Raw genomic sequence first — 56,456 nt, 5'->3', positions numbered from 1 at the left:
GTCGAACCGAACTGAATTGGTGATAGGGAGTAGCTGAAATCTTCGGTGTTCTCACATCACGGATTGGCGACTTGTTGAAATCGCCGTGCGAGATACAGCAGTACTCTGCGACGAGCTGGGCGAAACCTACTGCGTTGATCACACTAGGACCGTTGTCATAGCGGACAATCTCGAATTAATCGTTCAGGAGCGCTACGCCAAAGCGGCAGTGATATAAGCACCATCGGACTCTACTGAGTCCCAATAGACAACTAGACCAACCTAACTATTATCAATTCCTCCTCAGGATCGAAATTTTCCATAGTCTACGCGTCTTTACGTCGAGTTTTGTGGGCTTAGAGGTCTTTATTCTCTCGAATCCTATTTACTATGTGATTTCTGACTTTATTTGGACTGGGTATACTTTTGGACAATGTTTATAGTCATGGAGCCAATCTGTCCAAGTACAGTGAGACCGAATATCGAGATCGACTGGGCACTGCACGGGCGAGTCAAGTCGTACGATGAGATAACGAACAACGACCTCGACCAGTCATACGCAGACATAGTAGAAGCAGGGCTCGAAGAACTGAAAGTAGTCGAGGTACCAGATCGAGATGAACTGCTGAGAGGCGGATCTCTAGAGAATGTCCGGTACACGAGCAAAAAGAACCTCGGTGGGGGGCTGCCGACTATCGTGTACTCGTCGTTTCTCCCATACTCAACTGATGCGATGTACGTCATAAACACAAAAGAACATCGGAACAACGGTGTCCGGGGGCAGGAGGAACTCTTCGCTGGGTTTGCTCGTGCAAGTCCGTACGTCGGTCAGGGGGTCTGGAGCATCGGTCAAGAGGGCGGACACTGGAGCGGGCAGGGGATCGCCGACTACTACGCAGCTCTCAATAGAATGAATGATCGATATGAGCGCGACAACCCAGAGCGGACGCACCACTCGGAGTCCGCAACGTATGTCACGCCGATCAAGTCACCTGGGACCGCGTACCTTATCGTCGACAGTCAACCCTCGCGGGGAGAAGAAGGAACAATGGGTGGTGATCGAACACGCTACCTGCATATTGATGTCGTCACGGACGGTATTCCAGTCAACGATACGCCTATCCGGCGAGCAGTGGGGGCGTTCGGCTACCAACTTAAAAACGCCCAGAAGCCCAGCGATTTCCTTCGTGTCAAGACGCGAGTCAACCCGACCCTCCCGCAAATCTCGAACGAGGATGTCGTTGAGACTATTATGGAAGAGGAACGAACGCAGCCGCCATATCCGAAAGCCCTCATTGTCGAGAACCCCTTCCGAAAGCTATTCAACGAGAGCCAGGATGAGGACATGGGACGGGCTCATGAGAGGTATATTAGAGATCTCCAGCCAGAGCACTCAACTGATAGCGACAAAACGCTGTCAGAGCAGCTGAATCACCTCCTCTCACTTGAGCACGTGTACGTAAACCTGCAGGGACCGTTCATCGAGCAAAGCGATACGCTCAATGGGTATAGCATCAGTAGCGTCGAATTTGCGAAGCTTCCCCTTGGGGGGAATCATGCGCTTGACTCGCTATGGATCGAGGCGGAACCAAACTTCGTCAGTAGATAAAATTGAAATTGAACTCGTAGAGCTTGGAGACAATTCATTTTGATAGATCCCGACAAACTTTCTGAATGTATTCCATGTACCTTTCATTATGTTCTGACGGCTATCAGGGAGTACACAAACCAGAGTATGAATTCTATCGCTAATCTCTAGCCGGATGTATGCTCGGCCATGTACTCTTCAAATTCTTCGCCGTGCTTCTCGCGCAGAAAATCGCGCATTGCGACCATGCCTTCGACGACGTATTCATACTCCCGCCGGTTTTCCGTATCCCAACTTCCATAGGGGGCGTTCATCTGCGCTTCGAGTCGTTCAATCCGTTCAATGCTCGATACCGGGGAATCGTCTGAATCGTCCTCGTCTGTGGTGAGGCGTTCAGCGAAGGCTTTGCCCTGCTCGGTAAGCGTAACCACCTTCGCTCGTGGTCGTCCCCCATCTGGGTCGGGTTGCATGAGATCAACGAGACCGTGGGGTTCCAATTTCGTATTGAGCCGATAGAGGACAACGTTGTAGTCATCAATACCCGTGATCGCGCGAATTTCGCTCGTGTCAGCAGTGCCCCCGTTGTCGTGGATCGCCTCTATAATTGCATGAGCCTGCCAGTCAAGTTCCGTCTCAACATCCGATTCATCACTCCCATCCGCCCCGGCTGAGCCATCCATAGAACATATCAAGCACCAGTATATATTAAACTCACGATTCAAAATACAGACTCAGAGCCATCGTAGTCACCCTATACGGTTTCAGAATCAGGACTCCTATTCAGAGTCAATTAGAGTTTATCTCAGCGCGCCGTCCACAAAACCCCCGATGCTGGGGTGAGAATAGACATTGGCGATAGCCGGGAGCGTAGACAGATCGACCCCCGAGCAGAGCATATCAGCGATCAGAGAAAAAGGCCGCAATCGCCGATAACAGCGCCGGGGATTCAGCGAGGCATAGCACTGCCGGGATTCAGGCCACTCCAGAGCAGGCCGAGAGTCAAGCCGCGTTTACTACCACAGGGATTCAGACCAGCAAAGCAACACTGGGATTCAGTCAGTCAGTTAGAGACCCATCGTGATTCAGGGGAGCGTACCATCATCGAGGATACAACCCCGGCGAGACACACCACCGGGATTCAGGTCTGCGACTAGCATCAGCAGGATTCAGAATAGCAGCATCGTCGAGGATTCAATCTCCGGTGAGGAGCATCACCGAGATTCAAGCCAGCGACAACACATCGCGAGGTCTAGTTCGCACCAACAAAGTCCTGGATTTCGGGCCAGCGAAGCAACCAGTGAGAGTTAGCCAGTCAATCAGAGCAACAGCGAAGATTCAGGATTCACCATAGAACACTGCCGAGGATTCAGGCTAGCCCTGAGAGCCTACAGATCACTGCTGAGAGACAGCAAGCAACAGGAGGTCCCCCTTCACCGCGACAGCGATAGCAGCGCAGCAGCGAGCAGTACAGCGCCAGCGACAGCAAGCTGGGGGTCAGGCCGACTACCAGCGGCCAGCACTGGAAAACCGCTAGGTGATAGACCGGGGGTCCAGCAGTGATAGCAGCGTATCACTGGGGTCAACCCAACAGCGTCAGCAAGCCGGAGTCAGTTAGTTCTCAGCGACAGTCCGGGGGTCAGGCCAGCAGTAGCACCGTACCAACATTGCGTCGGCAATAGCGACAGCACAGCCCGCAGCAGCGGGGGCTGCAACAGCGAAAACAGCACCGCGAGTCCAGCAAGACCGCGACAGCGACAGCACCGCAACAGCGGCGGCACAGCGACAGCTACAGCAAGGCTGAATCCCAGCGTGTGTTTCAGCTTCTACTCACTACCAGCACTCAGCAACAGCGTTCACTACCTACTCTCAGCACAGCACTCTCTACCAGCTTTCAACACAGCCCTCACTACCAGTTACAGCACCGCTTCACTACCAACTCAGCAACAGCTGTGAGGATTCACCAGCGTGGTGCAGGGCACTTCCAGGAGTGTGAGTGAGAGCAAGCCCGAATCCCGAGCGAGCGCGAGAGCGAGACAGCAGGAAAGCGGTGGCAACAACCCTGAATCCCCAGCAGGCCGATACCAGCGATGAGCCAGCAGCGTCGTCCTGCAACAGCAAGAGATACCGCGAGAGCGACGGCGGGCCTGAATCCCGAGTCTTCGACGACCATCTGAATCCCGAGCAAGCGAGTAGCGGGCAAGTGGCCAGAGCGGGTGACTGCAAGCCCGACCCCAAGTGTGTACCAGCAGTGGTGATAGCTGTGCATCGCTTCATCTGACCTCGGCCAAGCTACGCGCAGGGGACAGGGGCAGCGGAGCACCGCGTTAGCGGTGCGGGACGGTCCGCAACAACACTCGCGGTCCCGAACGGCACCGGGGACCGACCAGACATTCGAGCGTCGAGGACGGTGTACTGTCGGCCCAGTAACCGCATGATGCAGATGTTCTAACTTAAGCCGAGACGATGAGTGGAACATGGTTATGTTCAAATCGATCCTTATGAGATAGTGGGTAGAGCTATCCTTCTCCGATGAAACTTCACCGCATGACCGATTCAACCAAGCAGACCGATTCAGAGAAGAGTTCACCCGAGAACGCCTTCGCGCTGCTCGGAAACGAAAACCGCGTTAGGATTATTCAAGCGTTTGACGAGGCCAGTGAGGAATCACTTTCCTTTTCGACACTACGGAGCTACGCCAACGTGGATGATAGCGGCCAGTTCAACTATCACCTCAACCAACTCGTCGGGAGCTTCGTTCGTCGTACTGAAGACGGCGAATACGAACTGACCTACGCCGGTCAGCGAGTCATCGGGGCCATCTGTTCGGGAACGTTCAATCAACGCGGGGCATCGCTATCATTCGAACTCAGCTCTATTTGCTCCGTCTGCGAGTCCGCACTGTTAGCAGAATATAAGCACGAGCGTGTTACTATCAGCTGCCCCACCTGCGACGAAGTGATTTCGACGTTCGGCTTCCCACCGGGTGCGTTCGCAAATCGTTCCCGTGATGAACTCGCCCGCGCATTCCACAGTTGGATTCGGTCATATATCGTATCGGTGTTTGGAGGACTCTGTCCCAACTGTGCTGGCCGTATGTGTGGCTCGATAATCGACGATTCCGAGTATTTCTACGAGGGACAGGAGGTTGGCATCGAATATCGTTGTGAGCGGTGTAACGAGAGTTCCGTATCTTCAATCGGCATTTACCTCCTCTCACACCCGGCCGTCTACGCCTTCCACCACAACCACGGTATCGACCTCGGCGAAACGCCACTCTGGGAGCTTCCGTGGCTGCGTGAGGAGAATTTAACAGTACTCTCACAGGACCCGTGGCGCATCGAGACGACTCTCGAACTCAATGGGGACTCCCTCGAAATAGTGGTCGATGAGGATCTCTCCATTTCTCCCCTCTAATCTGTCTTACAGAACTGGGCTTCGGGTAGCTAGCTTACCGAAATGGTGTTCTGCTAACTATTATCTCTCGATGTTCCCTGCCTCTCTTCGATGCGAGCACTCTTCGGAAACGTGGCGTTCAGGCGACTCTTCGCTGGACGGATAATTACGAACGCGGGTGACAGCCTCTACTACATCGCGGCGATGTGGCTCGCGTACGACCTCAGTGGTTCGGCGATCTACACTGGACTCGCGGGATTTCTAACTCTCGCCCCACAAGCGTTGCAGTTTCTCACGGGACCATTCGTTGACCGTTGGGATCTTCGGCGACTTCTCGTTGCTACACAGGTGCTTCAGGGCGTGCTCGTGCTCATCATTCCGTTTGCCGCATGGAAAGGGTGGCTCTCGGTAGAACTCGTACTGATCGTGATGCCGGTCGTTGCGATGCTCAACCAGTTCGTCTATCCAGCACAGAATGCTGCTCTTCCCCGAATCGTTGATAGAGAGGAACTGGTCGATGCGAATTCGGCGTTTTCGTTCGCCTATCAGGGCGTGGATACGGCTTTCTCGTCGCTTGGTGGAATCCTTGTTGCGCTCGTGGGTGCAGTGTCCTTGTATCTGATCGATTCGGTGACGTTCGCCATGACAGCACTCATCTTCGCCGCGACGAGAATCCCGGCTCTCGAGGACAGCGAGACCGAGGAGAGCACGGATCACGTGGCGTCGTCACTCTCAAACTATGTTGAGAATCTCCGCGAGGGAATCGAGTATACACGCGGGACGATCCTCGTCTTGATGCTTATCCCGCCACTGGTCGCCAACTTCGCCGTCGGCGCGACGATGGCCACGCTTCCCGTGTTCGCCTCACTTCGCGGTGGTGCGGGAACGTATGGGATGCTACTCGCTGCGATAACTGCTGGTCTCCTGCTCGGCGCGCTCGGTGCCTCGCTGCTGAAAGGGGTTTCAGTACAACGTTTGATGGCCATCGGGTTTTTCCTGAGTGGCGTCACGTGGCTGGGCGCGATCTATGTTCAGTGGCTCCCCGCGACGGCCATGCTGTTCTGTCTCGCATGGATCCCAATCGGAGCAACGAACGTCGTTTTCATGTCGTTGATCCAGACATATGTTCCCGAGAAGCTACTGGGACGTGTGACCTCGGTCATCATCAGTGGTTCTGCGGTGGCGGAACCACTCGGATCGCTGCTCGGCGGGGTAGCAGGGGAGACAATCGGGAGTACTGTCGTCGTCGCTGTGACTGGTATCGGCTTTCTGTTTGTGACGTTGTATTGGGTCATGCATCCGGTGTTACGCCATCTCCCTGCCATCGAAAAGATCGAGCCTACAGAGTACGGTCTAAAGCAAGTGTAGGCACGGACAAAAATAGTTCTTCGTCAAGCGAGCGCAACAGGGACGCACAGACCCGACAGATCGAATCGCTCTTGTGTAGATTAGCGGAATACGTTGACAGCGACGCAATCGACAAGGCTGTGGATGGGTGCTTGAACAAGATTCAGGGAGCGAAGAAGCCCGAAGGTGCGAGCGGCCTGCTCCAAGCCCTGCTTGGACAGGCCGCGGAATTTCGCCAGCCACGGTTGCACTAACGACCAGAGGCATTCGACCTGATTCGTGTGGATACCTTCCTCTGAGACGTACTCATCATCATGGACAACGGTTCGATGCTCGTGTTCCATTTGCTGATACGCGGGAAGCTCGTCGGTCCAGATCTCTCCCAGCGGCTGGGAGAGATCGCCTGCTTCCTTAATCACTGGCCCGAGGTTCTCGTCGTATTTCGACCCCTCTTCGGCTGAGATCACCTGGAGCACGTCGCGGCAGGCCGCGACGAGCGTCATCTCATCGCCCTGCTCTCCTGTCCATCGCGCCCGTCCGGGTCCGGGGGACCCGCCGCGGGACAGTCCGTCCCGCGGTGGGTTCTGGCCTTTGAACCCCGAGCACACCCGCTGCGTTTCGTCCACCTGTGTCGGCCCAGCAATCGTGTGCTCGATGCGTTCCCAAACAGTCGGGAAACCGCGAGCGAACGCGGTTTCCACGTCGCTAATTGCCTCGAAGACGGTTTTGTAGGCGCGGTCAAGCAGCGGTGCGATTTGGTTGATGCTGAGGAGGGAATCAGCGTACAGGACGAAGGCGACGAGGAACTCGCCGGGGGCGAGTTCCGAGTCATAGAAGGGTGTGCCACGGGTGTAGGTGGTTTTCCAGTCACAGCGGCCACACCAGATACGGGCCGAGCCATCGAGGGCGTGGAGGGCGTCGGCGTCACAGCTCGGGCAGGTACGGGTGGTCCAGATGGCTTTGAGTCGCCGCTCGACGATGGCGTCGAGCGGCTCCGGCCGAAACTCTATTGCTCCGAGGTCAACGAGTTGCTCAAGCATTCCGCCGAAAGCAGCGCGTTCATTGGTCATGTACGACTGCTGTCGGCGGGATGCCGTAATCTCCGTGACTCGGTTCCGCTAATCTACACAAGAGCGGATCGAATTGTATGGTGGGGACAAGACCAACATACCTATTATGGAGGGGTTCATACCTCCATACGTCGATGGCAGACTACGAGACGGTTGAAGACTATACCGTCCAAGAAGGCAACCGGGTGACCTCGGTCACGATTCGAAAGACCGACGACTCACAATACCCCTGTGGATGGGACTACTCCCTCCACTATGGGACGCTGGAGGGCGAAACCATCCTCCGGTACGACAACGCCCACGAACGCGAGAAAGGCCACGAACGCCACACGCGCGCGACAGCATCGAGGAAATCGAGTTTCCCGGCATGGGCGATCTTCAGACCCGATTCGACCAAGAAGTGGATGAACACCGTCCCTAACCGTCTCTCGCCATCACACCATACCATGTCCGAACACACCACACTCACGATCCGGGTTGGAAGGGACGAGGCAGAGCGCGTCCGAGAAGAAACCCACGACCGCATCAAAGCCGCCGAACGCGGTGACGAACTCGAAGAGCGTCACGTGTTGGTGCTCGAAGACGAGTCCGCATTGTCTCGGCTTATCACCGAACCCAACTTGGAACTCATCCAAGCAATTCGCCAGTATGAGCCATCGAGTATGCGAGAAGCGGCGGAACTCGTCGGTAGAGGACACAAAGAAGTCAATCAGAATCTCACCGTGCTGGAGGCATTGAACGTCATTGACTTCGTGCAGGAGGGCCGGTCGAAGCGTCCTGTCGTATCGTTTGATGAGATCGAGGTTGATATTCCGGTTGCACACTCTGCCGACTCTTCAGAGAGCGCTATCGCGCCGTAGGTCCTACTGACGGCTCTCACGCCCGGAATGATCGGTTCTTGCTTCTACGCGATTAGCTGAGTAGGTTGGCTGAACTAGTGACTACTGTCACTGAGTCGACTAAATGGTTTCAAGCATGGTCGGCTCCGAAATTTGTACTGTCGGGATGGATTTTGAGTTCCGTGTATCTGAAAGCTCTACCCATCTTTCTTCTCCACCATTTAATCCTGAGGCGCAATAACCGGCGAACATGACGGAACAACTGGGGGACAACAGTCTTCGCGTGTGGCTCGTCGAGCGGACTTATTCCGACGACGAGCAAAATCTGATCATCCTCACCTACGCGACCCTCGATGGTGAGCAGTACTACCGCAAAGAGCGAGCACTGACCTCTTTTACCGATGTCCGCGACACCACGGCAGCTGTCGATGCTGCCCCGGAGAACCTCGGCTCTGTCGACGATCCCGACCTCCAAGAGCAATATATGGCCGAAGCACAGCGGATGCAGGGCACTCACGATCCAGACGACGTGATTTGACGCAGTAACTGAATCCAGACAGCCCGAAGCTACGTCTTGCGTTCCAGCGACGGCTACAAGGAATATCCGTTCCGTGCATTCAACGGCGACTAGCCGACATCAGTTAGAATGTGTTTTCAGATGACGCTGGATATGCAACCAGCGTCCGATGCCTCGTATTGTAGATGAGAGAACCGCGCGGAAGCCGCGAAATCTCCCACACGGAATAGACATCAACCGCCGACCCGGCGACGTTCGCCGCGAGCGCGAAATACGCAGTGGACAGCACCAGCGGCGCGCGAAAATATCCCGAGGCAATCAATACGACAAACCAGAGCGGTGTCGCTACAACCAACGGCGCGAGATAGAACGCAACCGTCTCACGCCGCGTCTGAATCGCCTGTCTCGATAGCGTCTGAAATCCCATGCTCCCCACCTGAAACGAGACATCCGCACCGATCCACCACGCAATCAGTCCGTGGAATGCCTCATGGACCACAACAACCGCCACAAGAATTGCGAGGGCCACTGCCCACATGATCGCAGGAGGGAGCGCCGGAAGCGTGACCGCGCAAAGGTTCGGAACAGCCCCCAATACGTAGGCGAACAGCAGCCCGCCGGCCACCGAGGTCATGAGGAACGCGCCGGCTTTCGCCGTTCGAACCGTCCATTCCCCTACGGGCGTTGAATACGCACGCCATTGTTCGTATCCCGGCAGCGTCTCTGGGATCGCCTCCCGTTCGTCAATCGGTACGAGATCCATCTTGAGACAGGCGGGTCTTATTGGGCTACACCACACGAAAACGGAAGAGACACACGCCCCACAGACAGAGAGCGTCGTCTTACTGAAACTCGCGCTCGATTGCGAGTTTTCGCCCCGCACGCTCAGCTGCCGTCGGGTGTCGATGAGCAAGCGTTTCGATATGGTTGCGGATGCTCTCAGGGACATCCACCTCCACCGACGGGTCTTCGCGCAGTTCCCGCCAGAGACGGTGCATTTCAGGCGTCACGCGAATACTCAGCATCTTCGTCTTCTCGCCTTCAGAAAGGTCCTCAAGGAACGCCTCGACATCGAAGCTCTCAGCATCCCCAGATGGCACCTTTCCGTCCTCATCGCCTGTTGCGGCGCTCTCAGCGGCGTCCATCGCATCCCCGAACGGATCATCTTCACCCTCATCTGTTCCCCCATCGGTTCGGTAGTTCATGTCTGCGCTCCCGTTGCCGTTATCGTTGTCGTAATCGTTGTCGTCATACATTGTTAAGCCTCCTGTAGATAGTTCTCAAGCGTTTCGCGTGTGATCTCCACCTGCGCGGTTTCATCGTATTGTCGCGCTCCAGCCCGGAAAGCATGATAGCACTCTTGACGGACGCGGCGAGGAGTGCCGTCACTCCGGTTAGTAATCGCACTCAATGCACCCCCTGCGTAGGGATCGGTAGCGTAACCCTCCGTATAGGACTCTCCACGCGCCCACGCTAACCATCGAGCGACTAGTTCGGCCGTCTCTGCCACGTCGAACCGGGTGAGACGACGGTCGGCAGCAATGAGCCGTGAAGCGAACGTCTCTCGGAGCTGCGTGATTCGCTCGGATACGTCAGGCGTGCCAAACAGGAAGCAGATGAACACGGGTTCGCCTTCGCCGAGATCACCGATGCTTTGCAGCCCCGCGAGCAACTGCCGAAACGTGCGCGTGTTTCGGGCGGCGTCTTCCAACTGATCGACTTGAACAATACACGCTTTCCCCTCGTCTTCGAGCACGGTAGCCACCTCTTCGACAAGTGCGCGTACCTCATCTGTTGGATGGGGATACTCTTCAGGAATCACGTCGGCAAGATCATCGTACCGTTGTAGGCCGTCAAGCAACCGCGTATAGAATCGCCGGGTCGTGATACTCTCGACTTCCCGAATACGCACGATCCGAAACTCGTCACTTCGCGGGCCGGAACTGAGCGAACGATAGACGAGATCGCGGAAATGGGACTTGCCCGCCCCACGCTCGTCGATGATCGACACATGTCCCGCGCGGTTCAGGATGTGTGTCGCTACCTCTTCCAACAATCCATCATTGACACGGACAGCAACGCTCGCATCCGGCACCGTCTCAGCAGTGAACGGTATGCGGTCGGATCGGAGACCGAGCTGTTCCGCATACTCACGTTGGAGCGTTTCGGCCCGATCAATCGCCTCGCCGAAGGGGTCGTCTTCGAGCGCGTCGGTATCTGGTGGCCCCATGTATGACGTTTACGTTGTCGTTGGTGTTCTACATAAAGCTTTGTCAGACAGCCTAAGACATCTGAAGCCCAGTTTCACGTGTATTCTCTCATAGTAGAGCCGTCGCAGCGGGCGAGATCAACATTTTCAAGAAATCGGTCATGAGAGAGCGTCTATGACGAATACCGTCGTCAAAGCGCCATTCGCCAGCAGAGCCGGAACCCATAGGATCGTCTTCGGTAGCGAGGTCAGTATCAGGTGGTGCAATGTATGACGTCTACGTTGTCGTTGGTGTTGTACACAAATTCATCAGACAGCCTGCAACATCCGAGATTCCAATTCCAAGCGGATTCCCGTAGGAGAGCCGCCAAAACGCACGAAAATACACATCTCTGAGTACCGATCCCCGCATCGAGCGCACGTATGCAGATACTATCGTCAAAGTGATCGTGAAGAACGAACTGAACGACATGAGCGTCTCGGCGGATTTCTACGACGCTCTCGATGAGAAGGTCGACGAACTGCTCGATGGCACCGCCCGTCACGCCGACGACAACGACCGCAAGACTGTCCAGCCGCACGATCTGTGAGACACAACGACCGCCCAGTGCCGTTCTGACCTGCTCTCTGTAGGAATCACACACGTTTCAGAGGGTCGGGGCAGGATTGCGGACCGCCAAAGCCGCTCTCGCGGACGATTCCAAGCAGTCACCGGCCCCGGTCGGCTTTTACGAGGGGTGGGTGACGGCACGCGAAATATAGAGGAAGAGGGGAAGAAAGCCGGAGAGTGCGGCTTTCACGGCCAAGAGAACTATGAGACTGCCGGACAGACAGTCGCACGTCGAGGACGGCGCACCGTTGGCCCATAGCTACCCATCGTCTCACGGCAGTCGCATCCCCGTCCTCGGCCTTCTCTCGTCAGGACCCAACGCCGGAATCAGTCCGTATCGAGATACTGCCACCGACTCGCAGCGATTTTCCCATGCCCATCGCCTTCCAGTACGTGTACTTGTTCATGAAGCCGATGTCGAATAGTCACTGCGGAGACGCCAGCAACCGTAGCCACCTCGCGCTGCGTGAGGCTGCCATGCCGATCACGGTCGGCGTGATACACCGCAGCGGCGGCCACCCCAGCAAGCTTCACCCCCGAATGCAGCCCTGCCTCTGCACTCTCGGTGACGATCTCGTGCGCTCGCGCTTCCGTCCGATCTTCCACATCGAGCGAGTCAGCGAACCGCTCGACGAATTCGTGGGGATTCGGAGGTTCGAGGGCAATATCGAGTTCGTCCGCGAGGCGTCTGTACGTCCGGCCGAGCGTCGTCCGATCCACGTCGGCTTCAGCGCTCACCTCATCGAGCGTGCGAGTCTCGCCATCGCGGCGGAACGCGGCATACACGACGCTCGCGGCTATCACTTTAGTTGACCGTCCCTTCTGCAACTCCGCAGCGAACGCCCGATACGCGAGCGCATGGGCTATCTCGTGGACGGTCTCAGGCGCGTCGAGAGCATCGATCAAGCCCGCAACCTCAGCCTGCTGGTGGTCGTTCATAGATTCAAAACGTAGCTGGGAGACCGCTAGCTGTCCGTGGACTGTTCGACCGGATGCTTGTCGCCGTCCTCGTACACGGTATCCCCGACCGTGATCACCTCGCCAAGTTCGTGGCTCAAACGCTTGAGAGCCATATCGGCATCTTCCGCCTCATCGTCCTCAGCGCTCTCTTCGTCGGTTCCATCCTCGTCAGGAATGTACCACAACACCGCGCGCCCACCCGTATCGCGTTTTTCGACTTTGCCGTCAAAGCGGAGCTCTTGGAGCTTGTTGCGCGCCGTTAGCGACGAGCAGCCGAGCGCATCGGCGATGTCCGACGTCATTCCGACCTGCTTCGGCAACGACGCCAGTATGTCGTATGTCTCCTCGGTCGAATACATCTCCGCGTATTCGCCCTGTTCAGTCCACTCACGCTCTCGCTGATCTCCCGCCATATGGTCCCCCTATCAAACCAATCGACTTAGTAGTAACGCATTACCTCAAAGCCAAAGGAAAAAGGAAGAGAACTATGTAGCAGCTATATCTAAATCATCAAAATAAGCGGCAAGTGTCACCTCTCACAAGCGGCGATAAGCAGGTCAATCATCGTTCTCAGTGGCCGAAACGACATGCGATTATAACAAGCCTAAGTCCGCAACGGACCACCGCAACCGACTCATTACTTTCTGTGTTCGTTCAGCACCAAAATCGATAGACACCGATAAGAAACCAATAGCACAAAGCAAAAAGTTTAAGTTATCGTGTCTGTTACTATGGAGTAGAGACAGACCAGCCCCTCGGGGCGCTATTCCAATTGAGGAAAGCGCCCGCGCGCTGTAACGCGCGGGCTGGTCTGTTTCGTCCCACAGACCATGAGCACGAACGAACCCAGCGGTCAAGAATCCAGCGAATCGGCCGATGAACGACGCGGCAGCGAAGCGGTAGCCAAGCGTGTTCACCGAGCACTCGATAGCTTCTACCATGTCGAATCAGCCGGCGACGGCGGCGAGTATACGGTTTTCAGCGGATCGGGCAGCACCTACACGGTCAACCTCCCCGAAGGGACGTGTACGTGCCCGGACGGTCAGCGTGGGTCGTGGTGCAAGCACGCCCACCGTGCCGCGTTCGTGACCGGTGAAATCCCCGCCATCGTCGGCGTTCACGTCGCAGCCGACAACGACCCCGACATCGAAGCCGACGGCGGGGACACCGACGATGAATCCGACGCCGACAGCAAAACGCTGGCTGAGCGCGTCGAACGCTTCGAGACGAACAATCCCGGCGCGTCGGCTATTGAAGTCATCAGCCAGCTCGGCATCGATCCCAGCCAGAAAGAGCGCGTCGAGGAGGTGCTGGCCTAATGTCCGACACCCCGACCGTCACCCAGCAGTATTCGTTTACCGTCGACGAGGGCGGCGACACCGACGGCATCGAACCCACCGACGAAAGCGTCGAGACCTCACTAGAAGCGTTCGGAGCGTCGGTAGACCACCGCGAGCGCGATACCCGTATCGACCAGCCCGAGGCGACGAACTTCGGCGTGGACGACCGCAAGACGGTCACGCGCACCGACGGCGGCGAGCAGCGCGCGCTGTTCGCAGATACCGACGACGACCAGCAGACGCTAACCGGCGAACGCGCCGCCAGTCAATGCCTTTTCGAGAGCGACGACACCGAACGCGACAGCGGCGAGGAAGGCAGCGATGAACCCACCGCGACCGAGGGCGATGAACCCAGCCCGCGAGCGGTCGCCGATGGCGGCTACGCCGAGGACGACGAGAGTCAGTCACAGAGCGACGAAAGCAGCGACGCAGGCAATGGCCCGGATGAGTCGGACGACAGTTACGAGAGCGACGAAGGGACCGGGAGCGACGAGACGGACCCCACGTTCGATCCCGACGCCGAAACCGTCACTGAGGCATGGGAAGGCGCGTATATCTCCGCGAGTTGGGGCTACAACCAGACCAACGTCGAACTCGCCCAAATCGTCGCAGTCAGCGATAGCGGGAAGACCGTTCTCGCCCGGTTCGTCGCCGCCGAGCGCGTCGGCCACGGACGCACGAGCGAGCAGCTACGGCCGACCGCCGAACAATACGGCGACGAATTTCGCCTACACGTTCGGGACGGCATCGACGGCGACCCACGCTTTCGCGGGAGTTATCCGCTCGGCAACGACGGCGACATGAACGGCCCCACGCGGCGAGGGTCGTTCTACCCGTGGAGCAACGACCCCGACAACTCGATACGCCAAACAGCCACCAACCACGGCCACTAACTCGCCAACCGCCGAACCAGCCCGCCAGGCGGCCGTATTTTCCGAGCATGTGAACGACGAGAAGCGGGCCAGTTTGCCATCTCAGTGGTGCCGCACATACGCCATTATGACAAGCCCATCTTTCCTCCGCCACACAGCGCCGCAACCAACGCAACAGACCAACCGCGAGCACCGAAATCGCAAGACAACGGTAAGCTATCGATAGGATAAAGGAAAGGGTTTAAGGTCCTAAGGCCGTTACTATGGAATAGAGACGGACCGGTCCCCCGGGGCACTTTCGAGCGAAAGGAAGTGCCCGCGCGTTGGAGCGCGCGGGCCGGTTTGTCTTTCCCCGACAAACCATGAGTACGAACGAATTCAACGGTCAAGAACGTACCGACAGCGAACCAACCAAAGCCGAACTACGCGCCAACTGGGAAGGCTTCGAGTTTCGAGTTCCTGCCGAGGGACGAGTTCGCGTCGAAAACGTCAGTTACGGCGCTGATTCGGACGAACACGTCTATGTCGTGAGTGTCGAGGCCGGCATTCCGTTCGATTGCACGTGCCCGGCATGGGAGTACCATAACCCCGAGGACGGCTGTAAGCACATGCAGGCCGTCGAAAATCAGCCTGCCGTCACCCGCGCCGCAAGCACGACAACTGGTCAGCAGGTTGCGACCGATGGCGGAACCCAGCGGGCCGTCCCCACCGACGCAACTGATGCTGACGGCACCCAACCACAGACTGACCACTGGGATCAGGCGGTCGAACACTTCGGCGACAAATCCGTGGGTGCAGGCGAGAAATCCGAGTGCCAGTCGTGTGGTGTGCGCTTCGAGATAGCGATGGTCGCCGCGACCGCTGAGAACAGCCCCAACTGGGAGGAATTCTACGAGTGCCAGAACTGTGGCGCGACGGGTTCGCTCCGCTTTGACGGCGAGAGCGAAGCAAACCAACAGCAGTGGGCCGGACGCATCGCCTACCCGGACGAATAACACCGATGCAATGCGCGATTTGCGGCGCGGACGGCGCTGAATACGACGACCCGGTTGCACCCCGCTCGGCTACACGCGGACTGTGCGGTGTCTGTCGGCGGCGCGAGGGCGCGCGCTGACACTGGACGACGCTTTCGGACCTCACATGCAACAGACCACGCTTAGCGACGATCAGACGACCAACGACTAACCCACGGCGAGCACGCTGTCGAAGGGCGATATGTCACGACCTACCTGCTTGGAACCCTCCACGAGCAGGAGGTAACCGCTTCAAAGAGCACATCGAGCCTAATTCCACCTTGTGTAACAATCGATGAGAGAGACAGGCCGATATGTTACATAAGGTAGGTTTAGCGTTCCGATAGAGCCTATCTCTTCTGTCACCGATGGATATCGAAGATTGGACGAGAGCGCACCAAACAAAATCGCTTGTTATCATACCGACCCAGTGCGCCGAACAGCTACGTTCCTCTGCGTCGGCACATGCTGGCGTTCTTCGCACCGATACATGAAAGCGAGAATTGAGCGTGACAGTGTTATTTCCACACAAAACTTATTACAAACAGCTTGGAAGCGCTAGTCGAAGCACCTCCCCGCTCCGTAGAAATCGGGGACCAGATCGGCCCGCTGCGTGGCATCACCGTTGCGGGAGGAATTTCCCCGAATCGTCTCTCATAGGCCAGTTCTATAAAGCAACTGGCCGATCTTCCTGTCGTTCCGTTCGACAGCCAAGACCGCAAAAAGGAGTTCGAGCAAGAGAGTCGTCAGTGAGAAGGCCAGAAGGGTTATTCGAAGAGACAACTGGATATCCACCCACAGCTATGGATCATGCCCCGTTCGATATTGGCGAACCAGTCGTTGACCGCGAGCAGGGTGAGAATCCCAATACAGCGATCATCGTCAACTGTCCGCCCAAAACCGCCGACGAGTGGACTGCCTACCGCGATACCACTGTCGCCGAGGACAATCCTGACTATCCCGCGGATGCGCCCGTTGCCGTCGCAGTCTATCGCGATGAACTTGCCGAGTTTGACCCCAACTGGGACGAGCGCGACACGCCATTCTCACTCAGCGATCTCGGTGAAGCCAGTGTCTCACACTACTCGTTTCCTGCGCCACGACTCAGAAGCATCGAACACTCTGAAACCGAAAGCGAGCAAGAAGCCCAAAACAACGAACGCACACCCGAAGAGTCCTCTCTCGATTACGAAGATGGGGAAACAATGAGTACGGATGAGGAGCCTGCTGTTGACGACGACAACGAAAGCGACTCCCAGACCGAATCCGAACCCCCGGCCGCTCTCGTGACACTCAAAGAAACGCTCGCAGAGCGTGGGGTGAGTGCTGAAATCGATACGGATGGAGAAACCGTCGCCGCCGAGAAACTCGGTGTTACCTACCGCGTCAAGCCCGAGGGAATTGTCGAGGGTGACGGCCCTCACCGCGAGCAGATCGAACGGATCGCCGGGGAAATAGAGCAGTGCGAGTCGCCTGTCTGATCAACCGAGAGAGAAGAGCTATTCGGTGAATTCCCCAGTATCAACGGGCACACGAGTGAATCCGAGGGTGGCAAAATCACTATCGAACGAGAAGATACACTCAACAGCACGCTCGTCAGCGAGTACCCCCGTAATGTGGTCTACGAGCGTTATCTCGTGATCGTCGTAACGGTCGAACTCCTCACGTGCATCCGCGAACGCCACCGGATCCGCCCGGACGGCATTGAAACTCCCCGCAGAGAGAATATCGCCGAGTGCCCGCGTGGCGGTCGTATGGTCGATCTTGTATAGCAACAGCGCTGCGAGTTCCGTCAGCACGAACCGGGTCGTGTACAGCGGAGCGTAGGCAAGGTCACCCGTACGAATCGCCTGAAAGATCGAGCGAGCTGTCTCGTGATGCTCGTCGCGCTCATTGTAGTACGCAAAGAACGCTCCGGTGTCGATGAATAGTGGTTCGGCACGTACGTCGGCAGCGCTCGCGGATGTGGAATCGGGACCAGCACCGGTGCTGGTGCTATTCATCCGCCAGCGCGTCGGCGAGATACTCGTCTGTCTGCGAGGCGTCCGTCGGCTCAGCCGACGATCCGGGCTCAGCATCCCAGAATCCGTCATCGGAATCAATGCCGGCCGTAGTGCGTTCGTCATCGTCGAGCCACCACACGGCTACCGCGCCGATCTTCTTGCGATGCACTCGCCCGGCCTCGGCGAGTTTTCGGAGGCGCTGGTCGGCACTCTGACGGGCGACGCCGAGGTGGTCGGCGACCTCGCTTGTCCCTGCCGGGTCGTTCTCACGGACGGCATCGAGCACATCCGCATCGGTGTGGTCCGAGGCGTAGCGTCCGTGTTCGTCACGTTCGGCCATAGAGTGCCGTAGACATCCCATACTGATAAATCCACCTGCTACGGTGGCAAACCGATGGGTTTATACCATATGCTACCGTAGCAATTGGCAGAGACAGACCGGTCCCTCGGGGCACTTTCGAGCGAAAGGAAGTGCCCGCGCGTTGGAGCGCGCGGGCTGGTTGTCTCGGTGGAGAACAACCATGACGACGAACGCAACCAGCGGACAAGAATCCGACGCATCGGAGATCAACCAACACCCGACCAGCGAAGCCGACGATAAGAGCCACGAGACGGTTCACGCGGCCGGTGACTGGATGCTGCTCGTCACCGCAGAGGGCTACGTCGAAGCCCGCGAGGACAAAGGGCCATACGAGGGAGCGCGGTACTTCACCACCCGCAGCACGGTGTGGGCACCGCGAGGCGCGGACTATCGCTACGGCAAGACTATTGAGGACGTGCTGGCCCGCTACGTCCACGAAACGCGCTTCGAGCGCGATATGAGCGAACACGGCGCGGCGCTGCGCGCCGGTGTCATCACGGCGCTCCAATCGGTTGCTACGGACGCCGTGTGTGGCCGCAGTGAGTGCGGCGAGCGCGCGACCCACGTCCGTCACGTCAACGCGCCGACCGGCCCGAAGACTGCCATCGTGTGCAACGACCACGCTACCGGAGGGGCCTACGTTACGAATCATCCGCTCGAAAACGTCCACGAGCAGGAGGACGGTCTATGATCGTCGAGGCACAGTATACGACCGTTCCCGTCGAGCGCGTGGTTGCGGGAGTCGCTATCAGCGACGGCGAGCACGCGCGCTGTGGCTACTGCGGGCGGTCAATCGGCGAGGGGTCGCCGATCGAGATCTATGCGTATTCGATGTCCGACGAGTGTGATGTGACGGTCGCGCGGACCACCTGCATTGACTGTGCGCCCGACGCTATTTCCCATCCGACGCTCGGCGGCACCGAGTGGCTGGTACGCGGTACGCTTGCCCTGCGAAGCGATCTCGCAAGTCAGGTGCACCGACTCGTGTTCGTACCTGACGAGGGCGTGATTGATGTATCGCCGCCAACTGAGAGTTCGGAGGGCGAAATGGAGCAGCAACAGGGAACAGCCGTCTGCTGTCGGCAGCCGTAGCGTAATTCGGGAGCAGCGGGGGAACGGATTATCGCTTGCGAAGGGTCATTCGCAATCCGTTCTGAATTTTCGTGCCAACCTATAGCAGACCACAAGCACGAGACGCTCATTGAGTGTGTCACGATGGAGGAGAGCGGACTCGACACAGAAACAGTCGAGAGCCAATACCAACTGCGTAGCGGTACGGCCAGCGTCGAGTCCAGTTTAGTCGGCGGCAGCCGGTGAATCACGACGGCGAAACCCCCGAATCCGGTTTACTACGTCGCCTGGATGAGGGAGACCGAGCCTGTAGCGGAGTTCGTCTTGTTGTCGGAATGGTTTGAGAAATCCCGGCTCTTCTAACTCCCAAAGCTTGCACTGTTCAGCACGTGCACCGGAACGCTTGAGTATCGCATTCGTCGCACGGCGAGCGGCTTCATTCGCACACTCCATCGTAGCGAGGTCGGTGTTCGTTCGGACGTAATCCGCCGCAAGCAGTAGGTTCTCCATCTCCGTGGCTGCTTCGGGCCGGTACTGCAATGAGCCGACTGTGTTGATCAATAGGGGTTCCCGATTCCGGACACCTGCGCTCCCATCATGTTCGACAATCGCCGGATCGAGGAACCAGTCACACAGCATATCGTCGGAAAGCCGGCGTTCGGTATCCGTATTGAGATGGGATTTCAACTGTGCCCACACTTCTTCTTTGATTTCCTCTCGCGTACACTTCCGAGCGGGTTTATCATAGAGAATCCCCTCGGTGTTCCAATCCGAGACGATGACTGAGAGGCTTCCGTTGATAGCTTCGTCACCGCGGTCGTCGATGTCGTCCTCTTCCCAGAATTGGGGCTGGGAGACGGACGTCAGCGCCCACGGTGCGTCCGAGTGTACCTGATGGCCCTTGACGACGGGAACGTCCTCAGTCAGATAGAACTGGATGCCGTTCATCCATGCGGTTTCAAGACGGTCGAGGCGGGCGAGGGATGGTGCCCCTCGGCGGAGGTCGTCGTTCAGCAGCTGCGTCATCACTTCGACCGGCACCGCAACGACGTAGTAGTCTGCCCGTATCTCTCGCTGGCCGGTATCGGTTCCGATAGTGACGCCCGTTACTCGTCGGCCGTCGGAGTGGATCTCCCGGACCGGCGTTTCGGGTTGGAGGTCAACCCCGAGGTCCGCGAGATACTCCGTCCACGGGTCGATCCATACATCGCTCGTCGGCCCGTTCAGGATTCTCTCGGCCGACATGGAGGGGTCGAGTTGTCCGCGGAGGAGTTGGACGTAGATTTGCCCCATCGTCCGTGCGCTCGCTTTCCGTGGACGCAAAGCGACGAGTGCCTGCGTCGCCTGTGCGAGATGCTTGCGGTACGCATCGGAACGATCGTCCGCGTTGATGAATTCCCACCACGACTCATGTTCGTACTCTTCGTTTCGACGGTCTTCGCAGCTCGTCATGAACGCGAACAATCGTTCAGTGAAGTGTCGCACTTCCGCAGACGATAGCTCCGGCCCGGCGATTTGTGGTTGTAGCATCTCGATCCACTCACGAGGAGTGCTGGGAGTTTCGGTGCTGGCAACCGTCCCGGAACCAGTAGCGCTCGCAATGAGTGTTGCACTCATTTCAATCAGATTATCATAAACACCGTTGGCATTGTCCTTGTACGGAATGCGTTTCATGGTGTCCGTCATGTGGCGATAGAACCCTGGGAAAAACCGGAAGCCGTGCTCTCCAACCAAGGGCTTCCGTCCGGCAGAAGTGGAATCCGGTACCTCGATACTGCGAGCTTTGCCTCCGAAACAGTCTCGTGTCTCGTACACTGTCACGTCGAAACGACGCTCAGCCAGTTCCTGTGCGGCACTCAATCCCCCGACGCCTCCCCCAAGGACCGCGACCGTTGTTCCAATTGCTGACATTACTACGTTCTAAGATAGGCTTCATTGCTACTCACTCTTTGGAAGGCGGTAACATGAACGGGGTGCACTTTGTTCTGTCATCCATACGCTGACCTCGGCTGCAACGAAGCATTGTAATCTCCGACGATAGACAACTGAAACATGAGACCAGACATCACCGCCAGCGAATTAGTGAGACATCTCTCAAACAAACAGTCTCAAACGGGTGATATCGTAGGACTGTTGGAATCCATGCAAGAGCCAGTGAAGCCCAAGGAATTGGCCAAACAACATTCTACGAATCGGAAAGCGGTTCACGAAGTCACAGAACCGCTAGAGCCGTGGGCAGTAGAACGATCCAACAATGCAGACCGGAAAATCACTGCTGCTGGCGAGGCTGCCCGACGAACGTTCGCTCATGCCATTGAAACCGTTGACGCGGACGATCTCGCGTGGCTGGCTCGGTCCGACAACCGACGGATTATCTTATATCATTTACATGCGCAAGGACCGACTAGCGCAAAAGAAATCTCAGCCACCGAAGGAACTCCAACGAAAAAGACTGTCCGCGCGACTTTCGAGGTACTTGAGGAAAAGAAATGGGTGACTTGTGAAGAGCAAACTCGAAAGCGTGCAATAATTGCTCGTCTCACGATGGACGGTGAAAGAGCAGCTCGCGTGTACGACGAACTGCTGAGGAAGATGGAGCAGGTGATTGACAAAGCTCCATGCTTGCGAGACCTTGGCTTGGAATGTGCAGATATACCTCTCGAAGCACTCGCCGAAGCAGAGATAGAAGAAGCTACTCCGCAAAGCCCCTACGCAGTCGAGAAGCGATCACGTGAACTAGCCAACGAAGATTTTCAGTACTTTCGCGGGTTTCAATCCTACTGGAATGGAGAGAACGCGAAGGCGTATCTATCGGCTGTCAAGGAGGGCAGAGAGTTCGAAGTAATCAGCCCTCCATTGGGCCTCGACGCCCTTCCAACCACTCCAGACGAAATGAAATGCGTCGTCGATGGCCTTCGGGCCGATAATTATCAGTGGATCATGTACCCGAACGAGCTTCCATGCTCGTTGGCGATATTGGATACAGACCTAATGGTAGTTGGACCGCGCGACCCGAGTACGGCAAACAACGAACGAACCGGAGCCATCTTCGCTCAAAATAATGAACTGATTGAGTGGGCGATGGATATGTACGAATCACATCGTAGACAAGGCAAAGACCCGTTTGAGGTGTCCGTCGGATTCGGCATCAGTGCTGACGATCTCATTGAGCTTCTTCGCAATCGGTACATGGAAGACGGAGAAGACGACCATAGTGCGCCGAACGCATAGATGCTCGAGTTTTTCGACCACCCGCACGCTTAACCCTCTCTCCGTCCAAACTCAGAAAACCATGAGTGAGCCAGCAGACGCGAGCGACTATCAATTCGAATTTCAGTTCGACGATCTGCTAACCATTCGGTTCGACACTCATTGTCACAATCCTGCCTCCCAGCCTCGTATCCGGTGGACAATCGAAAACACGGACCTGTCGGGCGATAGTGCAACGATTAGAGTGCCACCGAATCGCTCTGATTTCGCCATGCCCTACGCAACTCTGGATGTCTCGGAGCCTCGCCTCATCTTTTCAAAAAACGAGGACCCGAGACCCGCTATCGTGCCGGAATCGCGGAGCATCGACACCGAACAAAGGGAAACAATCGCCCTTCCAGACCGACTCGCCGCTAATCTACGAGACAGCTTGGAAGAACTCGGAACGGTCGCCGAGAGCGACCAACTCTGTGCTGATCCATCGGCGTTCCCCTCTACCATTTATTCCGACGAAATCTATTATGGACAGACAGAGTGGGAGCCGGTCGGCTGGGAGTCGGCGCGCAACATCATGTGGTATGCTGACCGACAAAACCGATTCCCTGAGCGGAGCTATCAGATCGAAAATGGCGAACTCATCTGGCGCGAGTTCGACGTGAAAACTCCGAGCGAGGTGTCGCGCCAGACGGTCGGCGAGAAAGAGGCCGGAAACCCACTCTAATACCCTCCTCGACAGGAGTTATGCGTCCAAAGGACGAAGAAGGTAGCCGCAATTTGCCGATTAGAAAGCGTCAGTAGGTAAGACGCGATAGGCTGGTCAAGCGTGAAAGTGTGATACAGAAATGTAAAGCCGCAAGGAATCCGCTCAGCGGCTCCCGTGTCGCTATATCCCTGCTTCCCTCACAGGCTACTACCGAGACAGAGCAACAACGATGCCACGCAACACAGGTGAACCGCCATCGGAAAAGATAGCGCCGAGAACGGGTGAATTAGCCAAGAGTGTCGTCGATGTCAGCGACGAATTCCTCGGGTTCGGCATTCGAATCGTGGAAATAACGGCGACCGAGTTCCGTGATTGCATAGTACCCACGCGCTTCCTCCTCAAACGGTTGATGAACGAGTCCGTGCTGAGTAAGTTCGTTCCGCAATCGTCGGTTGACATGCGATTCCGAGGGGGCATCAATGCCATGCCTCGTGCGCAGTTCGAAAACGATGGCCTTCGGAGGAATCGCCGCGATCTTCGCTTCGTCGAGCACCTCAAGAATGAGACGGTCAATCCTCGTCATCCACGGAACCAACGGAGGCGACATTGAACTGAGCTACATCGGGAGGGAGGCTTAATCCCGATGAAGCATGCGAAAACAGCTATTGCCATGTTCATATGAGTGCGATAACAGCCATAGGTTTATACACCATGGTCTCAAACAGGGCTGATGTCAGAGGCAATCGAATGCACAAAACTGTCCCCTCTCGACGCAGGCGATGTCAGCAGGCGTTGAGCAGCGGACACAGGGCGGACGCTCGGCTCACGAGCGTATCGTGCCAGCGCGGGAATCAACGTCGTAACCTGAGTGGTCTACAGCCACTCGGTATCGGCACCCGCGCTGACTGTCTCTGGCAACACCGGATTGCTGTACGTTTCAAGGCTGAACAATCCAATGAGCCAAAGCAACTTCTCCTACGGAACAAAGCAACCTAAAGGTATTGCACACGAACATCGGCATCAGCAGCCAGCAACTACCGACGATACGGCTGAAGCCGATATAGAGCCGGCGTGCTGGCGACACTCCGCCAGTGACTGGAAATGGCACGAAGTCCAGTTCACCGCTGCATACGCCGCCATTCACGATCCATGCTCGGAGTGTTTTCCGGCTGGTGCACCTGAGATAGGCACACTCGAAACCGTCGTCCGAAGCTGTAGCTACCCGGTCAAATACCACCGGGTACGAGATGGGGACGAAACGGACCCGGTCCGGGAATCACGCGAAGCGGACGACTGTGAATCCGAGGCCGGCGCGCAATTCGGATCAGCAGCTATCAACGCGAGCGAATCCATCAGCAGTATCACCGAACTGCGAAAAGGCGACGGCGTACTCTGGCAGGGTCAATCAACTCCGTTGGTCGTCGCCGAACCCGCAACGACCCCAGACGGGACAGTCTCACTCATCGGCCCGAATGGCGGCGAGTATCGTATCGAGGGCCGACCCGAGTGCGCGCGGGCGTACTATATCAGTCCCGGATATGCTTGCCAGCGCGAGCTACGCCGCGTCGTGCCGGCAAGCGACCATCCCCAGCTGGAGAGGGCGTAGCGAGGAGTCGAGCGGATGGAGCCGCATACCCCACCCCTACGCTCTCCTGTAGGTTCTCTACGGTCTGTCAGACCGTCATACAAAACCATAAATAGGCCGCGATGCACCGTCAGTCCAAAGCAGGAGCTAACGAATCAGTGCCGACGAGGAGGTTTGGAACACCTTTCCTTCGCGGCCCACGGAACATATAGGTTTCGCCCTACGCGCAGAGGCGTTGCTGTCTCACGTTGGGCAGCCAACTCGGCAACGAGTAGCGTTAGCCGTGGGTACGACGGCTCTCCCCGGCCGTCAGCACTCCAATCACGGGCCATAGATAGATATGGCCGAACGTAACAGAGCACACACCCACCGACACGACGAAGCACAGCCAGCCGACCAACACAGCGGCCACGACCTCGCTCGGCAAGCGCGAGCGCGGATGCGCCGCGCAAAAGAGGCCATCCGCTGTCGCCATCGCGAGCACGCGGCTCTCGCTACCGAGGATGGTGAGCGCGCCGGCCCTGGAACCGGCGACCGACAGGGGGAGGTGGCCTAATGCGACCCGACGCCTTCGGGCAGGTCATCGACGCCGACGCCCCCGAGACAACCCAGTGCGCGGTCTGTCGCGGCACTGCCGCACGCCTGTCGAGTGCGTGGCAGGGCGAGGGTATCGCCTATCATAACTACCAGTGTGGGACTGACGGCTGTCCGGCAGCTGGCACGCTCGTCGAACACGAAAGCGGCGAGCGCCAGCAGGTCGGTCCCCTGTTCGGCGAGCGCGATCTCGCTGTTCGTCTCGCTACGCGCGAGCATCCCGACGCGCCCGCCGAGAGCCGAGAGGTACGTGCATGAGCAACGATGAACCGGCCCGATGCAATACTCTCGGCTGTGAAAACGAACCGGTCGAAGGCAGCTACTGTGCGGAGTGTACCGACATCTCACCCACCATCCTTGACAACGACAACGACAACGTAAACGTTGGCGACAATAGGGACGGGACCGGCAATACAGACCGCGGCTTCGAGACGGGGCAATCGGATGCGCGTGCCCACGAAGCGTTCGCCGACGCAGTTGACTGGTTCCACAGCCAGCTACACCGCGACATCAGCGACCTCGACCTAACCTATATTGACGACGACGGCGAAGCACAAACCGTCGAGACCGCCCGTGAGTGGTTCCGTGAGGTGCGTGGCTGGTCCGACAAGACCATCGACACCGCGCGTCTCGGATGGGCATCAGCGAGCCGCACGGGCCTGCTCGACCACCTAATGCGAGAGGGCTACGGTCGGGACGCGATTCTTGGTACTGGCTTGTTCACCGAAGACCTCCGCCCACTCTGGCAGGGCCGGTTTGTCTTTCCATATCCAGACGCCGACGGCCAGCCCGCCTACGCCATCAGTCGGGCGACCGGCGACGAAGGCGGGGGCGCGGTCGGCTACGACGGTCACCCCAAGGACGGTCTCTCAGGTAAGTACGCCAAGCCCGCCCATACGAAAGAATACGCCCGCGTCGAGGAACCGATCTTCGGTCTCGATTCGGTCGAGGACGGCCAGCCCGTGCTCATCACCGAAGGGATCGCCGACGCGATCACCGCTCACCAAGCGGGCTATCCGTGCATCTCACCCGTCACGACGCGATTCAAGCGCGAGGACCGCGAGGCGCTGCGCAAAGTCTTAGAGGACCACGAGGTGCCCCGCGCCTACGTCGTTCAGGACGCCGAGCGCCCGACCAGCGACGTGGACGAGGACGACCACCTCACGCTCACGCAAGTCGGCGAGGGGTTGAGTGGCGCGCTCGATACTGCTGCGTATCTCACCGACTGCGACAACGACAACGTTTACGACAACGACAACGCTGTTGACGCCCGCGTAGCCGAACTTCCCGGCCCAAACCTTGGTTTCGACAAGGTGGACCTCGATGATTATCTTCGTGAATGGGCCACCGACGGCGATCTCTCGGCAGTCCTCGCGGGCGCGAAACCCGCCCGAGAACATCCTGCCTACGACCCGCAGGACGCCGCGATAGACGCCGCCGACCGCGACCTTGCCGTTTGTCTCGCTACGCGCGACCACCCCGACGCACCCGCCGAGATGTGGGAGGTCGCGCCATGACCTCTCACCATTCCAGCAGCAATCAACAGGCGGGTTTCCGGGTCTTCGGTACTGACGACGACAATGTTCCGCGACCGAAGACACGAGTCGTTCACCAAACCGAAGCTCGCGACGTCTATACCGCACGCAGTCGGAGCGGTGACGGTCATCTCAATAATACTGAAACCGGTGAGACCGGCTGGCTTGGCAATCCCTACAAAGTCGAGGGACAGGGTGGTGATTACTCTCGAAAACAGTCACTCGCGCTCTACTGTGCCGACCTCCTTCATCGCATCGACCATGACCCGGAGTTCGCACGCGCGCTCGCTCAGCTAAAGGGCCAACGGCTCGCGTGCTACTGTCGGCGTGCTCGTGAGAGCGCACCCACCTGTCATGGTGATGACCTCGTGGACGCCATCGAGAGTCTACGACCTGCCGATGCCTCCAAAACTGTCCCTGTATCTGATGCCGGTCCCACTGGCGAGGTCGGCGACAGCAGGCAACAATGAGCGAGATCCGCGTTCTCGTCAAGCGTGACACCGATGACGCACTCTGCTGTCCGCGATGTGTCGCCCTCGACGGCTACGACGACGCACCGGACCTCGCCGCAACTTTCAGTGAGCACGACCTGCCGACGGCGGCACTTGGCGAACCCCGGCCGGCGCGTGAGACGGTGCCAGCGCTCGGCTGGTATTGCGAGCGCCACAACGTCGTCATGCTCGTCCCCTACAGCGATGTGAGTGAGTTCGGGAAGTTCAGAGAAGGCAACTGGATTGCTGTCCCGCTCCACACAGAGACGGGTCAGCCGTTAGCCGCCCCGGTTTGCCTCGCCGCAATGCTGGGTGATCGACAATGATCTCGGAGCACCCTACGAAGACCACCAACAGTCGGAACAGTGAGGACGGTATCTTTATCACTCGCCTCCCTGTCGCACTATGGCATAAGCTAGGAAAACAGAGCGCCAAGAGAAAACGGGGTGAGGAATCCCACTTCCTTCACCCCGCTTTGGACAGGCGCGGTCGCCGATCCCAAATCGGATTGACCGTTGCTTGTTCTCTCACGGCCGACGACCATATAGTTTGCTCCTTCACCAGCCGCGGCTCTCGGCTGCGTCGAAGGCCGCAAACGCCCGTAGGTCGTCGGTACGACGGTTCTACCGTCCGTCAGCGCTGGAACGGCGGGACTTCCCCATGAGTCAGCGAACACCAGCCACTGATAGCGGCGCGGCTAGCCAGCCCTCCAGTTCAGAAGCGGGCATTTCGCTCGTTCCGCCCGGCAGCAGCGGCCAGCTTACGCTCGACACGCCCATCGTGCGTCAGGTTGGCCCCCGATTCACCGAGTGGCTTCCCGATGCTCTCGACGCAGTCCTCCCCGTGATTACGCAGACCGCGCGCGAGCTCGCTGTTCAGTACGACCCCCGGACCATTCGCGACGACCGGCCGTATCGATTTGCGGCCGACCTTTTCGATACCCACGGCGTTGGGACCGCGCCGGGCGCAGACACGCCCGCGCATCCGTTCAACGACGCCCTTGCGAAGTTCGCTATTTCATACTTCGACGTCGATCCCGACGAGTTGAGTGATCGTAAGCACGAACTGTACGACTACGCTCGTGACGAGATACTCGAACTCGGCACGCGCGACCTCCCGGGAGCGCCGACCGGCCTCGACGCTCTCGGCGAGACGGTTGTCCCGCTGTTCGACGCCGGTGACAAAACCCCAACGACGGTCCTCAGCCTTGATGGCCCTGCGTGGGAGGAAGTCGATGACGAGCGGACGGCTGCACGCGCTCTCGACGCGCTCGCGCTGCTCGCCGAAGTGGTCGATATCCAGCTCATCTGCTCGCCACGACTCGACGCCCACCTCGAACGCGCACACCCCGACTGGTACGACGAACATCTTACTGACTCCGGGGATGACCACCGGGCACCAGCCCCCACTGAGACGAGCGAGCGCGCTCTCTCGTCGGCGTGGGAGATTGTGGGGGAGTTCGCCCCCAGCGGTGGCCGTCTCCGGCTACTCGCGGCGCTCGACCCGGCTGGCGAGCGCGAAGTGCGTGACCTCAAGGCTGATTCGGAAATCCAGCTTTCGGAGGGCGCTATCGACCGCTATGTGCGCGAGCTCGCCGACGAACACGGTCTCCTCGACGTCGATGACCGACCGAAATACAATCGCGTCTCGCTCACAGAAACTGGAACGGCCGCACAGGAGCTTGTCGGCCCGGAATATCGTGTTTTCCATCCTGAGCAAAGCCAGTTCGATGGCCGTCTTACTGGCACCCGACACGGTTCAACAGGTATAGTGTGTTGGGCCAACCGTGAAGATAGCCCCCCATCCGCCGGCGGTGGCGGCGGAAGCGGTTGCGGTGGCGGTCGCGGCGGTGCGGATGCTGGTGCGGGGGCGTCGCCTTCCTCTTCGTCACCCTCTCGTTCCTCGTCTTCGGAGCGCTCTCTGCCCGTGAGCGCTCCAACCGCTGAGGACTGGCTCGCTGCAACTGGTGAGGCCTCCGAAGATGGGTATGTGCAATGGCTCGACGGTCCTGACGGCCGCCTCGACGCATGGGAGATGCACGAACGCCTCCTCGCTGGGCGTCGTACTGAGGGCGTGACGCTCGTCGACGAATCCGTGAAGCCGTTCGAGAACGGGAAGGTGAGCTATATCTCCTGTTTCGAAGATGACGTGCAGGTCGTCGCCCAGTGGGGTGGCCCCCTCCACACGCTGGTTCGCGTCACATCCACCTTACTGAGCAAGAAGATGTTCTCGAAGGTACTCACGCCGTCGGCTGTCGGTGACGACCTCGACGAGCTGTACGACGGCGCGCTCGACGATGCCACGAAGGACGTGCTCCGGCTGGGCGCGCAGGTCGGCTGGTTCGGCAAGGACGAACAGGAATACGACGGTCTCCGTGAGCGCTTCGGCGAGGTGCGCCGGCTGCTGCTCTCGAAACTCGGAGAAATCGATGACGCAGACTCAACCGAATGGAGCGAGCTCTGTCGGGATGCTCACGGCCTGCTCGCCTCGGCGACCCATCTCTATCGGGCGGTCGGCGTCGATGTGACGATTCATATCCGGGTTCCCGACACGAAGAAACTTCGAGCAGGTGAGCGCCGGTATCAGGGCTTCCTCGACTTCTTCAAGCATACCGTACCCAAGAACGCCTCCTATGGGATTCACTCGGTCTATCGGATGCTCTACGAGGAGAGGGTGGACAAGCTCAAACACCGAATGGGCGTCGAGTTCGACGCCGACGCGACCGCCGACCTCACGGCTTCATGGGTGATTTCGGGACCGACCGCCTCGACGTTCCGCGACGACGTCCAGCGGGCCATTGCCTCGAAGGTCAACGACGTTCGCGAGACCATCCAGGAGGGCGTCGAGCGCGGCGTCAGCCTCGAAATCCCGGTCGTCGAAGGTAATTCCTACGGAGCACTACGCCGGGTCATCGACCGCCACGCCGAGCGCAAGGGCTTCGCGGCTCTCGACGCCGACGAGCGCCGTAAACTCGTTCGTCTGGCGAGCGCGACGCTCGGCGAGGAGGCGGGTCGGTGCTCGCCGTATGCGTTGGCCGAAGCACTCCTCTCGCTGGGGAAAGCGCGCTCGCCGACACAATCGCTTCGGCCGAGTGATGTCGCTCACGGGCTGGCTCAGCTCCCGGCCGAGCGGCTCGTCCCATCCTTGCCGCCGACGATGCAGAAGGCGCTGAAGGCGCTATTGGTGGCTGACGACCCGCTCGGAGCCTCGGAAATCGTCGAGCGGGCGGGTATCTCCGAGCGCTCCTATACCCGCAACATCGAGGAACTGGCGGCGCTCGGCATGGTCGAATCGGTCGGGAATGGTGGCCACAAGAAGTGGCGAGCGTGGATCATCCCGTGGTGGTCGCCACTCGCCGGCGTCGATGCCCCACGAACGACCGAAACTGACGAGAGCGCGCTCACGCCTCCCTCTCGGTGGGATGACGTCCTCTACGAGATCGCGCTCGATCTCGGCCTCGACCCAGAGTACGAGCTGTTCGCCGGGTCGGTCGACGTCGATGAGGTGTTCGCCGCGTTGCCGAGGCTGGAGCGCTGGCGGGGATTCATCGAGAGTCACTACGGATATGGATTCGGCGACGTCGAACACCCGGCGACTGACGCCGATGAAGATGCCGTCGAGGATGGTCTCGCCGCTCTCAGGCCGGTCGAGATCGGTTGTGATTCGACCGACTGGAGTAGCGAACAGGCGTCTCTCGACGGGGTGAACAGCTAGTATGGCGTTTGGTAGAACTCCTTGGACATTCTTCTGGCATATGCCTCGCTAGATGTCAGAAACAGCGTGCGAGATACAGGGCGCGTATCTTGCAAATGTTTTTCGATGGATTTGGTTGGAGGGGGTGATCGTACGGTGTGTTCAAAATAGTCCTTCTGATAGCCAGCCCTACCGTTATCCGCCTGGATACCCTACTGCGGTATATGGCAGACAATAAACAAGGACGAGATGAGCAAGCGGATCGTGAAGAGGAGCGCCAGCGCGAGCGGGAGGTAGAGGAGGTCCGGACCCGCGGCGATGAGAAGGAACCGATGGGCGATGATCCAGCTGAGCGGCTTGGTGACCTTGATGAAGCGCTCAAATCGCACGACTATCCAGCCACGACAAATGAGTTGGTTGAGGCCTATGGCGAGTATGAACTCGAAACTCAGGGTGGCAAGCAATCTCTGGCGGACGTACTCGCTTCAACTGATGACCAAACATATGATTCAGCCGATGACGTTCGCAAACGGATACTGGGACTCATAGGCCGATAGTATAACGGTCCAACACACTGACCTCACAAATTGGGCCGTCTGTGCTGAGATAAACTCCGTCTGTGGTGACCTCTCTGCTGAATCCACTCTCTGTATTCGCACGCCGATTTCAACGAGACGACAATTTGTGATGCGTGAATTCCGAAGATCAGCATCAATCTCTCTCGAACACGAGCGCCACTTCCTGCAACGGACGCTTCGGCACTCGTTGCCCAACTTGACGCGGCGTGGTCGGCTACCGAGCTACTGCCGGGAAGATTTCGCCTCGCGTACCCCACCCTTCTCTCGAAGCATATCCGGACAGTCGGGACAGACGCGCACCGTCTCCATGCCGGTCGGGGCGAACACCCGTACGTACCGCTCGGTGACGAACGCGCCACCGTTCAGACACTCGGACATGGTGCCGTAACTCGATTCCCGGTACTTCATTCCATCGGTGAAATTGCGTAGATATCGGACCGAATCTCTCGACGTAGTCGGCACAGCGTGCACCCAGCCGTTCGTCGAGGTCTGCCTTATGTACATTCGCTAGCCTTGCCCGGCGACGAGTGTACATAAGGGCACATGACATCGCCGACAGCGGGCCGATTCGACCGCCAAAACCAAAACGTATGGACGGTTCGGTAACGCAAAGGCTGAAGAATCATTCACTCTCGGCAAACGGTTCGAGCGGGACAGATGCCCGCCGAACCGCTGCCAATGGGAGTCGACTGAACTCCAGCGGAACAGTGGTGGTTGGGGAGGGGGTTGTTCCTGACGCTTGGGGCCTGTCGATGCTTTAACAGACCCATCTGTTTGTTTGTCACGGAGCCTCATAGTGATTCAGGGTGGATATCAATGCCGAGCGGTCGGTGCTGGCCTGAGCGGAGAAACTCCACCCCTACGATGGGGATGGCGCGAACAAGCACCTGAGGATGGACCCGATTGGCTACCCGAGACGATCACCGAGGCGAACGTCTCGAAAGAAGGCATCGAGTACCTTGACGAGCTCTAACCCCGAGTGACGGACACAGATTCATATACGGCTGGTTGGAAGAACAGGTATGGATGAAGGGCGGCGGATACCGCCGTTCGCCGATGACACGCTTGCGCTGCTGACCGACGCGGCCGGCGGGATCGGCGAAAACCTCCCGAGAGACGAGGCCATCGACGTGATCACCGATGTTGAGCGCTTCAGCGAAGCGGACGCCGAAACAGCGCTCGCCCAGCTCGAAAGCCGCGGCTACATCTACGTCGTCGACGAGCAGGTCTACATCACGCCAACCGACGAATGAACGACCACTGGGAATCGACTCTTTTCAGGTGGCAGGACGCTCGAATCGCCGGATTACAGTCGAAATTTGGTGTGCCGCCCACGGCTCTCTAGACGTGACCCTCTGAGCCATACGTTCTAACTTGAGTCCCGATAACGGGTGGAAGCATAGTTGTGTTCGAATCGGTCTTTATCAGATAGCGGATGGCGCTATCCATCTCGGGTGAAACCTCACGACATGAGCGATTCGACTCCGTAGACGGATTCGGACCTCTCTAAGACCTCTGAGTTGGCTGCTTGTGATCTGTGTATGTAGCGGTAGTAAGTATGTTTGAGAGCCCACGTCGCAGCCGCTCGGAAGCGGCTTGGTCGGAGATCTCGAAGCTGTTGGCGAGTTCGCTCAATGTGATTCCGCGCGGCACCTCGAAGTAGCCGGCCCCAACGGCCATTTCAAGCATTTCGTACTGAGGCGTAGTCATTTTGGGGCACTTTTCTGACGATCCGCCCTTACGAAGTGTTTTCAGCCTGAAGGAAATCCCGTGCTCCTTGCAGTGTTTGCGGTAAGCGCGCAGCGCTTGACGGTTCGGAAACCGCATCCGGAGTGTCCAGCTCCCGTTCGCTCCGGTTCCACCGAGCAAGACGCCGCCGAGGTCAATCCACGCCCAGTAGGTGGTTTCCGCGGCAGGAAGACGCACTCGGTAGAGTGTTCGTCCGTCGGTCTGTTCGTCGAGGACTGTCACGTCGGTTATCGAGTTGGATTGTCGGAGTGCGGTCTCGAAGGCGTCGAAGTCGCCAGCTTCAGCCCAGAACGTCGCCGCTACCGTCTCCGGATCACAGGCAACCATCTGTTCGAGGGTGAACTGCATTCCGGAGGCTCCGTTCGTGATGTCACGCCAGTTCGGTATCTCGACGGTGTATTCGGCGATGAGACTCGCCGGTCGGTCAGTGTCGTCTATTGGCTCCTCGGACTCCCCAACGCTTGCGTTCATTGTTGAATGCCTCCCACGAAGGCGTGCCAAAACAGGGGGGGGGGGGTCCCCGTCAAGAGGAGGTGGCACGGCGCTCCCATTACCGTGGAAGAACCCGTATGGCTGCTGGGGCGTGCTCCGTGCATGGCCACTGAAACCGGAACCAGTTATAATTGCCGGATAAATCCAACCCTGATTTGATCATATATTACTATTATATTTCAATTTTGAACGGTTGGATGAGTCTTGTATTCTTTGCTATGGCAGTGAAAACACTATTTTGAGATGCCACTTTCAGTCCGCTTGGGAAGGCTCTATAACTGGTTGGGAGCTATCCACGCTGAGGACCGCAGGTTCGGACCTCGAAAGAGCGCTGTCGCGCTCTCCTTCTCTCTCATGATACAGACAGTCAAACGGATGCTCTCACGCTCGACACAGGAGTACGTTGTCGAGTGCCGCAACTGTGGAGCAAACGTCGAACCGGAGACCGATTCGTGCCCCCTCTGCGACTCAGAGGAGATCGCATACTACGAGATCAGCCCCTGAGCAGAGTAGCTTCTCTCTTTCTCTCCGAGAGCTGGGAGCCTCACGACCGACGGTCGATGGACACGGAATACGGAAGAGGACGGTTTTCACTCGGAGTCCGGTGTGTGGCCACGGCTCTTTAGACTGTGGGTCTCTGAGTCGGAGTATGGCGATTCCGTTCGGCGCGACGTGGGGCACGCTGATCGAGCGGTGTGAGCAACTCCCCGAGGAGGCGACGCTGATCACACCGCTGGCTTCGAAGCGGTTCCACATTACCGACGTACAGAACCAGCGCATCATCATCGAAGACGTCGATTCGGGCGATTCTCAACCGCTGCAACGCGAGCAGTTCGAGGCGCTCGCCGAACACGCACGCGAGGCGACTGGTGGCTACGAACTCGAACGCCTACCGCCGAAAGCCGAACCGTACGCGGCAGTGCTCGCTCTCCATCCGCGCTACGTGCTCGACGAACGCGAGAACACGCTGACCGAACTCGACGAGGCCGACGAGAGCGCAGTGCTGGACGATGCACCACACTTGTCGATGGGCGCGGGCGCGGAAACGAGCGATGAACAGGATCGAGAGCGTGAGGAGCCGGACATCGACGTCTATTCGGACATGCTCTTGCTGATCGACGCGCTCGAACGCGAGGACATGAGCGCACTCGAAAGCGTCGAGACGCCCGTGCTGGTCAACCTCTATACGTTGTTGTCGGACGTTCAGCGCAACGCGAACGACCTGCGCAAGGATGTGGCCGACGTGCTCTTAGAGCGCGTCGGGCACGACCGACCGCTGCACGGTCAGTATGGGTCGGTCCAGCGAACGACGCGCCGAAATCGCTCGCTCAAAGACGACGAGGACGTGCTCGAAGCGTTCGTGGAAACCGGCATCGACCGCCAGCAGCTACTCGGCGTCGACCGGAGCAAGGTTGAGGAAGCGATGGATGTGGTCTCCGTCCCCGAATCGGCGATCTACGACGTGAGCGAGAGCGAGTACGTCCGTAAGGCAGAAGTCGACGAAGAGCGTAAGGAGACGCGCTTGCAGGGACTCAAAGACCGACTGGCAGTCAGCGACGACCCCGAAGCGGATGTCCTGCGTCAGGAAGTCGAGCGCCTGGAACAGGAAATCGAAGAGTTGACCGAATTTTCGCCCGCCAGTACGTTCGAGCCGGGGGCGGAAAGCGGCTGAGCCGCGAATCAGAGAGGAGAGATGGTTGCGTCGAGGTGGTGGATTCGTACTCTGAGCGGTGTAGGGTTCGCCTTGTGTAACTCTTGATGGGCTTATGCCTCTTCGACTGTACATAAGGGTATCATGGCCGGAGAGGATCCGCCGACAGCGCCACCGTCGCTGCCGAAGTATCTCGCCGAAGGACTGCCGAAACAGGACAGCGAGACGCTCTCGGAAACGCGCGAGTATCTCGACGAGTTGATCGAGTGGTCCCAGCGGCCGGTTGGAGAGAACGAACTCCCCGAGCAAGCCCAGCCAGTCGAGGGTTCGTCCGAGGGACAGGGAACGGTAGTCAAGGAGATGGTGACCTGCGGTGACGAGACCTGCAAGTGTATGACCGATGGAGAAAAACACGGCCCATATCTGTATCGCTACTACCGCGAGGGCGGGACGCTCACCTCGGAGTATCTGGGCAAGCCGGAGTGCTCGTGCTGCCGGAGCTCGCTCGCGGCGAAACGGTCACCGCCCGCCTCTCTGGCGACGGCCTCTTCGGGACGGACACGACACCAGGGGCTGCGCCTGCTCCAGAGGCAACTAAGGCAGCAAACGAGCACCCGGATTCTTCAAATACGAATCCAGACCCGGACTCCAAGGATACGCAAAGCGATAGCCCGGCTGACGATAGCTAGGCGATCCCTGTCCGCGAGCGCGCTTCTCCCTACCGAAACCGACGCCGGTTCGGAAAAACGCTCAGTCGGTACCCCCGAGCACCGATCAAGCGCTCGCTGCGTTCGCGTACTACCCTCGTCTCGCGCTATCAGATCAGTCCACGCATTCCAACCATCATGACCAAAATGACCAGAAAGAGGCTGGTCATTCCCATGAGCCACTGCATAGCCGTCGCGTTGAGTCTCGTGACCACCTCACTATCCGGTTTTGGGCCATCAAGCTCAATGAGCATCTGCGTTTGAGAGTGGTGAAGTGGGACGAAGGCGATGAAGATCATCACGACGGCGACACTGAGTGCCCCCAAACCCAGATAGTCGAAGGAGCGAGATATCCGAGACGGTGAGCGAGTCCGATTCCCGAACCGATAGTTCCGAGAGTCAGCGACTCACCGACAACCATTAATCTCGAAGAGAGGCTCGGAATAAGAGCGACAGCCGTCTCTGGACCCGACTCTTCAATTGCGGGTGCCAGCACGTAGCGAAAGAAAAAATCGGTCCCGAACCAAAACGCCGCCAGCCCAATATGGACGTAGAACAGGATCGTCGTATTCCCCGATAGATAGGCAACAATCGGAAGTCCAAGGATGAGACCGACTGCCACGGTCGCATACCGGGTCCCTGCTGCTGTGATAATGAACCTGTATTGGTCGCTTCGACTCGATCCATCGCTTACTGTTGCCATATGAACTCCCTCTTCGGGTTCGACTATGAAACTCGGGGAGAGAAATAGGCGGATCTGTCGTCTTTGTCTCGATCCTTGCCACTCCGGTATCGGCGGGTGAATGAAGGGAGAGAAAGCGGATGCGAGAGGTGAGAGCTGACCGAGGCGTTCGTTGATACAGGTGTCGGGGTTAGCGCACAACCCTCCCCAACATCACGATGAGTATGAGTATCAATCGCATACGTGTCCCCGTTGGGCCAACAACCATTGATGTCCATGCTACGGCTATATTATCTATCGCTAAGAAAAATAGCATGTGCGAAACCGCACAACTACCAATGAAACGTGACTATAATAATAGCGAACGCACGCCCGATAGCTCCAAGAATACAGACAGCACGAAGTTCACTCAAGCGAGTCCCAACATCGTGGGACAGCTAAGCGACTTCGCACCGTCACGACGCGGCTTTCTTTCCAACACCGCAAAGGTCGGGGCGGGAGCCGCCGCCCTCGGCGCGCTCGGGAGCGGTTCGGCGGCCGCGGCCCACGCCGAGGAGCCGTACTCGGATTCGGACTACGAAGACAGCAACCCCAACGGCTACGGCGCACTCGACGACGTCCAGATCGTCAAGTTTGCACTGTTGCTCGAACGCCTCGAATCGACCTTCTACACCGAGGCGGCCGGGACCGCTCCGGTCGGCCAGATGGGCACCAAGGGCGACGAGAACGGCGGTCGGTTGGATGAACACCAAGTCGAGCGCTCGGACACCGCAGCGCAGTTCGACGGTAATCCGTCGATACGCTACTCGACGTTCCAACGGCTCCAACAGGTCCGCGACCACGAACAGACCCATGTCACGGCGCTCGAAGGCGTTCTCGAAGAGGTCGGTGAGGACCCGAACTTCGCCAGCGACGTCGAGTTCGAGTTCCCCTACGAAACCTTCGAGGAGTTCGTCGACATCGCGCAGGCGCTCGAAGACACCGGTGCTGGGGCCTACACCGCCGCCGCGCCCGCTGTCGATACCGAAGAGTATCTCGCAGCGGCCGCCCAGATCCTCGCCATCGAGGCCCGCCACGCGAGTTACTTCCGGACGCTCAACCAGCCGCTTCCCGCCGGGTCGGCCTCGCTGAACCCGTTCCCGGACGCCTTCGAGCCACAACTGAGCGTGACCGAAGTCGTCAACCGCGCCTCGCCGTTTATCGTCGGGGTGGACGACGTCGATCAGGTTAAAGATCTACTTGGATAGGCACTCGTCCAGCACGTTTGTTTTTAATCGCGGGAGAATGATATGCAGGATATATCTGTAAGTATGGCTCAAACGCCGAATTTAATTGAGAACTAACATGATCGACACCCCAACCCCTGTGGACGAAGACAGGGGACACCCGATTTCGAATGAATTCTTGCTGTGGCTGGAATGTTTCGAAAAGCAGTATGATCTCAGTCCTCAAAATAGTACTCTCTCGACAGTGAGACGATTTTGAACATGGATATCCAAGTCCGAGGTGTATCTGTATTCGGACCTATAGGTACGTATAGCCCAGATCTGCGGGGAAGGGGTGACGGATAATTCATGAAAGTAGGAGTGGAAGCCGAATACTGGGTCGTCGATGAAACGGGCGCGCTCTGCGATGGGCGCGAACTGACTGCTGTACACGAGTGTGTCGAGCCCGAGTTCATCGCATCGCTCATCGAAATCAAGACGCCACCGGTCGAAACCGAGTCCGAACTCCGGAACGCGCTCCAATCGACGCTCCAGACGGTGCTTGCCGCAGCCAACGCGAGTGGGAAACACCTCGTTCCGCTCGGGACGCCGCTTTCGGCTAACTCATCACCGGCAGTGAGCGAGCGGGGACAGCTCCTTGAACGGATCTACGGGAGCGATATCGAACCCGCAAAGCAGTGTGCCGGTACACACATCCATTTCGATGCCGAAAACATCCCACGACAGGTGAATCTCCTCACTGCGCTCGACCCTGCGCTCGCACTCGTGAGTTCGTCGCCGTGCTACGCCGGCGGGCGACCGATGCACGCCTCGCGTCCCTACGCCTATCGGTCGCTGTGCAGCGACGAATTCGCCCGCTATCGTGACCTCTGGGAGTATACGCCCGACGTCGCTACATGGGACGACCGACTCGCCACGGCATACGAGGCGTTCCGCACGCTCGCGGCCGACCGTGGAGTGTCCGATCGAGAGTTCACGACACACTTTCAGCCCGAAAATTCGGTGATGACGCCGGTTCGCGTCCGACAACGGTTCCCGACCGTCGAATGGCGAACAGCCGATACGGCGCTCCCCTCACAAATCGTCGAACTCACATGCGATGTTTCCCGGCTCGTCGGCCAGACAGCCACGAAACCCGTCGAAATCGGTGAGCCGAGCGTCGGGCCGCAGCGTATCCGTATCCCTGCGTTCGACGACCTCACGCAGCTCACAGCAGCGGCAATCGAGCGTGGTCTCGACTCCCCGGCAGTGTGGGATTATCTCGAAGCGATGTCCATCGATCCGCGCGACTATCAGCCGATTTCGACGGATATCAGTCATGAATCACCCATCTCCGTCACTGAGGCGCGACGGATTCGGCTCGAATACGCCGACCGACTCGAACGTGATGTCGAAACGCTACTGCTGAGCACCGAAACGCGACAGCAAACCCGCCACGAGCGTCCGATGGACGGTCTGCAAGCCACAACCGACCAGCCAGGACCGTGGTGACTGTGACGAGCGAGGCCAGAACTTTCGTGATCGGTATCAGCCGGTTTGGTCAGCTACTGACCCATGCTCTCGACATATAACCATGCGAGAGACAGTATACCCATGACTGAGCACACCGTCGAACGGATCGTCCTTGCCCGTCTTCCCTCGGGCATCGAAGTGACGACGACCGTTCACACGTACGCTGGAAGCGACTCGGGACCGACCCTGTACGTGCAGGCCGCCCAGCACGGTCGTGAGGTCAATGGGACGGAGGTCCTCCGCCGTCTGCACGACCGACTCGATTCCACCGCGCTTGCAGGAACGCTCATCGCTGTTCCAGTTGCGGACCCGCTCACGTTCGACCGCGTCTCCTATACAACGTCCGAATCGCTTGACTCGGTGAACGCGAACATGAACCGGGTCTGGCCGGGCGATTCCACCGGGTCGCTCCACGAACGCATGGCTGCACGTCTCTGGGAATTTGCGAGCGGAGCGGATGCTGTCATCGACCTCCATACAGGCAGTCCGAGCACGCTTACGCACGTCGTGTTCGAAGAGAACGATCATGCATCCCGCACTCTCGCGGACGTGTTTGGCACGGACCTCCTGCTTGGCGAACCAGCGGGCGACGACGCCGACGAGGAGTGGGCTGCTCGCGGCTTCGGCGGCAAGTTTCGGGTTACCGCTGCCGAGAGTGAAATCCCGTCGATCACACCCGAACTCGCCCACAACAAACAGCTCATCGAGCCCGCAATCGAAACGGGTGTGACTGGCATACTCAACGTCCTGCGCCACCTCAGTATGCTCGACGGCGAGCCGGAGTCGAACGGCCACACCGTTCTCGCACGAAACCACCTCAGCCGCGTCGCTGCCAATGACTCAGGGTTGTTTCGCACGGACCCTGCTGTCGAGCTCGGACAGGAAGTCTCGACCGGCGAGCGGTTGGGTGCGCTCTATGCGTCGACGACCTATGAGAGGCTACAGACCGTAGAAGCGGATCGTGATGGGGTGCTCTACTCGCTCACACAGGAGGCGACTGCCGTCGAAGGCGATACGTTAGCGCGTGTGGCAGTGAAGCGTGAGTGAGACGGTGACTGTATCCTCGATGGTTTCCAAGCGAGCGCTTGTGGGCTATTCACCAGCGACTCGTTAGATTCGTTGAGAGCTGTGCTCTCACCCGACAGCAGCTTGCTATGCAGGCATCCGTTCTAGGCTAACTTCGAGATAGCCGAAGAACGCCAGCCTTAGCGCTCTGAGAAGCCGGTGGAAAGTGGAATGAAGCTGCCACCGGATTCGGCGATAGAGGAACGGTTGGTGAAGACGTTTCCGAACAGCCGGCTGCGCGAGCTTGCTCGCGCAACCGGGCTGATCCAGCGTGACGGCGGGAAACTGAAGGCTGACGCCCTGTTCTGGTCACTTGCTATCGGATTCCTCTCCGGCAACTACAGAACCCTCGAAGAGTTCCGTCAGGAGTACATCGAAACCTTTGGCGGTTCACTCAGCTATTCGTCCTTCCACGAGTGGTTCATGCCCGCTCTTTGCGAATTCCTTCGAGAGGTCCTCAAGCGTGCTCTTGAGGACCTCGAACACGAGAATGACCGTCTTCAGGGTCGCTTCGAGCAGTTCCGTGAGGTCTTCATCGCAGATGCGACCGTCATTACGCTGTATCAGTCGCTATTTGAGACGTTTCCCGGCTATGGCGACGACCACGCTGGAGCGAAGCTCCACGTGGTCGAAGCCGTCAGTAGCGGTCTCCCGGCTGAATTCACCATCACTGACGCGCGCACGCATGAATTCACACAACTTTCTACTGGTCCATGGGTGGAGAACGCGTTGCTGCTGTTCGATCAGGCCTACTTCGATTACCGCACGATGGATCTGATCGACGCCAACGGCGGCTGGTTTCTCACACGACTCAAACCCAACGCAAATCCGGAGATCACGGCTGAACTCAGAGAATGGCGTGGCGACGCCATTTCCCTCGAAGGAGAGCAGATACAGGACATTCTCGACGATCTTCACCGCGACGTCATCGACGTCGACGGTGAAGTCGAGTTCAAGCGACGCATCTACAACGGCACGCGGAGCCGTGCCGTTGAGACGTTCCGTGTCGTCGGTGTCTGGAACGACGAAGAAGAGCGCTACCACTGCTACATCACGAACCTGCCCGCAGAGGACTACCGCGCGCCTGATATAGCGAAGCTCTATCAGGCGCGCTGGGAGGCGGAGCTTCTCTTTCGGGAGCTCAAGACCACGTACGGACTCGATGAGATCAACTCGGGAAAACCGGAAGTAGTGGAAGCGTTGATTCTGATTGGGCTGCTCTCGCTCGTGGTAAGCCGTACGCTCCGGGAGCTGTTCATTGAGATCATCGAAGCACAGCAGGACGGCAGCGACGACGTGGAGGCGTCGTCGCTCCTGCCCCGAGAACGGTGGGCACGAGCGTTCGGGCGGCACAGTGATCGGATTCTCCGCCGAGTCGCCGAGCGACTCGGCTACGAACCGCCGAAGTTGGTCGAATCGCTGATGAACGATGCGCTAGACCCGAACACTCACCGCATCTCGTTGCTTGACGAGGTGCAGTACGAACCATTCGACGCTGACCTCGCGTAATCCGGCGTGATCGGGCTGGATTCGCAGGATTCCTTAGCTACAGCACTCGCGTTTATCGAAAAACTCGGAGCGCTCACCGGCGTGAGCGCTCCTCAACGGGCTCCGATCCAGCGATCGATTGCGTTCTCCGATTGGAAGAGCAGACTCCTGACCAATTCGTCCCAGTCACGACAGGATTAGCCTAGAACGGATGGCTATGCAGGATAGTGGTAGGAGGGAGAGGGGGGGGGGGAGATTCTCGTCGTTTCAGTCGGATGAAAATACTAAAAGAGGATACCCATTCGGTGCCAATTTGCGACTGGAGAAATTATGAACAAACACGTGGCCGACGAGTGGGACGTAATCAGCTTCGTCATCAGATCGCGGTACCGCGTGAAGACGCTCGACCGTCTTTCGGACGACCCGGCGATTCCGTCACGCATCGCGAGCGACCAGGGCGTTCTGATAACGCATATCTCGCGGGCGTTGGACCAACTCAGTGACCGAGAGTTAGTCGAGCTTCTCGTCTCGGATGATCGGAGAAAGGGACGACTGTACGGTCTCACAGAACACGGCGAGACGATTTGGGGCCGTATGAACGAACTGGATTTGAATTGAGTTATCGGAGATACCGCTGGATTGTGCGCTGTGAGTTCGCCGACTCCGAAGGCACACACGAGACATCAGATGACTTCGAGGGGTACTGTGGGCGGATCGACGACAATTGAAAGCTACGCTGGCATCTCAGAATGGCGATTAGCTTCCGCTTTTTTAATCGGATAGGGCATTGCAGACCGCAAAATTGAGCCATAACAGAGCACTCTCCGCACAACAGGAGGAGTTATTATTCACTCAGTGGCAAATTCATATGAAAACCTCTCCGACCAATCCTGAACCCGTATCTGATCGCTTAGGCGATAGAGAGTGCCGAATTCATCGCTACTGCACCGGACAATCCCATTGTTCATGAAAATTTCGAGGTGGTGGTCGGTCGTCTCACGGTCGAGATCCAAGTCCTCTGCGAGTTGTCGCGCGTTCCGCGAATGTTCGTTCAACGCACGAAGAATGCGAATACGAACCGGGTAGCTATAGGTCCCGGCTATTATTAACTGCTGAACATTGTCCACCATCGACCGACGGGCTGTTGATGAAAGAACGGTTAGCATGGAATTCCAAGGCAGGCGTGCGGAACGCCTCGTATGCCGTGGCAAGCCGCTCATCCCATGTCGTGATGTCTGTCGCACACTTCCAGAGACCACAGAACTGGACGAACTCCTCGCCGTACCGTGACTGATACAGATGGGCGCGAAGCGACCCGTACAGTCCGAGACCGGGTGCTGTGGGTACTGACCGATTTGTTCTCGATTGAAGCACTCAAACAGCCCCACACGACTCTGAAACGCGAAGCACGTCAGTCGGTTCGGAGGACGACCTGATCGAACTCAGTGTTCCCACACTGAGCACACTTGCCCGCTCTGGCACTGTGTGGAACGAACTTCCCACGGGGTGTTTTCGAGGCTGGGGAGAGACTGCGACACTGTTCACACCGCACTATTCGGCTTTCGCTCTGCTGCGTCGTTGCTGTGTTGTATGATGGCATTCTGACGGTAGAATGGGGTCGCAGTCAGGGATGTTGGACTCGACTGCCTTGGCGTATTGGTGATGCCAGAGAGTCAACGCCAACCGGGGTCGGTCTTCAATCCCTGGCGTGCCTCCATGCGTGAACATGAACGGGACCGGTGAAAATGCACTGCATGGATACCCACCCTCAGCAGGTGAGGTGCCAGAGCACCATTGACGAAACCTCTCGCACCGAGCAGTAGTGGATAGTCGCTGACGAAGCTTCGTCTCGATCCGACTCCATGTGAGTTATACTGTCGGACAGAAATCCATCGGCCATCAGCGCAGTTGATTCGGTCCCGTCCATCCGCTTTCGATAGCGGCTGATGAAATACTTCTGTCCGACAGTATAGCATCCACCCGCTTCATCCCCTTCGAGCTACCGACCATCACGCCGCCGTCTAGCGGTTCAATGGGGTCGATCAATCGGGAACGTCCACGTTCCGCTGGACCTCTTTCCGGACAACGACGTGGGAGATTCGGCTGCCGTTGACCTCGTCGATGTCGAACGCATAGCTGTCGAGGTTCATGCTATCGCCGACTTCGGGAGAACGGCCCAGCTGATTAAACACCAATCCACCGACTGTTTCGGAACCCTCACTCCCGAACTCGGTGTCGAGAACCTCGTTTACCGTTTCGATGGGAACACCACCGTCGATAGAGTACTCGCCGTTTTCGAGCTTTCTGATGGATGGCTCGTCATCGGCCACGTCGAACTCGTCCCTGATTTCGCCGACGATTTCCTCCAAGATGTCCTCCATCGTCACGATTCCCTCGAACGTACCCCACTCGTCGATCACCATCGCCATCTGAATTTCCCGATCTTGGAACTCGGTGAGGAGGCTAGCGATGCGCCGGCTCTCGGGAACGATGACTACCTCGCGGGCGAGGTCGTGGGCCGTCCACGAGTTGTCACCGGACTGGATAGTTCGGTACAGGTCCTCGATGTGAATCGCACCGACGACGTGGTCGTCGGCCTCGGAGTCCAAAACCGGATAGGACGAATGAGTTCCCTCGGCTGTGACCGCGAGGAGCGTCTCGATGCTCATCTTCGTTTCGAGGACTTCGACATCCGGACGAGGGACCATTATCTCGCGGACGGCGGTGTCTTGGAGTTCGAAGACGCCTTCGATCATACCCTGTTGTTCTTCCTCGACGAGACCCTGCTCGCTCGACTGGGCAACGAGCATCCGGATGTCGTCTTCGGTGTGTGCCTCGTCGGTTTCGGAGGCGGGAGAGAACCCGAGGAGACCGGTGAAGAAGTTGGCAGTGCCATTAAAGACGTAGATTCCGGGGATGAACAGATAATAGAAGAACTTCATCGGTGGAGCGACGATGAGCGAAATCCGTTCTGCGTCCTGAATCGAGAGCGTCTTCGGAGCGAGTTCGCCGAAGACCACGTGGAGAAACGTTATGGTTCCGAAACCGAGAACGACTGCAATGGTGTGAATGGCTCCCTCCGGAAGGAACACACCCAACACTGGCTCGATGAGTGCTGCGACGGCAGGCTCGCCGACCCATCCCAGACTCAGCGAGGCGAGCGTAATCCCGAGTTGGCACGCCGCGAGGTAGCCGTCGAGGTTCTGGATGGCATCTTTGACGAGTGTCGCGCCGGACGTTCCCTCCTCGATGAGCGTCTCGACTCTCGTCGGGCGAATTTTCACGAGCGCGAACTCCACGGCCACGAAAAACCCGTTCAGAGCCACCAGAAAGAGCGCAACGAAGAGATTAACAGCGGAGAGGAGTTCTACCACCAATTCCTCCCGAGCCGTCTACCGTGAACGTCTCTTGCTACTATAGCTGTGGTTGGTCCTATTGCTCTATATATGTATACAGAAGATGAAAATATACTGATACTATCGCAGAGTTCGTTCCTGCAATTTGGACGGACGCGCATACCGCTCATGTCTATGAGTTCGAAAGCACACATGTACTAACAGGGGCGAATGCGTCGCGGTTCCGACATTCAGACATCTAGTCTCGCCTCCGCGCGTGATTCTCTCATAGCACTATCTGAATAGTCCTTCATCCAGCAAAAACGAGCGGCATGGATATCCATACCTCCACTTCCCTTCCCTACGGCTTCATGGGACGATCAAACCCACAACCTCACACCCACTTCCAGAACGCGACCAGCATCGTAAGGGCTGTGCAAACCAGTACGGATATGCCAACGGCGAGGGTCTCAATCACGAGAGATCGCGTATCGAGTTCCGGTGTGGGTTTGTGCGCCGTGCTCGTAACAACGAGTGTTTCGTGTGGTCGCCTTCCAAATTGCATCAAATATCGTCTCCCGAGGAAGAATCGAGCCGATGGTCGCATCGAGAAACACGCTGAACAGCAGACGCTCGACAGTAGCCGTATTGAGTCCCAGCTTGCTTCGAGAACGAGATACTGTGAGGGTCAGGGTATCGACGTCCTCATCAGCAGTCTCGCTCAGTCGAAGACGAGTTCGGATTCCACCAGCTGTTTGTGCGCTCGCCGGAATCGCTCGGAGAGCGCCTGATGGCTGATACCGAGATGGTCGGAGAGTTCCGCACTCGTGACCTCCCGCGGAATGCCGTAATAGCCCATCCCGAACGCCGTGACGAGCGTCTCGCGTTGTTCGTCGGTCATCGCGGCACGGTCCGACTGCTCGCCGTCGAAACTGATGATGCTTCGACAGTCGGGGTTGCAGTCCAACTGCTCCAGTGCCTCGTGCGCTCGGGACATCGCGTCACGGTCGGGCGCAAGCAGTCGTAGCTTCCAGCGGCCCGACCGACCGTCCGCGGCCAAAATCGAGACGCCCGCGGCGAGGAGTCGCCGTATCACTTGGAGGGTACGACCGTCCCACGTCACCCGGTAGCGCCAGCCGTCGTCGTGTGTGCCGAACGATTCGACCGCCGCGACCGCCGGGTCGGCCCGAAGCGCGCCCTCGACCGCTACTCGCTCGTGTTCGTCCGCGTGGACGACCAGCAGCGCGTGGTCGTCAGGGTTGGTCACCGCGGGTTCGAGGGTGACCCGCGCACTCGGCGCTCGCTCGAACAGCGGGCCGAGCGCGAACGTCTCGGCCGGAACGGCGAATCGGGCGCTGGTTGCCCCGGCGGATGCCGTGGGTCGTGGCGTCGGCGGGCCGACCGACTGCGTGCCATCGCTCATTGGCCCGTGTGACGCGAGGAGTGTGCCTCGCGCACCTCGGCCCCCTCGCGCAGTTTGTCCTCGCAGCTCGGACAGACACGCACGCCCTGTACATCCGGCGGTGCGAAAACACGTGCGTACTGGTCGGTGACGACTCCACCACAGTTCAGACACTCTTGCATTGATAGATGCTCCCGTTTGCTACTGTTTTTCGGCAGCTGCGTAACTGGTTAGCATGGAAATCCAAGGTGCGCTTCGGCGGAAATCAGTCGTCGTCGGCCGTGGCGTCGGCGAGCAACAGCGACGTGAAGACGGTGGTTTGGCCCCGGCGGAGGCGTTCGCTCACGGCCTGATCGGAAATTGCCATCCTGTCGGCGAGTTCCTCGGTGGTGATACGGCGCGGGATGGCGAAATGACCCTCTTCGAGCGCGGTGAGCAGTGTCTCGCGCTGGACGGGGGTCAGGCCCGATGCCTCGACGTCCGGTTCGTCGGGGTGATAGAGGCGCTTGAGGTCGAGAGTGACGCCCGCCCGTTCGCAGTCGGCGCGGAACGCGGAGATGTCCGCCGAGTCCGGGAATCGCAGTTGAAACTCCCACCGGTCGGCGGTGCCAACCGCGTCGAGGATCGCCGCTTCGTGGTCTCTGGTCGCCTTGACGAAACCGTTGATGTCGGCGGGCCACTCGATGCGAAAGAGCGCCTGTCCGTCGAAGTCGTCCAACAGGGCGACGCTGAGGATGTTCTCGTCGTCGGCGAGGTGGGCATCGAGCGCCTCGAAATCGGTGTCGTGGACCCAAAAGAAAGGGATGATCCGGTCGGTAGTGGGGACCATTCGTTCGAGCTCGAAACGCGCGCCGTCGTTGGTGGACTGTAACGAGCGACCGAGTTCGAAATCGGTCGCCGGAACGGTAACGTCAACGATGGCGCTCATTGATGGTTTTCCTCTATCGGCATGACTGTATCTACACGTATGAACCCTCTCCACCCTTCCATGATTCGGCAACCATCGGTGGAATGTGGGGTGAATTAATAAAGCAGCGGCTTGGGTGTCCAACCTACCCTCGCAGGGATGACCGGCGGACCACTCGTGGCTACATGGGTACTCGGTTGGTCACGGGTGTGATCTCGATATCGTAATCTTGCACATCCGGATCGGGAGAGCGAACGGTGAAGGCACCGTACATCGGTGCGTTTCTGTCGCGGGCTTCATCGATGAGTTGGTGGAGACGGCTCTCGAATTCGGCCTCGTACATGGGGTCGGAACGATTGGATGTCATGGGGTTTGATTGCCTCGGGAGAGGCGTGCCCACAGGGAAATTCCACGTTAGAAGAGGCCAACGGCTCGATCCTCAACACTGTGAAAGAGCACCGTGTAGGTCGTGCTCCGATTCGAACATACGGTCCCCCGCCGGATAGTCTTTGAGGTGGATGTCAATGCTCGCCCGTCTGTCTGTCTCGTTCTCCTCTTGGGAAAGCGCACAGCGGTCTGTGGCCGCGACGGCAAACGACTGCTCAGTCACCCGAACAGAATACCTTTGACAACCCGATGTGTGAAATTGTGGTTATGAGAATCGAGACTAGCGGCGATTACAGCTGACGCACCAACCTCTACAACGAGACTAGCGACGCTCTCGGCGAGAATAGCCGGAGCGGCGAGGTTGATGACGCCTGCGAATTCACTCAGTAAATGTTCCCCGCGTTTGCAGAAGCCGTCGAACATATCGAGATGGCCTGGAGGTTGGCCGACGTGCTTTCGACCCGGCGCGGTCGATGTTGAGTACGAGGTTAAACGCGGTGTTGACGACCGCGATGACTGCTGGACCATGACAGCGAGAGTGTTGGTGGGCCAACAGGAACCGACCTGAGTGTAGCTTCACATTTGTACTCGCTAGATTATCGCCTCTGAGCACGTATCTACGGGAATGGGCCGGAAGAAGCACGTTGTCGATCTCTCTGAGGAAGAACGCAGAACGCTTGAGTGGTTCATCTCGACCGGTGAACGCAAGGCTGAGGACAACATGCGGGCACGGATTCTCCTGAAGGCTGACGACGGGCTCACAGATGCAGAGATCTGTGAGCACGTCGGCTGCAGTATCGCGACTCCGTACAAGGCACGCAAAAACTACTGTCAGCGAGGGCTCGCGGCGATTCATCGCCGCAAGCCCGACCGCGAATACAAGCGCAAGCTCGACGGAGACGCTGAAGCACGTCTCATCAAACTCGCCTGTTCCGACCCACCCGAGGGGCACGCTCGCTGGACGCTGCATCTCCTCGCCGACGAACTCGTGACCCTCGACGAGATCGACTTTAGTGACCAAGAGAAGTTTTGCATATCGGCTAATGGCGATCTGCCGTCTGTGGATGTAGAAGCGTGAGATCCTCTTTCCTCTATACCCAGAACTTTCCTCGTTGACTAGAGTCGATCTCTCACGAAACCGTGAGACGGCGGCTAAAAAAACATCCTCAAACCGCATCTCTACGATTACTGGGCGATTCCCGCTGAAGATGATGGCCAGTTTGTCTACTACATGGAGGATGTCCTCGACCTCTACCACGAACCATACGACGAGAATCGTCCCGTCATCTGCTTCGACGAAACCAGCAAGGCACTTCGCGGCCACAAACGCGACCCGCTCCCGGCGGAACCGGGAGCGGTCGCACGTGTCGATACGCACTACAAGCGGAACGGCAAGAAAAAGCTCCATCTCGCCACCGAACCGTTGACCGGCTGGGTGAACGTCGAGATCACCGAGAAACGACGAACGTGCGAGTGGATCGACCGGATGGTCGAACTCGCTGATGAGCACTACCCGGATGCGGACTGCATCCGGGTGGTGCTCGACAATCTGAATACGCACAATCCCGCCGGCTTCTATCGGTTCTTCCCGCCGGATGAAGCACAGGCGTATCTCGACCGCTTTGAGTTTCACTACACGCCAAAGCATGGCAGTTGGCTGAATATGGCCGAAATCGAGATTGGTACACTCAAACGCCAGTGTCTTGATCGGCGAATCTATCACGCAGCGACTCTCCGGTCGGAGGTCGCTGCGTGGCAGGATCGTCGTAACGTTGCTGATGGTCTGATTGACTGGCAGTTCACCACTGACGACGCCCGAATCAAGCTACGCCAGCTCTACCCAGTACCGCTTGAAGAGAACTAGTGAGATTACGGTTGCAGCTACACTGAGTAGCGTCCCAACCGTGGAATGACTAGTTCTCTACCTCCTCAATCGTCGGATAGAGACGATGAAGTTTCGTTCGAGCGTCCTTGTTTGTGAATTGCCAGTCGACCGTGATATTCATCTCGTTTCGTTCGATTTCCCACGCAGCGACCTCCGACCGGAGGGTCGCTGCGTCCGGAATACGGCGATTGAGACACTGCGTCTGGAGCGTGCTCCAGACCAGTTCGGCCATATTCAGCCAACTCCCGTGCGTGGGCGTGTAGTAAAACTCGAATCGATCAAGATACCCGCGTGCTTTTTCAGGCGGAAAAAATCGATAGAATGCAGCCGGATTGTGAGTGCTGAGATTGTCTAAGACTACCCGGATGCAGTCCGCATCCGGGTAGTCGTTAGCAATTGCGACCATGCAGTCGATCCACTCACACGTCCGTCGACGCTCGGTCACGTGAAGGCGGCACCGACCAGTCAACGGTTCAGTGGCCACGTGAAGCATTCGTTTCCCGTTGCGTTCGTAGTGATGATCCGTTCGAGCGACCGCTCCCGGTGTCGCCGGGAGCGGGTCGCGGACGTGCTTTCGGAGCTCCTTGCTAGATTCGTCGAAACAGATGACTGGACGAGTCTCGTCGTACGGTTTTTCGTAGAGTGACAGGATCGTTTCCATGCGGTAGACGAACTCAGCGTTCTCTTTGGGAGGAATGAGCCAGTACTCAGAGCGGTGTGGCTTCAGGTCGTTTTTTTAGCCGCTGTCTCACGGTTTCTTCGGAGATCGAATCGAATTCGATCTCCTCAAGAGTGACAAGGCGGTCGGCGAGAAGCGCGTACGTCCAGCGAGTTCGCCCTTCCGGTGGCTCTGAACAGGCGAGAGCGACCAAATGAGCCTCACCGCGCCCATCGAGTTTCGGTGTGTAGTCGCGGTCGGGTTTGCGGCGATGAATCGCCGCAATCCCTCGTTCGGAGTACGCTTTGCGCGTCCGGTATGGTGTCCCGATCGAACATCCGACGTGCTCACAGATTTTCGTATCTGTGAGCCCGTCGTCAGCTTTGAGGAGAATCTTTGCGCGGTTGATGGCCTCTGCTCGGTGCTCTCCTTTCGAAGCGAACTCTTCGAGTTCGCTCCGTTCTTCCTCCGAGAGATCGACGATGTGCTTCTTCCGTCCCATTCTGGTAGCTACGCGCTCAGAGGAGATAACCTAGCTAGTCCACGGTTGGGACGGTACTGAGTAGCCACTGGGTGCACTGACAACTCCGTTACCGAAACCATCATTTCGATGTGTTCACCGCGAGAGTCCATATCGCTCCGGTTGGACGTGGTTTTTCTGGAATATTTATCCGTATCCCTTCTAGATCCATCGCTCCAGAGTAAGATTCTGACTCGACTAACAGGCATTCTTCGGCTGCAGCCTCCAATCGGCTTCGGTTCCCGATCCCGAGAACTGATGACGAAGCTCCGCCGTCGAACTGGAGTACCGACTGCGACACACTGGTGGAGAGCGTGTGTTTATGCGCTTTCAAGCACATGGATACGCATGGAGATTCGCCCGCTTGAGTCAGCAGATATCGATTCGGTACGACGAATCGCTCGCGAGTCGTTAGCGGCGTCATATTCCGTTCTCCGTGATGAGACAATCGAGACGGCTGTCGAGGAATGGTACGGGGCGGATATGTTCGATGACTACCTCGACAGTGACGAAATGGTGTTCCTTGTCGCGGCCGATGACGACGTCGTCGGCTTTTCCCAGAGCCACATTCTCGAAACAGTCGACAAAGGACGGATCCTGTGGCTGCACGTCGATCCCGATCATCGGGGACGAAACATCGCCACGGACCTCTTCGCTGCGACACGAGAACTGCTCACAGAGCGTGGAACCGAGCGTATCACGGGGTTGGTCTTGGCTGAGAACGAGGCGGGAAACCAGTTCTATACCACCCGCGGATTCGAGAAGCTCTACGACCGGACGATAACTATTGCTGGCACAGACCACATCGAGAACGTATACGGGGAAGAAGGGACCGAACTCAGCGAGTTAGAACCGCGGACCGCGACCGATGGCGAGCAGATATACATTGACTTCGCCGAGAGTTCTCGGGGGTCGGACGGGCCGTTCCATCCGTCGTACCTGAATCAAGACCGCAATCAGCTCTACGGCTGGTTCTGCTCGAGCTGTGAAACAACGGACAACGCCATGGATTCGATGGGACACATCGAATGCAATCAGTGTGGTAATCTCCGCAAGGCGACCCGCTGGGACGCTGCGTACCTGTAGCCCATCAGTAGGACGGTTCAGTGTTACACGTGGTGTTTTGCAATCGAGCGTCGCATACCCTCGCGTTGGATGCGGATGAGATGTAAACTGTCTCGTGTGTCACGATGGTCGTCTCGATGAGCGACCACAGCGTTATGCCAATCGCTCTTCTATATCAGAGGATGGCAGACAACAAAAAGGGCCGAGACAAGCAAGCGGATGACGAAGAGCGACGCCAGCGAGAGCGGGACGTTGAGGATGCGCGTGACCGTGCCGACGAAACCGAACCGCCACGCGACGACACCGGCGAGACGCTCGGCGACCTCGATGAAGCTCTCGAAAACCACGACTACCCAACGACAACGGATGAACTGATCGAGGCTTATGGCGACCATGAGGTCGAATCACAGGGTGGCTCGAAATCCATCGATGAACTGTTCATCCCACTTGACGACGAAACCTACGACTCCCCCGATGAAGTGCGAAATCGCATACAGATGCTGCTGAATCGCGGATAAAAAACTTCCAACCAGTGTTATGAATATACCCATAATATTTTTATTCTTTGACAATTACGACAGCTTTGATTAGGGCCAACTGGCGATCATCTATGAAATACATAAATCCAAGGACGAGGGCTATACACGGAGTCAGCTCTGAGTTCGGCGGACAAACTCGTCGAGTTCTTCTTCGATGAGTGTCGCGATACGTTCGCTATATTTCCAGAGTGCTGCGTTGAGTCTCTCTTCGGTCTCATCATCGATACCATCGTCTCCCCGGAGGACGATGCCACATGGAACTACGACTCAACCGCTGAAGAGCACTACTACGGCTTCGGCTGTACGATCGTCTCGACGGGAGCAAAGATATCCATCGCAGCGGAGTTCACGCCAGCAAAACAAGCGCCAGAGGAGACGGCGATGCGTTGAACATGAATCAGGTGGACGGCTCTCGGATCACCCATCATCGCACGCGAGAACGAACAGGACGTGTGGGGAGAAACAGAGGTCGTCGACTAGCGCCTATCACTGAGAACGCTGCTTCTACTGCTCAACGTTATTCGTTGAGCATACGTCCGTGCACCCACCGTTTCCAAATCCGACGGGCTGAATTCGACGTATTGATTCCGAGGAATCACACCATCAGGGTCGCCAAAAAAGGCGAACGCGGTGGGCTGGACGTCACTCGGCTTCCTTCCACTCGCCGTGTTCGACCTTGCTGAACTCGCCCTTCGACTGGCGTTCACGCGGCCAGAACGCGACTGCAGTGATGAGAGCGTAGAACAATCCCACGACGCCGAACACGACGAACCCCGGAACGTTCCCCACAGCGGCCGTTTCGAGCACCGGCTGGGTCGAGAAGGCCATGAGCTTGAACAGCCACGCGGCGAGCATGAGTGCGAAAAACGGGAAGTAAATCCGCCGGAGCCGCCGCGAAAGCGCTTCCACGTACGGTGTCTTGATCGTCGGGTTTCGGTAGTCCTCGCTGAGTTCGCGCCGCCAGTCGCGGTGTTCGACGCCCTGTGAGGGGTCAAGCGTATTCGCAAAGAGGTTTTCCTGAAGCATCCGCGCGCGTGCACGGTACACGTCGTAGGCCTGATAGCGCCGGGCCTCGATGCCCAGGAAGACGGCGATCACGACCATCCCAGTCAGGAGGATCACGTGATTGCCCTCCGTCGAGAACGCGTAGATGAGGATCGCCGAGATGATGGTCACTGCCCAGTTGATGGTTTCGTCGAGGCGGCTACGCCACGTCGTGACTACACTCATTTCCCCGCGATAGAAGTGGGCGACGACCGACCCCAAGCCCGTGCTCTTCGAGACCATCTCGCGGCCAATCTCCCGCTCTTCGCGTGCCTCCGGGTCGAACCCGTCCCAATCCGTGTCACTTTTATCCATGGGTGTTTGGAGGTTGTCAAGCGTTCGTAAAGCCACGTTGCCTGCATACAGGCCAGTTCACGTCCAACGTCTCTCTGACGTCTCTCGCCACCCGTACCCGTGTTTGTGATCGCGGTTAGGACGGCGGACTGTGAGACACTCTCATCGCTACACCGATGCTGTGATTTCCTCAAAAAACTTCGCACAGACTCCATCGAACGCCTCAGAGTTGTCCTGATTGACGAGATGGCCCGCGTCGGGAATCATCGTCCAATCCCCATCGTTGACGGTTGCCGCGAGTCGCTCTCCCTGACGTTGGACTGGAGCTGTCTCTCGCTCGCCATAGATCACGAGCGTCGGGGTTGCGACATGAGAGAGTTCGGGCGGGTCGTATTTGTAGAGAGCGCTAAAGATTTTCCGGAATTCCTCGTTCGAGATATCGCCGACGGCGTCCATTGCCTGTGACTTGACCACCGGATCGACTGACAGCCACGGACCACCGTTGATGATTCTGATACCGCCGAGCAGCCACTGAAACGACGCCCTCGGGCCGATGACCGAGAGCGATGCTGCAAGTCCCGGTAACGGCGAGATGAACGGTTTGATTCCGGGCGGGAGATCAACCGGCGGCATCGACTGAAGCGGCCCGCCAATGACTGCGCCCACTGCCCGGTTTGGATGTCGGTCGAGGTATTCCTGCACCACCATTCCCCCAAGCGAGAGGCCACAGAGAATCGGTCGTTCGACATCGAGCTGATCGAGCAGACGTTCGAGGTCGTCGGCGAAGAGTTCGATTGTGTACTGTCGCCGGTCGGTTGCTCCCGTTCGACCGTGTCCACGAAGGTCAAAGGTGATGACTCGGTGTTCCTCGGCGAAGCGCTCGACTTGCGTCTGCCAGGTGTCGGCGTTCATCCAGCCACCGTGGAGGAACACTAGCGGTGGTCCCGTCCCCGTTTCTTCGTACCAGAACTGCGCCCCATCCAGTGTCAACGTTGTCATTCAACTGCTGTAACGGACGAGTGTATGTGAACGGTGCGATGCCGGCGGCCGAACGCTCGCTACCGACGTGGACCTCATCCCCGAGGAAGTCACGTTCGATTCATTTTTTTCGAAAAATGGGAAACACGGGGGAATGAACCACGGCACTGATAGGCGCGGACATTGTCTGGCACGGAATCATTCCTACGTTAGCGTGCCTCAGCTCCGAACGGCTCAAGCGGATTACTCAGTCTGTAAGACGACCCGTGTGAACTCCCCGCCTCTGCAGCGAACACACTTGCCCGATTTATCTCTGAGCGGAGCGAAGTCTCTGTCGGGCGCGTTTGACGCTGGAAACATGCTACTGCACTCTTCGCACCGCGCTATTCGGTAGTCACTCTCGGTAGTTCCCAATCGGGTTGAGAGGCGGAGCTAAAGCATCGGTCTGATTGGAGCAGATGTCTGGTTGAGTGAATGTGCTACAGCTACCCCAACCAGACGGATTCCTTTCGGCGTGGGACGTCAAAGGTGTAGCGGCGGATGTGATCGGAGAGCTTCCCTTGCCAGGGATCGAGGGCTCGCCCCTCGATCCTGGCGACATCTGGTCCGTCGTTATCCTTGCCAGCACCAATCAGAGCTCCGTTCGAGAGGTTTGCGCCGAAAATCACGAAGCTCCTTGCGACGATACCGTCTTCGACTGGCTCCACACACTCGATCGAGGCTGGCTCGAATTCGCCGCCAACCTGCTGTTCATGCAGTTGGCCATGACGATCCTCGACCCTGACCGGTCGAGGATCGTCTCCATCGATTTCGTCGATAACCCCTATCACGGGACCTACAGCGACGAGATAGGCGAACTTTGTCGAATGAGCCCTAAAGACGGGACCACGACCTGCCACCGATACTGCACCGCCTATCTCGTCTCAAACGGCAAGCCGATCACGCTCGCGATGACCTACGTCCGCAGCGACGAGAAACAAGCCGACGCGGTCGAGCGCGTCCTCGACCGCGTCGAGGCCTATCCCTTCGAGATCGAGCTGTTGCTGGCTGATTCCGGCTTCTACAACGAGCGCATCATCCGCCGCTCACGCGAGATTGCTGCGACAGTCGTGCCGGTCGCCGAGAAAGGCGACCGGCTCGAAGAGAAACTCGAGACGCACAAATCGTACATGACGACCTACCGGATGTACAAGGACAGCGAGCGGGAACTCCGCTTCCCGCTTGCGGTTTCGGTCTCGTATCAGAACGGCGATCGCGGCAAGCATGGTGAAGTGGTCCGAGGGTACGAGGCGTGCGATCTGGACGATCG

The 56,456-nt window shown here is 58.0% G+C and carries 56 protein-coding genes and 5 pseudogenes; 37 read left to right on the top strand and 24 right to left on the bottom strand.

The features are described 5' to 3' along the window. Positions 1-448 precede the first annotated feature (448 nt). Positions 449-1,588: a hypothetical protein gene (locus tag ACP97_RS15485; RefSeq protein ID WP_154020041.1), complete on the top strand. Its 1,140-nt coding sequence runs from the start codon at positions 449-451 to the stop codon at positions 1,586-1,588. Between the two features lie 146 nt (positions 1,589-1,734). On the opposite strand, the gene ACP97_RS15480 is transcribed toward ACP97_RS15485, so the two are convergent. Then, positions 1,735-2,247, bottom strand: a complete 513-nt coding sequence (locus ACP97_RS15480; RefSeq protein ID WP_049998746.1) for a MarR family winged helix-turn-helix transcriptional regulator — start codon at positions 2,245-2,247, stop codon at positions 1,735-1,737. A 1,864-nt stretch (positions 2,248-4,111) separates the two neighbouring features. On the opposite strand from ACP97_RS15480, the gene ACP97_RS15475 reads away from it, so the two are divergent. Next, positions 4,112-4,981: a DUF7351 domain-containing protein gene (locus ACP97_RS15475; protein ID WP_049998818.1), complete on the top strand. Its 870-nt coding sequence runs from the start codon at positions 4,112-4,114 to the stop codon at positions 4,979-4,981. Between the two features lie 90 nt (positions 4,982-5,071). Next, entirely contained in the window at positions 5,072-6,328 is a 1,257-nt protein-coding gene (locus tag ACP97_RS15470; protein WP_049998745.1) for an MFS transporter, read from the top strand. A gap of 80 nt (positions 6,329-6,408) precedes the next feature. On the opposite strand, the gene ACP97_RS15465 is transcribed toward ACP97_RS15470, so the two are convergent. Continuing rightward, the gene (locus tag ACP97_RS15465; protein ID WP_049998744.1) at positions 6,409-7,377 is read right to left on the bottom strand and encodes an IS1595 family transposase; all 969 of its coding nucleotides are present in this window, start codon (positions 7,375-7,377) and stop codon (positions 6,409-6,411) included. 134 nt (positions 7,378-7,511) lie between these two features. Here ACP97_RS15465 and ACP97_RS20910 point away from each other — a divergent pair, with 134 nt between their 5' ends. Together ACP97_RS20910 and ACP97_RS15450 are read left to right on the top strand one after the other, a co-directional pair. Beyond that, the gene (locus ACP97_RS20910) at positions 7,512-8,237 is read left to right on the top strand and encodes a toxin-antitoxin system TumE family protein (RefSeq protein WP_237561205.1); all 726 of its coding nucleotides are present in this window, start codon (positions 7,512-7,514) and stop codon (positions 8,235-8,237) included. A 229-nt stretch (positions 8,238-8,466) separates the two neighbouring features. After that, entirely contained in the window at positions 8,467-8,754 is a 288-nt protein-coding gene (locus ACP97_RS15450) for a hypothetical protein (protein WP_049998742.1), read from the top strand. Positions 8,755-8,857: 103 nt separating this feature from the next. On the opposite strand, the gene ACP97_RS15445 is transcribed toward ACP97_RS15450, so the two are convergent. The 3 genes from ACP97_RS15445 to ACP97_RS15435 form a co-directional block, all read right to left on the bottom strand. Further along, on the bottom strand, positions 8,858-9,496 hold the full coding sequence (locus ACP97_RS15445; RefSeq protein ID WP_049998741.1) for a DUF3267 domain-containing protein: 639 nt from the start codon (positions 9,494-9,496) through the stop codon (positions 8,858-8,860). 79 nt (positions 9,497-9,575) lie between these two features. Next, entirely contained in the window at positions 9,576-9,989 is a 414-nt protein-coding gene (locus tag ACP97_RS15440) for a hypothetical protein (RefSeq protein WP_049998740.1), read from the bottom strand. A 2-nt stretch (positions 9,990-9,991) separates the two neighbouring features. Then, the gene (locus ACP97_RS15435; RefSeq protein WP_049998739.1) at positions 9,992-10,963 is read right to left on the bottom strand and encodes a hypothetical protein; all 972 of its coding nucleotides are present in this window, start codon (positions 10,961-10,963) and stop codon (positions 9,992-9,994) included. A gap of 389 nt (positions 10,964-11,352) precedes the next feature. Between ACP97_RS15435 and ACP97_RS15430 the strand changes: the two genes are divergently transcribed. After that, the gene (locus tag ACP97_RS15430) at positions 11,353-11,532 is read left to right on the top strand and encodes a DUF1931 domain-containing protein (protein WP_237561212.1); all 180 of its coding nucleotides are present in this window, start codon (positions 11,353-11,355) and stop codon (positions 11,530-11,532) included. Between the two features lie 347 nt (positions 11,533-11,879). Here ACP97_RS15430 and ACP97_RS15425 read toward each other — a convergent pair whose 3' ends face one another. Together ACP97_RS15425 and ACP97_RS15420 are read right to left on the bottom strand one after the other, a co-directional pair. After that, on the bottom strand, positions 11,880-12,491 hold the full coding sequence (locus ACP97_RS15425; RefSeq protein WP_049998738.1) for a transcription initiation factor IIB family protein: 612 nt from the start codon (positions 12,489-12,491) through the stop codon (positions 11,880-11,882). 26 nt (positions 12,492-12,517) lie between these two features. Then, positions 12,518-12,925: a FaeA/PapI family transcriptional regulator gene (locus tag ACP97_RS15420; protein ID WP_049998737.1), complete on the bottom strand. Its 408-nt coding sequence runs from the start codon at positions 12,923-12,925 to the stop codon at positions 12,518-12,520. Positions 12,926-13,342: 417 nt separating this feature from the next. On the opposite strand from ACP97_RS15420, the gene ACP97_RS15415 reads away from it, so the two are divergent. The 4 genes from ACP97_RS15415 (at position 13,343) to ACP97_RS15400 (ending at position 17,218) form a co-directional block, all read left to right on the top strand. Then, on the top strand, positions 13,343-13,831 hold the full coding sequence (locus ACP97_RS15415) for an SWIM zinc finger family protein (protein ID WP_049998736.1): 489 nt from the start codon (positions 13,343-13,345) through the stop codon (positions 13,829-13,831). Then, a complete protein-coding gene (locus ACP97_RS15410) occupies positions 13,831-14,745 on the top strand; it encodes a hypothetical protein (protein WP_049998735.1) in 915 nt (304 codons plus the stop codon). The genes ACP97_RS15415 and ACP97_RS15410 overlap by 1 nt, the downstream gene beginning before the upstream one ends. A 341-nt stretch (positions 14,746-15,086) precedes the next feature. Then, a complete protein-coding gene (locus tag ACP97_RS20905; protein WP_237561204.1) occupies positions 15,087-15,719 on the top strand; it encodes a hypothetical protein in 633 nt (210 codons plus the stop codon). Between the two features lie 821 nt (positions 15,720-16,540). Beyond that, positions 16,541-17,218, top strand: a complete 678-nt coding sequence (locus tag ACP97_RS15400; protein WP_049998734.1) for a hypothetical protein — start codon at positions 16,541-16,543, stop codon at positions 17,216-17,218. Between the two features lie 18 nt (positions 17,219-17,236). Here the strand turns inward: ACP97_RS15400 and ACP97_RS15395 are convergent, their stop codons facing one another. After that, the gene (locus ACP97_RS15395; RefSeq protein WP_079977672.1) at positions 17,237-17,740 is read right to left on the bottom strand and encodes a type II toxin-antitoxin system VapC family toxin; all 504 of its coding nucleotides are present in this window, start codon (positions 17,738-17,740) and stop codon (positions 17,237-17,239) included. Then, a complete protein-coding gene (locus ACP97_RS15390; RefSeq protein WP_049998733.1) occupies positions 17,733-18,080 on the bottom strand; it encodes a winged helix-turn-helix domain-containing protein in 348 nt (115 codons plus the stop codon). The genes ACP97_RS15395 and ACP97_RS15390 overlap by 8 nt, the downstream gene beginning before the upstream one ends. Before the next feature lie 181 nt (positions 18,081-18,261). Between ACP97_RS15390 and ACP97_RS15385 the strand changes: the two genes are divergently transcribed. Continuing rightward, on the top strand, positions 18,262-18,792 hold the full coding sequence (locus ACP97_RS15385; RefSeq protein ID WP_049998732.1) for a hypothetical protein: 531 nt from the start codon (positions 18,262-18,264) through the stop codon (positions 18,790-18,792). Next, entirely contained in the window at positions 18,789-19,193 is a 405-nt protein-coding gene (locus ACP97_RS15380; protein ID WP_049998731.1) for a hypothetical protein, read from the top strand. Before ACP97_RS15385 ends, ACP97_RS15380 begins: the two co-directional genes overlap by 4 nt. Before the next feature lie 204 nt (positions 19,194-19,397). Here the strand turns inward: ACP97_RS15380 and ACP97_RS15375 are convergent, their stop codons facing one another. Next, positions 19,398-21,083 (bottom strand): hydroxysqualene dehydroxylase, encoded by a 1,686-nt coding sequence (locus ACP97_RS15375; RefSeq protein ID WP_049998730.1) that lies wholly within the window; start codon positions 21,081-21,083, stop codon positions 19,398-19,400. 141 nt (positions 21,084-21,224) lie between these two features. On the opposite strand from ACP97_RS15375, the gene ACP97_RS15370 reads away from it, so the two are divergent. Both ACP97_RS15370 and ACP97_RS20035 read left to right on the top strand, forming a co-directional pair. Further along, positions 21,225-22,403 (top strand): transcriptional regulator FilR1 domain-containing protein, encoded by a 1,179-nt coding sequence (locus tag ACP97_RS15370; RefSeq protein WP_049998729.1) that lies wholly within the window; start codon positions 21,225-21,227, stop codon positions 22,401-22,403. Between the two features lie 409 nt (positions 22,404-22,812). Further along, positions 22,813-23,103 carry a hypothetical protein gene (locus tag ACP97_RS20035; protein WP_154020040.1) on the top strand — a complete coding sequence of 97 codons (291 nt, stop codon included), beginning with the start codon at positions 22,813-22,815 and terminating at the stop codon, positions 23,101-23,103. A gap of 268 nt (positions 23,104-23,371) precedes the next feature. Here the strand turns inward: ACP97_RS20035 and ACP97_RS15360 are convergent, their stop codons facing one another. After that, a complete protein-coding gene (locus ACP97_RS15360) occupies positions 23,372-23,638 on the bottom strand; it encodes a hypothetical protein (protein WP_237561203.1) in 267 nt (88 codons plus the stop codon). A 402-nt stretch (positions 23,639-24,040) separates the two neighbouring features. On the opposite strand from ACP97_RS15360, the gene ACP97_RS20030 reads away from it, so the two are divergent. The 8 genes from ACP97_RS20030 (at position 24,041) to ACP97_RS19275 (ending at position 31,540) form a co-directional block, all read left to right on the top strand. After that, on the top strand, positions 24,041-24,691 hold the full coding sequence (locus tag ACP97_RS20030; protein ID WP_154020039.1) for a hypothetical protein: 651 nt from the start codon (positions 24,041-24,043) through the stop codon (positions 24,689-24,691). Positions 24,692-25,010: 319 nt separating this feature from the next. After that, complete coding sequence (locus ACP97_RS15355; RefSeq protein ID WP_049998726.1) at positions 25,011-25,226, top strand: hypothetical protein; 216 nt, start codon at positions 25,011-25,013, stop codon at positions 25,224-25,226. After that, a complete protein-coding gene (locus ACP97_RS15350) occupies positions 25,226-25,522 on the top strand; it encodes a hypothetical protein (protein ID WP_049998725.1) in 297 nt (98 codons plus the stop codon). Before ACP97_RS15355 ends, ACP97_RS15350 begins: the two co-directional genes overlap by 1 nt. Further along, the gene (locus tag ACP97_RS15345) at positions 25,519-26,781 is read left to right on the top strand and encodes a hypothetical protein (protein ID WP_049998724.1); all 1,263 of its coding nucleotides are present in this window, start codon (positions 25,519-25,521) and stop codon (positions 26,779-26,781) included. The genes ACP97_RS15350 and ACP97_RS15345 overlap by 4 nt, the downstream gene beginning before the upstream one ends. Then, the gene (locus tag ACP97_RS15340; protein WP_049998723.1) at positions 26,778-27,269 is read left to right on the top strand and encodes a DUF4326 domain-containing protein; all 492 of its coding nucleotides are present in this window, start codon (positions 26,778-26,780) and stop codon (positions 27,267-27,269) included. Before ACP97_RS15345 ends, ACP97_RS15340 begins: the two co-directional genes overlap by 4 nt. Beyond that, the gene (locus tag ACP97_RS15335) at positions 27,266-27,616 is read left to right on the top strand and encodes a hypothetical protein (RefSeq protein ID WP_049998722.1); all 351 of its coding nucleotides are present in this window, start codon (positions 27,266-27,268) and stop codon (positions 27,614-27,616) included. Before ACP97_RS15340 ends, ACP97_RS15335 begins: the two co-directional genes overlap by 4 nt. A 334-nt stretch (positions 27,617-27,950) precedes the next feature. Beyond that, positions 27,951-31,004 (top strand): hypothetical protein, encoded by a 3,054-nt coding sequence (locus ACP97_RS15330; protein ID WP_049998721.1) that lies wholly within the window; start codon positions 27,951-27,953, stop codon positions 31,002-31,004. A 203-nt stretch (positions 31,005-31,207) separates the two neighbouring features. Further along, on the top strand, positions 31,208-31,540 hold the full coding sequence (locus ACP97_RS19275; protein WP_079977682.1) for a DUF5789 family protein: 333 nt from the start codon (positions 31,208-31,210) through the stop codon (positions 31,538-31,540). A 243-nt stretch (positions 31,541-31,783) separates the two neighbouring features. Here ACP97_RS19275 and ACP97_RS20535 read toward each other — a convergent pair whose 3' ends face one another. Further along, positions 31,784-31,939, bottom strand: coding sequence for a DUF7563 family protein (locus tag ACP97_RS20535; protein ID WP_202593641.1), 156 nt, complete (start codon positions 31,937-31,939; stop codon positions 31,784-31,786). A gap of 487 nt (positions 31,940-32,426) precedes the next feature. Here ACP97_RS20535 and ACP97_RS20025 point away from each other — a divergent pair. Continuing rightward, a pseudogene (locus ACP97_RS20025) lies at positions 32,427-32,534 on the top strand (non-histone chromosomal MC1 family protein); the annotation flags it as partial. Between the two features lie 49 nt (positions 32,535-32,583). Then, positions 32,584-32,814, top strand: a complete 231-nt coding sequence (locus tag ACP97_RS15315; protein WP_049998718.1) for a hypothetical protein — start codon at positions 32,584-32,586, stop codon at positions 32,812-32,814. Between the two features lie 253 nt (positions 32,815-33,067). On the opposite strand, the gene ACP97_RS15310 is transcribed toward ACP97_RS15315, so the two are convergent. Beyond that, complete coding sequence (locus ACP97_RS15310; protein WP_049998717.1) at positions 33,068-33,781, bottom strand: helix-turn-helix domain-containing protein; 714 nt, start codon at positions 33,779-33,781, stop codon at positions 33,068-33,070. Positions 33,782-34,451: 670 nt separating this feature from the next. Between ACP97_RS15310 and ACP97_RS15300 the strand changes: the two genes are divergently transcribed. The 7 genes and pseudogenes from ACP97_RS15300 to ACP97_RS15270 all read left to right on the top strand — a co-directional run bounded on the left by ACP97_RS15300 (position 34,452) and on the right by ACP97_RS15270 (position 42,751). Continuing rightward, positions 34,452-35,474, top strand: a complete 1,023-nt coding sequence (locus ACP97_RS15300; protein ID WP_049998715.1) for a hypothetical protein — start codon at positions 34,452-34,454, stop codon at positions 35,472-35,474. Positions 35,475-35,597: 123 nt separating this feature from the next. Continuing rightward, positions 35,598-35,933 (top strand): annotated as a pseudogene (locus ACP97_RS21300) (DUF6788 family protein); the annotation flags it as partial. Between the two features lie 1,337 nt (positions 35,934-37,270). Beyond that, on the top strand, positions 37,271-38,089 hold the full coding sequence (locus ACP97_RS15290) for a ferritin-like domain-containing protein (protein ID WP_161782632.1): 819 nt from the start codon (positions 37,271-37,273) through the stop codon (positions 38,087-38,089). Between the two features lie 327 nt (positions 38,090-38,416). Then, positions 38,417-39,559, top strand: a complete 1,143-nt coding sequence (locus ACP97_RS15285; protein ID WP_049998713.1) for a glutamate-cysteine ligase family protein — start codon at positions 38,417-38,419, stop codon at positions 39,557-39,559. A 102-nt stretch (positions 39,560-39,661) separates the two neighbouring features. After that, positions 39,662-40,627 carry a succinylglutamate desuccinylase/aspartoacylase family protein gene (locus ACP97_RS15280; protein ID WP_049998712.1) on the top strand — a complete coding sequence of 322 codons (966 nt, stop codon included), beginning with the start codon at positions 39,662-39,664 and terminating at the stop codon, positions 40,625-40,627. Positions 40,628-40,816: 189 nt separating this feature from the next. Next, complete coding sequence (locus ACP97_RS15275; RefSeq protein WP_237561201.1) at positions 40,817-42,154, top strand: IS4 family transposase; 1,338 nt, start codon at positions 40,817-40,819, stop codon at positions 42,152-42,154. A 309-nt stretch (positions 42,155-42,463) separates the two neighbouring features. Next, complete coding sequence (locus ACP97_RS15270; protein WP_394297710.1) at positions 42,464-42,751, top strand: ArsR family transcriptional regulator; 288 nt, start codon at positions 42,464-42,466, stop codon at positions 42,749-42,751. Positions 42,752-42,981: 230 nt separating this feature from the next. On the opposite strand, the gene ACP97_RS15265 is transcribed toward ACP97_RS15270, so the two are convergent. The 6 genes from ACP97_RS15265 to ACP97_RS20020 all read right to left on the bottom strand — a co-directional run bounded on the left by ACP97_RS15265 (position 42,982) and on the right by ACP97_RS20020 (position 48,144). Then, positions 42,982-43,263 carry a winged helix-turn-helix domain-containing protein gene (locus tag ACP97_RS15265; RefSeq protein WP_049998711.1) on the bottom strand — a complete coding sequence of 94 codons (282 nt, stop codon included), beginning with the start codon at positions 43,261-43,263 and terminating at the stop codon, positions 42,982-42,984. A gap of 912 nt (positions 43,264-44,175) precedes the next feature. After that, complete coding sequence (locus ACP97_RS15260; RefSeq protein ID WP_049998710.1) at positions 44,176-45,507, bottom strand: hemolysin family protein; 1,332 nt, start codon at positions 45,505-45,507, stop codon at positions 44,176-44,178. 682 nt (positions 45,508-46,189) lie between these two features. Continuing rightward, positions 46,190-46,891 (bottom strand): helix-turn-helix domain-containing protein, encoded by a 702-nt coding sequence (locus tag ACP97_RS15255; protein WP_049998709.1) that lies wholly within the window; start codon positions 46,889-46,891, stop codon positions 46,190-46,192. Continuing rightward, complete coding sequence (locus ACP97_RS20530; RefSeq protein WP_202593640.1) at positions 46,888-47,052, bottom strand: DUF7563 family protein; 165 nt, start codon at positions 47,050-47,052, stop codon at positions 46,888-46,890. Before ACP97_RS20530 ends, ACP97_RS15255 begins: the two co-directional genes overlap by 4 nt. Positions 47,053-47,135: 83 nt before the next feature. Beyond that, positions 47,136-47,798: a helix-turn-helix domain-containing protein gene (locus tag ACP97_RS15250; RefSeq protein ID WP_049998708.1), complete on the bottom strand. Its 663-nt coding sequence runs from the start codon at positions 47,796-47,798 to the stop codon at positions 47,136-47,138. 160 nt (positions 47,799-47,958) lie between these two features. Then, on the bottom strand, positions 47,959-48,144 hold the full coding sequence (locus tag ACP97_RS20020) for a hypothetical protein (protein WP_154020038.1): 186 nt from the start codon (positions 48,142-48,144) through the stop codon (positions 47,959-47,961). A gap of 645 nt (positions 48,145-48,789) precedes the next feature. Between ACP97_RS20020 and ACP97_RS15240 the strand changes: the two are divergent. Continuing rightward, positions 48,790-49,164, top strand: a pseudogene (locus tag ACP97_RS15240) (helix-turn-helix domain-containing protein); the annotation flags it as partial. Between the two features lie 162 nt (positions 49,165-49,326). Further along, positions 49,327-50,028 (top strand): IS630 family transposase, encoded by a 702-nt coding sequence (locus ACP97_RS15235; RefSeq protein WP_202593644.1) that lies wholly within the window; start codon positions 49,327-49,329, stop codon positions 50,026-50,028. A gap of 49 nt (positions 50,029-50,077) precedes the next feature. On the opposite strand, the gene ACP97_RS20525 is transcribed toward ACP97_RS15235, so the two are convergent. Together ACP97_RS20525 and ACP97_RS20520 are read right to left on the bottom strand one after the other, a co-directional pair. Then, on the bottom strand, positions 50,078-50,746 hold the full coding sequence (locus ACP97_RS20525) for an IS630 family transposase (RefSeq protein WP_237561210.1): 669 nt from the start codon (positions 50,744-50,746) through the stop codon (positions 50,078-50,080). Between the two features lie 10 nt (positions 50,747-50,756). Continuing rightward, positions 50,757-51,209 carry a helix-turn-helix domain-containing protein gene (locus tag ACP97_RS20520; protein WP_049998703.1) on the bottom strand — a complete coding sequence of 151 codons (453 nt, stop codon included), beginning with the start codon at positions 51,207-51,209 and terminating at the stop codon, positions 50,757-50,759. A 366-nt stretch (positions 51,210-51,575) separates the two neighbouring features. On the opposite strand from ACP97_RS20520, the gene ACP97_RS15220 reads away from it, so the two are divergent. Both ACP97_RS15220 and ACP97_RS15215 read left to right on the top strand, forming a co-directional pair. Beyond that, positions 51,576-52,313: a GNAT family N-acetyltransferase gene (locus ACP97_RS15220; protein ID WP_049998702.1), complete on the top strand. Its 738-nt coding sequence runs from the start codon at positions 51,576-51,578 to the stop codon at positions 52,311-52,313. Positions 52,314-52,474: 161 nt separating this feature from the next. Continuing rightward, positions 52,475-52,810, top strand: a complete 336-nt coding sequence (locus tag ACP97_RS15215) for a DUF5789 family protein (RefSeq protein WP_049998701.1) — start codon at positions 52,475-52,477, stop codon at positions 52,808-52,810. 132 nt (positions 52,811-52,942) lie between these two features. Here the strand turns inward: ACP97_RS15215 and ACP97_RS21440 are convergent. Further along, positions 52,943-53,077, bottom strand: a pseudogene (locus ACP97_RS21440) (DUF7539 family protein); the annotation flags it as partial. Between ACP97_RS21440 and ACP97_RS20015 the strand changes: the two are divergent. Continuing rightward, positions 53,075-53,218: pseudogene (locus ACP97_RS20015) on the top strand (IS5/IS1182 family transposase); the annotation flags it as partial. The pseudogenes ACP97_RS21440 and ACP97_RS20015 sit on opposite strands and share 3 nt — an antisense overlap. Positions 53,219-53,473: 255 nt before the next feature. On the opposite strand, the gene ACP97_RS15210 reads toward ACP97_RS20015, so the two are convergent. Then, positions 53,474-54,190, bottom strand: a complete 717-nt coding sequence (locus ACP97_RS15210; RefSeq protein WP_049998700.1) for a DUF2270 domain-containing protein — start codon at positions 54,188-54,190, stop codon at positions 53,474-53,476. Between the two features lie 147 nt (positions 54,191-54,337). Continuing rightward, positions 54,338-55,168, bottom strand: coding sequence for an alpha/beta fold hydrolase (locus ACP97_RS15205; protein WP_049998699.1), 831 nt, complete (start codon positions 55,166-55,168; stop codon positions 54,338-54,340). A 455-nt stretch (positions 55,169-55,623) separates the two neighbouring features. Here ACP97_RS15205 and ACP97_RS15200 point away from each other — a divergent pair. Continuing rightward, the coding region (locus ACP97_RS15200) for an ISH3 family transposase (RefSeq protein WP_049998813.1) at positions 55,624-56,456 on the top strand (833 nt) is incomplete at its 3' end.

Origin of the sequence: Halococcus sediminicola, from assembly GCF_000755245.1 — an archaeon.
GTDB lineage: Archaea > Halobacteriota > Halobacteria > Halobacteriales > Halococcaceae > Halococcus > Halococcus sediminicola.
This window is presented reverse-complemented; position numbering and strand designations above follow the sequence as displayed.

What these genes read in the sequence shown, in the direction of transcription:
- ACP97_RS15385 (WP_049998732.1), top strand. Translation starts at nt 18,262, where the DNA reads ATGACGACGAACGCAACCAGCGGACAAGAATCCGACGCATCGGAGATC.
- ACP97_RS15440 (WP_049998740.1), bottom strand. Translation starts at nt 9,989, where the DNA reads ATGTATGACGACAACGATTACGACAACGATAACGGCAACGGGAGCGCA.
- ACP97_RS15255 (WP_049998709.1), bottom strand. Translation starts at nt 46,891, where the DNA reads ATGAGCGATGGCACGCAGTCGGTCGGCCCGCCGACGCCACGACCCACG.
- ACP97_RS15410 (WP_049998735.1), top strand. Translation starts at nt 13,831, where the DNA reads ATGTCCGACACCCCGACCGTCACCCAGCAGTATTCGTTTACCGTCGAC.
- ACP97_RS15270 (WP_394297710.1), top strand. Translation starts at nt 42,464, where the DNA reads ATGAACAAACACGTGGCCGACGAGTGGGACGTAATCAGCTTCGTCATC.
- ACP97_RS20905 (WP_237561204.1), top strand. Translation starts at nt 15,087, where the DNA reads ATGAGTACGAACGAATTCAACGGTCAAGAACGTACCGACAGCGAACCA.
- ACP97_RS15380 (WP_049998731.1), top strand. Translation starts at nt 18,789, where the DNA reads ATGATCGTCGAGGCACAGTATACGACCGTTCCCGTCGAGCGCGTGGTT.
- ACP97_RS15390 (WP_049998733.1), bottom strand. Translation starts at nt 18,080, where the DNA reads ATGGCCGAACGTGACGAACACGGACGCTACGCCTCGGACCACACCGAT.
- ACP97_RS15205 (WP_049998699.1), bottom strand. Translation starts at nt 55,168, where the DNA reads ATGACAACGTTGACACTGGATGGGGCGCAGTTCTGGTACGAAGAAACG.
- ACP97_RS15375 (WP_049998730.1), bottom strand. Translation starts at nt 21,083, where the DNA reads ATGTCAGCAATTGGAACAACGGTCGCGGTCCTTGGGGGAGGCGTCGGG.
- ACP97_RS15300 (WP_049998715.1), top strand. Translation starts at nt 34,452, where the DNA reads ATGGCGATTCCGTTCGGCGCGACGTGGGGCACGCTGATCGAGCGGTGT.
- ACP97_RS15330 (WP_049998721.1), top strand. Translation starts at nt 27,951, where the DNA reads ATGAGTCAGCGAACACCAGCCACTGATAGCGGCGCGGCTAGCCAGCCC.
- ACP97_RS15315 (WP_049998718.1), top strand. Translation starts at nt 32,584, where the DNA reads ATGGATGAAGGGCGGCGGATACCGCCGTTCGCCGATGACACGCTTGCG.
- ACP97_RS15285 (WP_049998713.1), top strand. Translation starts at nt 38,417, where the DNA reads ATGAAAGTAGGAGTGGAAGCCGAATACTGGGTCGTCGATGAAACGGGC.
- ACP97_RS15450 (WP_049998742.1), top strand. Translation starts at nt 8,467, where the DNA reads ATGACGGAACAACTGGGGGACAACAGTCTTCGCGTGTGGCTCGTCGAG.
- ACP97_RS15310 (WP_049998717.1), bottom strand. Translation starts at nt 33,781, where the DNA reads ATGAACGCAAGCGTTGGGGAGTCCGAGGAGCCAATAGACGACACTGAC.
- ACP97_RS15425 (WP_049998738.1), bottom strand. Translation starts at nt 12,491, where the DNA reads ATGAACGACCACCAGCAGGCTGAGGTTGCGGGCTTGATCGATGCTCTC.
- ACP97_RS15335 (WP_049998722.1), top strand. Translation starts at nt 27,266, where the DNA reads ATGAGCGAGATCCGCGTTCTCGTCAAGCGTGACACCGATGACGCACTC.
- ACP97_RS15280 (WP_049998712.1), top strand. Translation starts at nt 39,662, where the DNA reads ATGACTGAGCACACCGTCGAACGGATCGTCCTTGCCCGTCTTCCCTCG.
- ACP97_RS15475 (WP_049998818.1), top strand. Translation starts at nt 4,112, where the DNA reads ATGACCGATTCAACCAAGCAGACCGATTCAGAGAAGAGTTCACCCGAG.
- ACP97_RS15210 (WP_049998700.1), bottom strand. Translation starts at nt 54,190, where the DNA reads ATGGATAAAAGTGACACGGATTGGGACGGGTTCGACCCGGAGGCACGC.
- ACP97_RS15395 (WP_079977672.1), bottom strand. Translation starts at nt 17,740, where the DNA reads ATGAATAGCACCAGCACCGGTGCTGGTCCCGATTCCACATCCGCGAGC.
- ACP97_RS15435 (WP_049998739.1), bottom strand. Translation starts at nt 10,963, where the DNA reads ATGGGGCCACCAGATACCGACGCGCTCGAAGACGACCCCTTCGGCGAG.
- ACP97_RS15420 (WP_049998737.1), bottom strand. Translation starts at nt 12,925, where the DNA reads ATGGCGGGAGATCAGCGAGAGCGTGAGTGGACTGAACAGGGCGAATAC.
- ACP97_RS20535 (WP_202593641.1), bottom strand. Translation starts at nt 31,939, where the DNA reads ATGTCCGAGTGTCTGAACGGTGGCGCGTTCGTCACCGAGCGGTACGTA.
- ACP97_RS19275 (WP_079977682.1), top strand. Translation starts at nt 31,208, where the DNA reads ATGGCAGACAATAAACAAGGACGAGATGAGCAAGCGGATCGTGAAGAG.
- ACP97_RS15250 (WP_049998708.1), bottom strand. Translation starts at nt 47,798, where the DNA reads ATGAGCGCCATCGTTGACGTTACCGTTCCGGCGACCGATTTCGAACTC.
- ACP97_RS15350 (WP_049998725.1), top strand. Translation starts at nt 25,226, where the DNA reads ATGCGACCCGACGCCTTCGGGCAGGTCATCGACGCCGACGCCCCCGAG.
- ACP97_RS20030 (WP_154020039.1), top strand. Translation starts at nt 24,041, where the DNA reads ATGAGCCAAAGCAACTTCTCCTACGGAACAAAGCAACCTAAAGGTATT.
- ACP97_RS15275 (WP_237561201.1), top strand. Translation starts at nt 40,817, where the DNA reads ATGAAGCTGCCACCGGATTCGGCGATAGAGGAACGGTTGGTGAAGACG.
- ACP97_RS15220 (WP_049998702.1), top strand. Translation starts at nt 51,576, where the DNA reads ATGGAGATTCGCCCGCTTGAGTCAGCAGATATCGATTCGGTACGACGA.
- ACP97_RS15470 (WP_049998745.1), top strand. Translation starts at nt 5,072, where the DNA reads ATGCGAGCACTCTTCGGAAACGTGGCGTTCAGGCGACTCTTCGCTGGA.
- ACP97_RS20530 (WP_202593640.1), bottom strand. Translation starts at nt 47,052, where the DNA reads ATGCAAGAGTGTCTGAACTGTGGTGGAGTCGTCACCGACCAGTACGCA.
- ACP97_RS20520 (WP_049998703.1), bottom strand. Translation starts at nt 51,209, where the DNA reads ATGGGACGGAAGAAGCACATCGTCGATCTCTCGGAGGAAGAACGGAGC.
- ACP97_RS15345 (WP_049998724.1), top strand. Translation starts at nt 25,519, where the DNA reads ATGAGCAACGATGAACCGGCCCGATGCAATACTCTCGGCTGTGAAAAC.
- ACP97_RS15215 (WP_049998701.1), top strand. Translation starts at nt 52,475, where the DNA reads ATGGCAGACAACAAAAAGGGCCGAGACAAGCAAGCGGATGACGAAGAG.
- ACP97_RS15415 (WP_049998736.1), top strand. Translation starts at nt 13,343, where the DNA reads ATGAGCACGAACGAACCCAGCGGTCAAGAATCCAGCGAATCGGCCGAT.
- ACP97_RS15465 (WP_049998744.1), bottom strand. Translation starts at nt 7,377, where the DNA reads ATGACCAATGAACGCGCTGCTTTCGGCGGAATGCTTGAGCAACTCGTT.
- ACP97_RS20910 (WP_237561205.1), top strand. Translation starts at nt 7,512, where the DNA reads ATGGCAGACTACGAGACGGTTGAAGACTATACCGTCCAAGAAGGCAAC.
- ACP97_RS15340 (WP_049998723.1), top strand. Translation starts at nt 26,778, where the DNA reads ATGACCTCTCACCATTCCAGCAGCAATCAACAGGCGGGTTTCCGGGTC.
- ACP97_RS15480 (WP_049998746.1), bottom strand. Translation starts at nt 2,247, where the DNA reads ATGGATGGCTCAGCCGGGGCGGATGGGAGTGATGAATCGGATGTTGAG.
- ACP97_RS20020 (WP_154020038.1), bottom strand. Translation starts at nt 48,144, where the DNA reads ATGACATCCAATCGTTCCGACCCCATGTACGAGGCCGAATTCGAGAGC.
- ACP97_RS15265 (WP_049998711.1), bottom strand. Translation starts at nt 43,263, where the DNA reads ATGGTGGACAATGTTCAGCAGTTAATAATAGCCGGGACCTATAGCTAC.
- ACP97_RS15445 (WP_049998741.1), bottom strand. Translation starts at nt 9,496, where the DNA reads ATGGATCTCGTACCGATTGACGAACGGGAGGCGATCCCAGAGACGCTG.
- ACP97_RS15370 (WP_049998729.1), top strand. Translation starts at nt 21,225, where the DNA reads ATGAGACCAGACATCACCGCCAGCGAATTAGTGAGACATCTCTCAAAC.
- ACP97_RS15400 (WP_049998734.1), top strand. Translation starts at nt 16,541, where the DNA reads ATGGATCATGCCCCGTTCGATATTGGCGAACCAGTCGTTGACCGCGAG.
- ACP97_RS15355 (WP_049998726.1), top strand. Translation starts at nt 25,011, where the DNA reads ATGGCCGAACGTAACAGAGCACACACCCACCGACACGACGAAGCACAG.